The organism is Sulfitobacter sp. SH22 (genome assembly GCF_965641905.1).
Lineage (GTDB): Bacteria > Pseudomonadota > Alphaproteobacteria > Rhodobacterales > Rhodobacteraceae > Sulfitobacter.
Window position 1 is genome coordinate 3134348 of the sequence record NZ_OZ282573.1, and the last position, 57671, is coordinate 3192018.

Sequence of the window (57671 nt, forward strand, 5' to 3'; positions counted from 1 at the left end):
GCACGCCCATCTCGGACCAATTCTTTGTATTCGTGTATATCACGGCGGGCCTCTGACTTGAGGGGCATAGCGGAATGACCCTCCGGAATTCCAATTTTTTGGCTTGCCCCACCGACGCTGCGCTGGAACCCCTCGCCTTGTAAAAAAGATCGATCATGCAAAGATCCGCGGTTGGTTTTGACGCCATTGGCTTGGGGGGGCAGATCATCTTGAGCACGCGGCTTTTCTGAATTTAAGTTCTTTGTGGTGGCGGCTTTTGAAACAAGGTGAAGCTGGTGGTTCAATCGTGTCTCATCCGAAACGCGCATCGATTGGATACCGTTCTTGGACCTGGCCAATGAAACTGGGCCCCCCTGCCCGATGAATTCAGGATCAGTGTCGGATATGGGGGAATGTTGCCCTGTATCATTGCCCTGCCTATGCTCTTGAACTTGAGCAGCGCGCGGCGAGGCCGATGTGTCAAATTGGCTTTGAAAATATCTTGGATGGGACAGGTTCGCGGATATGTTTGACGCGGTAGCGTTCCCTTGGAAATCAACTGCGGTCTTTGGCGCATTACCGTTTTGCCTTAAAATTCCACCCGCTTCATCAGAAAGATTATCCCCAGTCGATTTAGATCGCTCAAGATTATGGCCTGTGGGGGCTTCTTCTTTGTTTTGGGGGTCAAGCCGGTCAATTGGCTGATCGATCGCAGGGCTATTAGGTTCTTCAATTTTATTTTTGTCCGCTAGCTCCCTAAAGATTGTCGAAAAATGTTCGGACTGTTTGGGTGTCCTGAGTGAACTTTGGCCGTTCGAGTTCGTCGGGTTTTCCGAGGATGAAACGCCTCTCATCGCAACATTGCTTGATACTCTATTCGAGTCGGGCATCTGCATTTGGCTTCTCCATAGAGTGCTTCGATTTGAGCCAACTATGATGAAAGATAGTTACCGGTTATTTACTGATTTCTGCACATGATCATTAAAGTAGCTGCAATTTAAAGGATAATGGCATGGATATCCCGGATGTAGGGAATAGCACGCGCCCCCAAAGTGGCCCGCAAAAACGTCTTTATGAAACAGCCCAGAAACTCGAGGCGGCGTTTTTGGCTGAAATGTTGAAGTCCGCCGGGTTTGGTCAATCAAGGGAAAGCTTCGGCGGGGGGGCAGGCGAAGACCAATTCGGTTCTTTTCTTTTGCAGGAACAAGCCATGAAAATTGTGAAGGCCGGGGGTGTCGGGCTTGCTGAATCCTTATTCGAAGCATTGAAAGACAGGGCAAATGACCAAAGAAATTGAACTATTAATAGCAGAGTTGGACCAGATTTTGGAATCTGAACGGACTGCGCTGATGTCGGGAAAATTGGATGTCCTCAGCGGTATGGCTGCGGAAAAGGAGGCGCTTATGGGAGCGATAGATCTCACAAAAGTCGATGATCCTGAGGCGCTTGAACATCTCATTGAAAAAGTGAAGCGCAACCAAGGCTTGTTAAATAACGCGCTTGAAGGAATCCGGAAAGTTGCGCGGCGGATGGCTGCCTTTCGTCGCGTGCAGGGGTCGCTCGAAACATATGACAGAAACGGCGAAAAGCGGGTTGTCAGTATGACACCCATTTCTTCAGTTGAACGACGCGCCTGATTTTAAATCAAATCCAGAGCATTGGACCCAGCTGCGTTAGGGGGCTGTTAAGCGAAATACGAACATGGTGCTCGTGCATCCGAGGTCGGATGGCGCACCATCCGGTAGTTGAATGTGTGCACAGGTCAGAATGACATTCTGGTCCAGCCCCAGGGGGGAGGGCCGCAAACGGGCGCAAAGCGTCCTTGACTAAAGGAACATGTTCATGTCGAGCATTAATACAAACAACGGCGCAATGGTTGCGCTTCAAACACTTCGTTCTATCAACAAAGATCTGTCTGCAACACAAAGTGCGATTTCGACGGGTAAAGACATCAACACTGCAAAGGATAACTCAACCGTCTGGATGACTTTCGCATTTGAAGAATAGGCGCGCTGTGTGCGGATCATCGTGGTCAATTCAGTTGCCACGTCGGTTGTGGATTCTTCACGCGCATAGCTTTTGATGTCGCCCGTCGGCCCGTCCCCGGCATTCCAAAGGAAATATGCGCCGCTCTCAGGAGAGATTTCGTAAGTCTGAGCATCCACAGAAACCAGCCCTTCGGCGTTCGGGAGGTCGACCAACGGAACCTGATAGATTGTTTTGCGCAAGCCGTTGTCGTAGATCGCGTTAACATATCCATTCGCGTCTACTTCAACTGCTGCCATGTTCCCGACAGGCGACCCGTCTTTGCTAAGCGCGATCGGGGCAAAGCTGTCGGACAGTTGGGAAAGACCAAAGGAACTGTTGACGGCACCGATGTTGAATTCGATCGGGCCGCTGGCAGCGTTGATGATCATCTCGCCAGTGACGGGATCATAGGCACCACCTGAGACTGTGGTCACAGACGCAATCGTCCCCCCCGCCTGGCGACTGTCATCGAAGGTAATGATGTATTCGCCGACGACAGCATTGTCTTGAGCAGAATCCGCCAATGTCGCGGTCCACTCGTTGGAACTGCCGGTCGCGGGCACGGTCGGCGTGAATTCCATCGTTATACTTTTCGACGTGCCAAGGTTGTCGAAATATTCGATCGAAAGTACCTGAGCTTCGCCGGACGCGCCCGCGGTTGTCGATGTCGCAGGCAAGTTCAGGCTCATATCGACCTTGGTCGTTGGATCACCGCTCAGGTTGAGGGCAAACTGTATCGGGCGCAGGCCGTCATTGGTATCGCGCGGGAAATTTGGCATGGTGCCATCTTGATTGGCGGGCCAGCCAAGCAATAACAGGCCACTTTCTGTTGTCAGCAAACCGTCTGCATCCAATCGGAACGAACCCGTTGTGGAAAGCATCATTTCATTGGCGGTTTCATTGGCCTCAAAACCACTTTTGGTGGTGACAGGCAAAAATCCACGTCCGCGCACAGCAAGATCGGTAGAGTTCGAGGTGCTGATCAAAGCGCCGCTTTCGCTGATCAACCGTTGAGAAGAGGCCCGAACGCCGCCAGCAGTATAGCCGCTGACCCCGTCACTTAGCACCAGTGAATTGAAGTCGGTTACGACGCGCTTATAGCCATATGTGGAGGAGTTTGCGATGTTATCCGAAACCGCTGCCAATCGGGTTGCGTTTGCTTGAAGTCCCGCAACCCCTGCATTGAGCGAAGATGAAATAGTCATGCGCTAGCCTTTTTGCTGTTCCAATCGAAGTTGGATCAACACATAGGCCCCTCAGGCTTAACACCCGACTAACAGATAAAATGCGCCATAGTTTCCAGCTATTATTCCCGCAAAAAGATGACCTCAAGGCGATTGTTCCGGACATCCATCTTGTTCACTGTTTCAGGTTTTCTATCCGCATAACCCGTGACTTTTTGCACTCTTTCCCGATTATTCAGATATTTCTCAAGCAAGAGCCGCCCACGGGTCGCGCGTTGGGATGAAAGATCCCAAACAGGGTTTTTGATCGCTACAATTGGGTTGGAACGGACATGCGCCGTCACTGCTATGTCATTTTTGACGATTTTGGCCGCATCCGCGATGACGTACATGAGCGTGTCAAGAAGCTCCGAAGGGGTATCCGTGCCGGGCGCAAACAGCGCCGTTTCTTCATCATCGAAGAGTTCGATCACCATTCCCTCGTTGGTCACTTTTGTGACCACGTGGCGCTTTAGCTCGTCCATCACCATGGATTCACCACCGCGCCCCATCAACGCGGCATCAACAACCTTGAACAGTTCATTGATACCTTCAGCATCTGGTCCGTCGCTGCCATTCCCCGCGCCGGTGCCTTCCTGACCTTCTGTCGGTTGGTCAGGCGTCGTGGCACCGGTGCCATTTTTTGGCAAGGTCATTTCCGAGAAAATACTGTCGCCCGAAAACGCCCCATTGCCACCACCCGATACCCGCATAATCGGAATCGTGGGGGAAAAGTAATCCGCAAGCCCCTTGCGTTGTTGTTCTGTTGTCGCATTCAGCAGCCACATCAACATAAAAAAGGCCATCATCGCGGTCACAAAATCCGCGTAAGCGACTTTCCAGGCACCGCCATGGTGCCCGCCGCCTTTGATAATCTTCTTACGTTTAATGATGACTGGTGCCGCATTTGCCTGCGCCGCCATTCTCACCACCCTTATTCACCCGAAGTCAGGTGTAGCGGTGCAGGTGTTACGGCCAGCTTAACATCTTCAATTTTCAGTACTTGCCGCGCGAAGCAGGTCAGCTCAGGTGATCTTCACCCCGGCTGCGTGCCAGCGCGATCTGATGCTGGCGCTCGCGAAAGCGGGCTTTATCTGCATCGGATGTCTCATCAACACATTGGTGGCAGCTGACGCCAACCTCATAGCCTTCGCGCGATGTGTCTTGCGGCAATATTGGCCGGCGACACCCGTGGCACAGCATATGCGGGCCTTCCTTCAGCCCGTGGCCGACGCTCACACGATTGTCAAAGACGAAACATTCACCCTGCCAGTTGCTGTCTTCCTGCGGTACTTCTTCGAGGTATTTCAGAATGCCGCCCTTAAGGTGAAACACGTCCTCAACCCCTTGCCCGACAAGGTAATTCGTTGATTTTTCGCAGCGAATACCACCCGTGCAGAACATCGCGATCTTTTTGTTGTGGAACCGGTGCTTGTTTTCCTGCCACCAGGCCGGGAACTCGCCAAAGCTTTTGGTCTGGGGATCAATGGCACCATCAAAGCTCCCGATGGATACCTCATAGTCATTGCGGGTATCGATCACAGCCACATCGTCGCGGTTGATCAGCTCGTTCCAGTCGGACGCTTCGACATAGTGGCCAACCCGCGCGGTCGGGTCGACATCGGGCTGCCCCATCGTGACGATCTCACGTTTGAGCCGGACCTTGATTTTTCCGAAAGGCGGGGATTTTGCGGTGCTTTCCTTCCACTCTAACGCGCTGCAACCGGGCAGTTTCTTGATGTGGGCAATAACAGCATCTATGCCGGCGCGCGGGCCTGCGATGGTGCCATTGATCCCTTCGCCAGCAACGAGCAAAGTGCCTTTGACGTCCTGCGCCTCGCACAGCGCCTTTAGCGGTGCGCGCAAGCCATCAGGATCGCTGAATCGGGTGAAGTGGTAGAGAGCGGCAATAATATACATGCGCGCTCAGATACGCCCCCTATGCGCATCAGGCAAGAGGGTGGTTTCACCGCTGACCTGATCGCGAAGTTGTGGTATCGCGGCACAAACAAGGAGACAGCAGCATGACCAGAGCATTGATCGTGATCGACGTGCAAAACGACTTTTGCCCGGGCGGCGCGTTGGAGGTTCCCCAAGGCGATGAAATCATCGCGCAGATTAACGATCTGATGAAGGATTTTGATGCGGTCATTCTGACCCAAGACTGGCATCCTGCGCGCCACTCGTCATTTGCGTCTTCGCATTCCGCAAAGGGTCCGTATGAAGTGATCGAAATGCCCTACGGCCCACAGGTTCTGTGGCCGGATCATTGCATTCAAGGCACGTCCGGGGCCGAATTCCATCATGATCTGAATAAGGTGCCCGCCGATCTGATTATCCGCAAAGGCTTTGACCCCGCAATTGACAGCTATTCGGCATTTTTTGAAAACGACCGCACAACGCCAACCGGTCTTGAGGGGTATTTGCGAACCCGTGGCATAACCGAGCTGGTATTGGTCGGGCTCGCCTTGGATTTCTGCGTCAATTACTCGGCGGTTGATGCTGCAAAGCTTGGGTTCAAAACCGAAGTCAGACAAGATCTGTGCCGTGCCATTGATCTGAACGGGTCGCTACAATCAGCAATCGACGCAATGACGACTGCGGGTGTTATTCTGACCCGGGTTTAGGTTTCGCAGCGCGCAGCAATTGGAACAGACCGGATATTATCGCCCCGTTGATCGGAATGCTTGCAACTATACCATAGGTTTATATTAAACTCAGCGGCAATTCCCTTGCCCCGTCAATCGGGATGGGCCACAAACACACCGCCTATGGGAGCCTAGGATTATGGTCGATATCGCCAGCCGCGTCTGGAATCACAAGTGGAAGATAGACCCGATCGTGCGGTCGTTGATTGATACGGATTTCTACAAATTGCTGATGTGCCAATCGGTATTTCGCAATAAACCTGAAACCCAAGTCACCTTCAGCCTGATCAATCGGTCAAAGCATATTCCCCTTGCCGATCTGATCGACGAAGGCGAATTGCGCGAGCAACTTGATCACATCCGTTCGCTTTCCCTCAGCCGGGGAGAAAGCACCTGGCTGCGCGGCAATACGTTTTATGGCAAACGCCAGATGTTCCGTCCTGATTTTATGGAATGGTTCGAAGGGCTGCGCTTGCCCCCCTATCACCTTGAGCGCAAAGGCGACCAATACGAGCTGACATTTGAGGGCACATGGCCCGAGGTGATGCTTTGGGAAATTCCTGCCCTTGCGATTCTGATGGAATTGCGCGGCCGCGCGGTGCTGGACCGGATGGGTAAATTCGAACTGCAAATCCTTTACGCCCGCGGCATGACCCGTGTCTGGGAAAAGATCGAAGAGCTGCGCAAGATACCTGATCTGTCGATCGCCGACTTCGGCACGCGCCGCCGCCATTCGTTCTTGTGGCAGGACTGGTGCGTTCAGGCGATGCAAGAAGGGCTGGGCCAAGCCTTTATCGGGACGTCGAACTGCAAGATCGCCATGGACCGCGAGGTCGAGGCGATCGGCACCAATGCACATGAATTGCCAATGGTTTATGCCGCCCTTGCCGAGGATGATGCCGCGCTTGCGAAGGCACCCTATGATGTTTTGCAAGACTGGCACGACGAACACGATGGCAACCTGCGCATCATTTTGCCTGATACCTACGGGACCAAAGGTTTCTTGGAAAATGCGCCTGATTGGCTGGCGGGTTGGACCGGCATCCGCATCGACAGTGGTGATCCGGCCACCGGTGCCCAAACGGCAATCGATTGGTGGAAATCCCGGGGCGAGGACCCCAGCAGCAAGCGGATCATCTTTAGCGATGGCCTGGACGTGGCCAAGATCAAGGAATTGCATGGTCAGTTCGCGGGCAAGGCGAGGATCTCTTTCGGCTGGGGCACCTTGTTGACCAATGATTTCCGAAATCTGGTCCCTGATGATGCGCTTGCGCCCTTTAGTCTGGTCTGCAAGGCCGTTTCAGCAAATGGACGTCCCACCGTTAAACTGTCGGATAATCCCAACAAGGCGATGGGCCCGCAAAGCGAGATCGAGCGCTACAAGCGGGTGTTCCATGTTGGTGCGCAAGATACGCAAAAGGTCATCGTTTAGGCGGTGACCTTTGCCTTTGTCGCGCGATTTTGGCCTTCCCGCCAAACGATGAGCAAACCGCCGACAATGATAAAGAACGCGCCGGGAAACAGATCAGACCACGGTGCCTCGCCGTAAAAGACCCAGCCAAGGACAAAGGCCAGCGGAATGCCGAAATAGCTGAACGGGGCGAGGTTGCTTTGTTCGGTCATGCGGTAGGACATGATCAGGAACAAAACCGCCGTTCCGCCAAACCCGCCCATGCCGATGATCCAGAACAGATCGGCGCTTGACCCCAGCGGGTTGAAACCGCCGGTCACAAACGCAAGCGCCAGCGACCCGATGGCGGCAATGCCGGACGAATACAGATTGATCAGCGCGCTCGGGACATCATCATCGACCATGCGGGTTGTCACAGCCACCAAAGCATAGCAGACAGCCGCCGCAAGCGGCAAAAGCGCAGCGGGTTGGAAACTGTCGCGCCCTGGTCCCACGACCATAATCACCCCGACAAACCCCAAAAGCACAGCCCCCCACCTGAGCGCGCCAACCTTTTCACCAAGCAGCACAACAGCAAGCGCAACCATGATCGGCGCATTGGCATAGGTGATCGTCGATGCCGTGGCAAAGCTGAGCAACCCAAGCGACAGATAAAAGAAATACTGCGCAAATGTCAGGATAAAGCCGCGCAAAAGGGCGAACCGCCACTGACGTATCTTTATGATGCGACCACGTTTATGCCAGTCCGGCGATACCCAAAGCGCAATGCCTGCAGGAATGAGGCCCGCTATATTGCGATAGGCTGACAGCTCGGCAGCGCCGAAATGCGGGGAAAGATGTTTGATGATCAGCCCCATCAGATCAAACAAAACCAACGCCAGTAATGAAAAGATGATCGCGAGGGTAGTGCGGTTCATCGGCACATTTTTGATCCTAATCGATTTCAGCGTCGACGCTAACAGACAGTGGGGGTTTGACCATCCCTATCCCGACCGTAGGATCAGGTTATTTGGCCGGATCGACCTTGCCGCGCAGCGCTTTGACCTCTCCGCGGACTTTCTTTTCCTTCAGGCGACGTTTCTTGGACCCCAAGGTGGGGCGGGTCGGAATGCGGCGTTTGGGCGGGGTGAGCGCCGATTTTATCAGATCTTTCAGCCGGCCACGCGCAATCTCGCGGTTGCGGGCCTGGCTGCGGGTCTCGTCGCATTGAATGACCAATGCGCCTTCGTTGGTCCATCGGCGGCCTGCAAGCCGACGCAGACGGGTTTTGACCGGGTTGGTTAACGAAGGGGAAGTCGCGGCCTCGAAGCGCAATTTGACTGCGCTGGACACCTTGTTCACATTTTGCCCGCCCGGCCCCGATGCCCGCATAAAGCTTTCGGTCAGTTCCCAGTCTTGGATGGCGATATTGTCGGTAATGTGCAGCACTGCGGTCTCCTTGGGGGCAGTATCGCATTGCAGCCTGCCAAGGGAAAGAGTGGCGGGAAAATGCGAAAAGGGCCGCCCTGAAAAGAGCGGCCCAATCGAATGGCTTACGGAGGTGGGATCGGTTAGATCATCGATCCACCTGGGGTTCTGACCGCCAAGGGCTGCCCTAGCGGTTATCCTCCCAAGCTGTTCCGACACCTCGCTCCAATACCGTTCTTGACACTGGATCACCTCCTTTACATTTGTTGAACTCACCCAAAGTTTTGCACAGGAATTTAAAAAGGCAAAATGTTTTTTTTTGTTACCGTTAACAACCATGGGCGCAAAGTGCCGCCGGACTGGCAGGAACTTTGCGCCCTCATAAATTTGGTGCATGGAAAAGGGTTTTTACCGGCCAGACAGCAGCCGCGCCGTGATCAACCTGAACGGAACCAATGCGATCAATGCAAGGCTTAGCTTGACCGCCCAGTCTGCCACAGCCAGCGATACCCAAAGCGGCGCAACAGGCCCGCTGCCCAGCAGTGGCAATGTCTCGGCAGCCCAAGACACATCCGTAGACGGGCTGAGGAACGACAATGCCCCCGAAAACGCGATCGAGAAGAACAAGATCGTGTCGACTGTGCTGCCGATCAGGGTGCTGGCGAGCGGCGCGCGCCACCATTTGCCGTCCCGAAGGGCTGAAAAAATCGCGACATCAAGCAGTTGCGCGATCAGGAAGGCCAGACCGGACCCGATCGCGATACGGATTGTCACCATTGGGCCGAATTCGCCCACAATCTGTGTGCCGATCAACGAACAGATCAGCCCGACAACAAAGCCCACCAGAACCACGCGCCGCGCGGCGGCTTGGCCGTAAACGCGGTTCATCACGTCGGTCACGAGGAATGCCAAAGGATAGGTGAATGCGCCCCAGGTGAGCCATTGACCGTAAAGGAATTGAACAAGGATATTGGAGGCCACAACGATGGCAGCCATGGCAATAATGCCGGGAAGATATGTGCGTGTCATGTGTTAACCGTTTTTTGCAAGGGTGCGGCGACTTGGCCTGCGGGAATCGCAGACAAAGCGGCCTTAAGGGGTTGCACAGGGTCTTGCAAGCTAGTCGGTAACTGAAAACTCGATGATCTGGGTGCTTTGGAACGGCAGGAAATTATCGTCTGACACCAGTGTCAGGTGGGTTTGCCCTGAGCCGTCCCGCCAGACCGTGATCCCTTCGAGGTTGTCAAACCGCGACGGCAGGCTTTTCAGCAAGGTGATTTCTTGCGGTACCGGGGTGTCCAGATCGAACCGCCTGATCTGCGTCCTGAAACCCAACGGGGTCACGGTGCGTTCCAACAGGTAAAGCCGCCCTTGTCCGTCAAAATCCGCGCCAACGGGCACAAAGGGCCGATGCTTGGGCAGTTGTGCTGTCACCACCCGCGCCCCGTCTTTAAAAGCGTAAAGCGGAAAGTGGTCGCCATCGGTATCTTCGGGAATGGCAAAAACAGTGCCATCAGGGCCGATTGCAAGCGCCTCAAGGCCGCTATTCTCGCCCAGAAACTCCGATTTCGCGAGGCTGGCATAAGGCGTGGTCACCCCATTTACGACATCAAGCTTGGCAATCCGGTGCTGGCCTTCAAAGCTGACATAGTATTGACCTTGTGCATCGACGGCCAAGCCTTCCGCATCGGTAAACGGCTTTCGTAATATGGTACCCGCCGCGTCACGGATTGCGACAGAATGGACGATCTCGACCGAGGTGATTGACCCAGCCTCGCGATGCACGATCGCTTGAAGGGCGCGCCCCCGGTCTGTGACAACGGTCATCATCCCGCCATCAGACGAAAGCTCGACACCCGAAAGGCCACCGAACCAATTGGCGCTATCTTGCCAGAAAAACTCAGAATCCAGCTGCAAAACGCGTTCATCCCCGACCGCCATAACGGCCGAGATTAAGAATAATGTAACGATCCAGCTAATAAAGTTCAGTTCGCTTCCAGTACCGATTGGCATTGGGCTGGCAGGTCCGCCAAGATCAGTTCGCGTTTGGGTTTGCGTTTTGGCGCATTTGGATTTGGCGGGGGCGGGTTCAGGATATTTGCCTGCCATTGTCTGGCATCCGCACAGCCATCACCGGGGGGCGGTGGTGCTTGGTTAACGCATCCGCGCGCGCCCTTGGGGCAGCTTAGCCGGACGTGGAAATGATAGTGATGCCCGTACCACGGGCGGACTTTTCGCAACCAGCTGCGGTCGCCTTTTTCATCAGCACACATTTGGACTTTGGCACCGGGGAAAACAAAAATGCGGGCGACGCGGGGGTCGGATGCGGCTGCTTTCAGGACCTCGTGATGTTGACGTGTCCAGCTGCTGTTTACGTAAGCTCCGTTTGACCGCCGCATCGAGATCGAAGAGATTTTCTCGCGCTCGGCGCGGCTTAGCTTTAGCGATTTGGGGGGGAGCATCCAGATGTCTGCGTCCAACCCCATTTGGTGGCTGGCATGTCCGGTCAACATCGGGCCGCCGCGCGGCTGGCTGATATCGCCGATGTAAATCCCTTCCCATCCGGGCTGCTGGGCGGCTTTGGCGCTCAACTTTTTGACGAAATCAATCATCTCGGGATGGGCCCAGTTGCGGTTGCGCGACAGACGCATTGCCTGCCAGGTCGGCCCGGTTTCGGCCAGCTGCTGTGCACCTGCAACGCAGCCTTTTGCGTAGCTGCCAAAGGGGGCGGCGGCTTGCGGGGAACCGTTGCTTTTTGCGCCGAACAGCTTTTTGGCCTGAACATTGCCAAGCGCCCCACCGGACGATCCGATTGTCGGTAGAATTTTGGACGCTTCACGGTTCGGCTTTGATGGTGATCCGCCGCAAGCGGCGACAGCCAAGCCAAGGACCAGAGCTGTAAGAATGCGGGAAAAGTTCATTTCGCGAAATCTCCTTTCGGCTTGACCCATGCTAGCAGAACCAGACCGATGATGAATAGCCCCACAACAGGTGTAATGCCGAGTCTTTGACTTCCCGTTAAATCGCTCGCAATCGCGATCAATGCAGGGGCCAAAAACGATGTCGCTTTGCCCGACAGCGCATAAAGGCCAAATGCTTCGGTCATGCGATCGGGATTCCCCTGTAAGGTCAACATGTTGCGCGAAGATGCCTGCAAAGCACCGCCCGCGGCTCCGATCAATGCGCCTGCAACGTAAAACAAGATATCAGGCAGCGCAGACCCTTCGCTTAGGGTGATCCCCATTGCGGATGTCGGGGTAAGCGAAATGATCAGACAGGCGGTCGCGATCAGGATAACGCAGCACGCGACGATCACGGGCATCGGTCCGATTGCACGATCCACCCGACCGCCAACCCAACAAAAAACAGCACCTGAAATGGCTGCCAGTATCCCGAAAATACCGATGTCGATAATCGACCAGTTCAACACGCCAAGCGCATAGATGCCACCAAACGTATACATGCCATTCAGGGCATCGCGGTAGAACATGGACGATCCCAGATAGGCCAGAAGCGAAGGATGCTGCGGCAGCTTTCCAAGGGTGCGCGCCAAGTCTGACAAGGCTTTGCCAACCTGATATTTCGGGGCATTCGGGTTTGGCGTGTCGCGGATGTACAAGAAAAACGGGACCATGAACACGGCATACCAGATCGCGGTTAACGGCCCGACAATACGTGTGTCGGCTTTGGTGGCCGGATCAAGGCCAAATGCGGGGTCAAGACCCAGCATGGTGAGCCCGTTGCCGCCGGCCTGAAACAGGAACACCATGATGATCAAGGCAAATACGCCGCCGACATAGCCGAACCCCCAACCTGATCCCGAAATACGCCCCCGCTCTGCAGGGTCGGGGGCCAGTTCCGGAAGGTACGAGTTCGTGAAGATTGTCGCGAATTCCATCCCGATCAGGCCGATCCCAAAGAAAAACAGCGCCCAAATGATCGAGAAATCTTGTGGGGCGGTCCACCAAAGCGCGGCGGACCCGATGAAATAGAGGGCGGAGAATAGCCATATCCATGGCATGCGCTTGCCTGACGAATCCGCGACGGCACCCAGCAAAGGCGCAAGAATAGCGATGGAAATGCCAGCGACGGTCAACCCATACCCCCAATAGGCCTGGGCCTGCGCTTTAGCGGCGTCCAGATCCATACCGCCATCGACCAAAGCTGCTGTTGCTGTTTGTGCAAAATACGGACCGAAAATGAATGTCAAAAGCAATGTATTGAAAGGTTGGCTTGCCCAGTCAAAGAAGTACCACCCCCAGATTTTCTTGCGCGCTGAAATCTTCGACATATGCGTTCTCCGGTTTTGAATGGACGGTAGTGCAGGGGGGTGGTGCCATGCAAGACGCGTTTTACCCAAGCCGTAGGGGGCTCAGGTATGGTCGCGTGCTTTAGGTCGGAGGGTGGACCTTTGCAGGGGCATTAAGATGCATTGGAAGAGATCAAAGCGCGCCAATTTCCGGACTGACCGAAGCAATTGGTGTAGAAGTTTGATTTTTAGGTCGTGCTTAATTTGATGCAGGTATAGAAGGGGTGTTGCCCTTGTTCTTTCATGGGTCGCTGCTTAACTGCGTCTAAATCAATCGAGAGGCCACATTATGACATCGTTGTTCCAGATCCTGATGCTACTTTTGAATATCGTGTGGTTTGTCATTATCGCCCATGTGATCATGAGCTGGTTGATTAACTTTCAGGTATTGAATTTGCGCCAACCTTTGGTCGCGCAGATTTGGGATGGATTAAATCGCTTGCTTGAACCGGTCTATAGCCGCGTGCGCAGCTTCCTGCCTCAGATGGGCGGGCTTGATCTGGCACCGCTTGTTGTCCTGATCTCGGTCGCGATTTTGCGTATTCTTTTGATAAACAACGCCGCACTGTTTTATTGACCGACCCTTCGGGGAGGATATTTGGAAAGCCAGAGAAGCAGGGGCCAGAGAAGCAGGGGATTGTCCCCGGTTTCTGAGTGTGGGAGTCTGCCCGCGAAGAGCAGATAATAGTTAGGTTTTCCATGTCAGGCGCTGCCACGCTTTTACGTGACGTATTTGGTTTCGACGGGTTTCGGCCCGGTCAGCAAGAAATCGTTGAAGCGGTGATCGCGGGCGAAAATGTCCTTGCCATCATGCCGACCGGTGGCGGCAAGTCCCTTTGTTTTCAAATGCCTGCTTTGTTGCGCGAGGGGGTGACGGTTGTCATCTCTCCTCTGATTGCATTGATGCGGGATCAGGTCAGAGCCCTTCAGGAACTGGGCGTTGGCGCTGGTGCGCTCACGTCGGGGAATACTCCCGAAGAGACTGACGCGGTCTGGGAGGGGCTTGAGGCGGGCACTCTTAAGCTTTTGTATATGGCACCGGAACGTTTGGCGGCGGGGTCGGTGATTGGCATGCTAAAGCGCGTTGGCGTGTCGTTGATCGCCGTGGACGAGGCGCATTGCGTCAGCCAATGGGGGCATGATTTCCGCCCTGACTATTTGCGTATCGGTGAATTGCGCAGGGCGCTGGACGTGCCTTTGGCAGCGTTCACAGCGACGGCGGATGCGGAGACCCAGATCGAGATTGTTCAAAAGCTTTTTGACGGGGCGGCCCCGCGTGCGTTTTTGCGTGGGTTTGACCGGCCGAATATCCATCTGGCCTTTGCGGCCAAGAACTCTCCTCGTGCGCAAATCCTTAGCTTTGCGGCGGGGCGGAAGGGGCAGTCCGGCATCGTTTACTGTGGCACACGCGCCAAAACCGAAGGGCTTGCCAAGGCCTTGCGCGACGAGGGGCATGTTGCCCTGCATTATCACGGTGGGATGGAAGCCGAGGACCGGCGCATCGCCGAACGGCGTTTCCAGCAGGAAGACGGTTTGATTGTCGTGGCGACCGTTGCCTTTGGCATGGGGATCGACAAGCCGGACATCAGATGGGTGGCCCATGCCGACCTGCCAAAGTCGATCGAAGCCTATTATCAGGAAATCGGCCGCGCCGGTCGGGATGGGTCCCCGGCTGAGACCCTCACGCTGTTCGGGTCTGATGACATTCGACTGCGCCGGAGCCAGATCGACGAAGGGATCGCCCCGCCAGAGCGGCGGGCTGCCGATCATGGACGGTTGAATGCATTGCTGGGTCTGGCCGAGGCGTTGGAATGTCGCCGGAAAACCTTGCTTGGTTATTTCGACGAGGCCGAAATAACCTGTGGAAAATGCGACTTATGCGATACGCCTGCGGATGTTTTTGATGGGACGACAGCCGTGCGCAAGGCCCTTTCGGCCATGCTTCGGACGGAAGAATGGTTCGGATCGGGTCATCTGATCGATATTCTGCTTGGCAACGAGACCGACAAAATTCGCGAACGGGGTCATACCAGCCTGCCAACCTATGGGGTGGGCACCGAATATGATAAACGGCAATGGCAAGCGGTGTTCCGGCAGATGATGGGGCATGATCTGGTGCGCCCCGATGCCGAACGTCATGGCGCGCTGCGGATGACGGACGCTGCTTTGCCGATCCTTCGGGGCGAAGCGCAGATTTCATTGCGGCGCGATAGTATTCGTGCGGCGGGTGCCATGCGCCGACCGGCCGTCAAAATGCTGGTCAGCGAGGAAGACGCCCCGCTGTTGTCTGCCCTGAAAGCCAAGCGGCGCGGATTGGCCGAGGCGGCTAAAGTGCCTGCCTATATCATCTTTAACGATCGTACTTTGATTGAAATGGCCGAAAAACGACCCGACAGTCTGGATGCGATGGCGCGGGTTGGTGGCGTTGGCGCGAAAAAGCTCGAAAGCTACGGGCGGGCGTTTCTTGATGTTATCAATGGGGCCTCTGAAGGCATGCATCCGACGCGCCGCAAGCTTGCCGGGCGCGACGCTGGCACAGTTTATGACCGACTGCTTGAGGTGCAGGCAGAATTGGCGCGGGGCGCTGCGGGCACCGAAAAACCACTGAGCTGTTCTGCGTCGCTATTGGCCAAGGTCGCGCAGATGCGAAGCCCTGACGATGCAGCGCTGGAACGCGTGCTGGGGGATAAGCGCGCCGAAAGGTTTGGCAGCGCATTTCTGGACGTTCTGAGGGAGGCGGGCTAAGTCAAAGCTCATGCCAGAAAGAGGATGACCATGCTCACTGTTATTTCGCCCGCCAAAAAGATCAATTGGGACGCCCGCGATGTGGCAATGACGACGCCGGATATGTTGGGCAATGCCGCAGACCTTGTGCGGTCAGCGCGTGACTTGAGTGTGGATGACCTGAAATCGCTGATGCATCTGAGCGAAAATCTGGCCAGGCTGAACCGTGATCGTTTCGCCAGCTATCAAGACAACCCGAATGACGATGCGCTGCGGCCTGCAGCACTGGCCTTTGCCGGCGACACGTATCAGGGTCTGGAAGCAGCCAGCCTCGACGCCGATGAACTTGTATATGCCCAAGATCATTTGCGTATTCTTTCAGGACTTTACGGGGTTTTGCGTCCGTTGGACGGAATCCAGCCTTATCGCCTTGAAATGGGCAGCCGGCTGAAAACGCAAAAGGGCAAGAACCTGTATGAATACTGGGGCTCAAAAATCTCGGAGGCATTGAACGCGCAATCTGATGCGACGGGCAGTGATATCTTGATCAACTGTGCCAGTCAGGAATATTTCGGCGCTGTTGATCTGAATGCTTTGAATTTGCGCGTCATTACCCCCCAGTTCATGGAGGATAAGAGCGATGGCAAAGGCCCGAAAATCGTGAGCTTTTATGCCAAAAAGGCACGCGGTGCGATGGCACGGTTCGTCATCCAGAACCGGCTGAAAGAACCGGGGTCCATTCGCGATTTCGACATCGGTGGCTATGCCTGGAACAAAGACATGTCGACACCTGAAAAGCCGGTTTTCCTGCGCCCTTATCCTGCGGCTTGATGTTCGCTTTGCGGGGTTAACGGGACGGTGCCCGCGGGTTGATGTTTCCTGATCTGGGCAATGATATCCGGTTTTCGCAGTGGCTTGGTAAGATAATGATCAAGGCCGGTCGCAAGGATAGCCGTATCGTCACCATTCATTGCATGGGCCGTGAGGGCGACGATCGGACAATGGCTGCCAATCTGGCCTTCGAGGTTTCGAATGGCAGTGGTCGCCTCGTTGCCATCCATCTTGGGCATGGAAATATCCATAAAAATCATATCGGGCTGAAAGGTTTCAAACAGCGCGACCGCCTCCTCGCCGTTGTTGGCAAGCTTTAGGTCGATATCAAGGCTCTGGATCATTTTGGTGAAAACAAGCTGGTTCGTCTTGTTATCCTCGGCGGCCAATATCCGCATTTTGCGCGCTACGGCCTTGTCGCGCGGGGCCTCGGGCACACAGATTGTCGCCAATTGCGCAAGCAGATCACTGCGCGGGATCGGCTTTTTCAGGACAGCTTTGACCAGTTTGCGCGCAGGATCGTTTTCAGCGAAGGCCGGATTTGAACTGATAACGATGACCTCGCACAGCTGGTTCATCTTGCGCAGCTCTGTGGCAAGTTCAAAGCCGTCCATCTTTGCCATGATGTGATCGGCGATGATAAGCCCCACGTCAGCATCGACCGCCTTCAAAGCGATTTCCGCAGTGTCACAGCAGGTTACCTTGAGCCCAAGCTGTTCGAGTTGTTTCACCAAAATCGAGCGGTTTATCGTCTCGGACTCCACCACCATGACGTGGCGCAGTTGTTTCGGCAGGGGCGGGTGCGAGGTGTCAATCTGGCCATCCGCTTTCAACGGCAATTCAAATCCAAAGCACGACCCGACCTGTTCTTGGGAGGTTACCCAGATTTCGCCCTCCATCATCTGGATCAGACGTTGGCAGATCGCCAGCCCCAGACCCGTGCCGTCAAATTTGCGATTGCGTTCGTTTTCGACCTGATTGAATTCACCGAATATGTGGCCAATCATGGCCGGAGCGATACCGATGCCGGTGTCTTCTATCGCGATTTTCACCAAAACCTTGCCGGTTTCGGCGTCAGGCACACCTGTGACACGCACCAGAACATGGCCGTGGCCGGTGAATTTGACCGCATTCCCCATAAGATTGGTCAAGACCTGCCTGATACGCCCGGGGTCGCCAACCAGATGGGTGGGCATGAACAGATCATAATCCAGGGCAAGACCCAGACCCTTTTCCCGCGCCAGCGGCTGCAGCAACATGATGACCTCTTGGATCGCGCGTTCGAGGTCAAAGGGTTCGACGTGAAGATCGAGTTTTTTGGCTTCGATTTTCGAATAATCCAAAATATCGTTGATGATCACCAACAGTGCTTCGCCGGAATTCTTGATCGTATCAACATAAAGCTGCTGGTCTTCGGTCAGTTCCGTGTCACGCAAAACATCTGCCATTCCGACAACGCCATTCATCGGTGTCCTGATTTCATGGCTCATGTTGGCAAGGAACGCCGATTTCGCGCGGTTGGCGCTTTCGGCGATGGCGCGAGCCTCTTGCAGCTTGCGCTCGTATTCGACGGTTGCGGAAATATCCAACCCCAAAGATACCATGTCGCCGCTTGGGCCGCGTTGATCAGTCAGCTTGATGTGATGCCCGTTCCATAACTGTATGACCGTCGGCTCGGGCTCGGGATCCTGCAACCGTTCTGTCATCAGCCGCCGCCAGCTTTTCGGACAGAGATTACCGGTATTCACGATCCCTTCCTCGGTCAGCACCTGAAGGATCGTTACGTAATTGACACCCGGACGTATCAGCTCAAGCCCGTCAAACACCGAAAGAAAGGCACGGTTGGCCATGATCATTTCGTTATTGTGATTGAACAAAGCAAAGCCGTCCTTGATCGTTTCAATCGATTGCCACAGCCTGCGTTCGGTCAGTTCGATCTTTTCGCGCGCGGCGTTGAGGTCGGATTTGACCCGCTGGTTTTCACCACGAATGTTTTCCACTTCGGCGCGGGTTTCGACGATTTCATCGGTCAGCCTTTGCGCATGTTGGCCCAGCTTGCGGTTGGCGGCGAACAGCTCTGCTTGTTTCAGCTCAAGCATCCGCTCCGCCGCAAGTCGACCGCGCCGTTCCTGCGTCAGCTTGTCTGCCAGGTTCATGCCCCGCTCCGAATCCGTGATATTTCGTCTCCCCTCAGACATTCCGCGAACGAGGTGAACAACTGTTTAAGAAATTCCCTGATGCTTGCCAGACAAGGCGGAAGCGTGCGACGATAAATCATCATTCAAAGGAGACGTCCCAATGACACTCATCCGCCACCTTTTGCTTTCTGCAGGCTTGGTTGTTGGCTGGGTCGGGCTATCGCCCCTTGCCTTTGCGCAGCAGGCAATGCCCAAGGACCGTTTCGTTTTCGTCCGTAACATCGACTATTACGGGGCCGATCTGACCAACCTGTTCGACACCACGCTGGCGGCGTGTGAACGGGCCTGTGTCGCGCAGGACAGGTGTCAGGCGTTTACTTATAACACCCGATCCAATTCATGTTTCCCCAAGGCGGCAATTTCCGATCAGCAGTTCTATGACGGTGCCATGTCCGCGCGGCGTGTGGCGGTTGATCCTGCGATGCTTGCACAGGCGCAGATGCGGGCCGGGGATTTGACGTTTCTGCCCCGCGATGATTTGACCGCAGCGTTCAATCTGGTCGCTGATATTGCCCGAACCTACCCCTTGGATGCGCCGGATCAGTCATTCTCGGCGCAGACATTGCGATCGACGGGGCAAGCAATCGCGGCCACGGATGACGCCATGTTCTGGCTGCAACTGGCGCGCATTGGCCTGCGCGAGAATGATGAACTGAATTATCAGCAGCGGACCGCTTTGCGCAGCGACGCGGTTGGGGCCGCCATAAACGGATACTTGCGCGCGTCCGATCCATCGGGGCAGACATTGGCGCTGGAACTGCTTGCCCAAGCGCTCGAGGCGAATAATCGTGGGCGCGACATGATCCCTGTTTTGCGCCTTGCACACGCAAATTCCCAACGCCCCGATCTGTTGGCCGCGCTGGATGACGCGATTGGGAAATACGGGTTTCGGATCACGGACCACCGCGTGGATAGCGATGCCGCTGCCCCGCGCATCTGCGCCGAGTTTTCGGAGCCGTTGATCCAGGGCGGAACAGATTACACGCCGTTCGTCAGGATTGATGGTGCCGGTTTTGCGGTCGAAGCCAAAGACCAGCAGATTTGCATTGATGGCGTGGAACACGGGGCGCGGTATCAGGTGACGTTTCGCGCAGGCTTGCCAGCGGCCAGCGGCGAGGTGCTGAACAAGGATGTGCCGCTTGTCCTCTATGTGCGTGACCGCACCCCGCTGGTCCGGTTTCCGGGGCGGGCCTATGTCCTGCCCCGCAGCGCGGATGCCGCCCTGCCCATCGAAAGCGTGAATACTGATCGTGTTGATCTGGTGTTGCGCAAAGTCAGCGATCGAAATCTGGTCGCCGCGATAAAGGAAAACTATTTCGGGCGGCCCCTGAACAACTATGAGGGTGAACAGTTTGCCGAAAATCTGGCCCAAGAGGTTTGGACCGGCACCGGAGACGTCAAAAACACCCTGAACGCCGACATGACAACGCGCCTGCCCTTGGGGGATGTCCTTGGGGGTCAGCCCGCCGGAATCTATACGTTAAGCGCGTCAATTGATGGTCAGGACCCTTATGATTTCCCCGCAGCCACACAGTGGTTCGTGCTGTCCGATTTGGGCATTTCAACGTGGCAAGGTGTGGACGGGCTAGAGGTCGCTGTGCGCAGTCTGGCTGATGCAAGCGCTGTTTCGGGTGTGACGCTGTCGTTGATTTCGCAGGCGAATGCCGTTTTGGGCACCGCGACAGTTGGCGAGGACGGATTTGCGAAGTTTCCAGCCGGATTAACACGCGGTTCGGGTGCCGCAGCCCCTGCTTTGCTGATGGCTGAAAACGGTACGCAGGACGTGGCATTTCTTTCGTTGAACGATCCGGCCTTTGATCTGTCAGATCGTGGCGTCGAAGGGCGTGCCCCCAGTCCGCCAATTGATACCTTCATGACCACAGATCGCGGCGCATATCGCGCGGGCGATACGATCTATATCACAGCCCTGAACCGCAACGACCAAGCCGCCGCCCTGCTCGATTTACCGGTCTCAGCGGTTCTGCACCGGCCTGATGGTGTCGAATACAGCCGCACTGCCAGCCGGAATTCGGTCGCGGGCGGGCATGTGTTTGCGCTGCCCTTGGGGGGGAATGTGCCGCGTGGCGTCTGGCGTGTCGACATCATGTCAGACCTTGATGCGCCGGCCTTGGCCAGCCAGACGGTCTTGGTCGAAGATTTCGTGCCCGAACGGATCGACTTTGACCTCGCGCTGCCTGATGCGCCGATACGGTTGGGCGATACGCCCCCCTTGCGTGTCGATGTGCGCTATCTGTTTGGCGGGGCGGGGGCCAATCTGGGTGTTGAGGGCGAAGTGCGCTTGCGGGCGACCCGAACCCTTGACGGTTGGGACGGCTATCGTTTCGGGCGTTACGATACGCAGTTCACGGCGCGAACGTCCTATTTGGGTGACGCGGTCACGGGTGCCGATGGCACTGTAACGATCCCGTTGAAGCTGCCCGTGCTGCAAGAGCGTCCAGACCAGCCGTTGCTGGCCGAAACCATCATTCGCGTCGCCGAAGGATCAGGCCGCCCGGTGGAACGTCGCCTGAGCAAGGCGCTGCGGCCCGAGACGTCATTGATCGGCGTTAAGCCGGGTTTCGACGATGTGCTTGCCGAAGGGGCCGAGGCGGTTTTTAACATTGTAGCAGTGAAACCGGATGGCAGCGCTGGCCAGATGGATGTGCGTTGGACCGTCAACAAGGTTGAAACGCGATACCAGTGGTATCAGCTTTATGGAAATTGGGAGTGGGAGCCGATCACCCGCCGCATTCGCATGGATACCGGTGAGCTGACACTTGACGGTCAGCCAACGGCAGTGACCCTGCCCACGCAATGGGGCCAATACGAACTGGTCGTCGAGGCGTTGGACGGCAGCGGCGCGATCACATCGGTTGATTTTGCCTCAGGTTGGTATGGCGGCGATGGCAGCACGGATACCCCCGACCGTCTGACGGTGTCCTTGGATGCTGCCGACTATTCCGTCGGGGATACTGCAAAGCTGCGGATTGTCCCCGATGTTGACGGCACGGCGCTTGTCTCGGTCCTGTCGAACAAGGTGATTTCGCGCCAAACGGTATCCGTGGTGGCTGGCGAAAACGTCATCCCGCTGCCCGTGACCGCCGATTGGGGGACAGGGGCATATGTCACGGTATCGGTGCTGCGGCCAATGGATGTCGCCCAAAACCTGAACCCCGCCCGCGCGTTGGGGCTGGTCCATGCAAAGGTGCGGCCGGGCAACAAGCAGTTGAACGTCAGCTTTGATGCACCGGAATCTGTCGACGGGCAGCCGGGCATCCTGCGGGCGTCTGTCTTGGTCGATGGTATTGCTGCGGGAGAGACGGCCTATGTCACCCTTGCCGCTGTTGATGTGGGTATTCTGAACCTGACACGGTTCGAAACCCCAGACGTGACAGGGCATTATTTTGGCCAGCGCCGCATGGGCGTCGAGTTGCGGGATATTTACGGGCGTCTGATCGATGGCATGAATGGGGCAATGGGGGCTGTGCGATCTGGTGGCGATGCTGCGGCCAACGCCCAACTGCAATCGCCGCCACCCACCGAAGAATTGATGGCGTTCTTTTCCGGCCCGATCACGGTTGACGCGAACGGGCGCGCCGAAGTCGATATCATCCGCCCCGCTTTCAACGGCGCGATCAAGCTGATGGCAGTCGCGTGGTCTGACACAGCAGTCGGGGACGCATCAACCGAAGTCTTGGCCCGTGATCCGGTCGTCGTAACCGCATCTGTGCCGCGGTTTTTGGCACCGGGCGATGAAAGCCGGTTGTTGTTGGAACTGGTCCATGCCGATGGCCCTTCCGGCGACATGAACCTCTCTGTGCTGGCGGATGCCGAGGTTGGCTTGGCTGACGTTCCGACCCTTGTGACTTTGCCGCAAGGTGGTGCGCAGACCCTGTCGATCCCCCTGACCGCGCGCGAGCCCGGTGATCCGCTGATCACGGTCGAACTGACCACGCCGGACGGAAAAACCCTGCGCAAGGTTTTGACGCTTCCGGTGCGGGACAACGACCCAAAGGTGGCGGTGACCCGTCAGTTCAGCCTTGGGGCGGGGGAGCGTTTTACCTTTGATGGCAACGTCTTTGCCGGTTTGCGGGTGGGAAGCGCCAGTGCCACTTTGACAGCGGGGCCCTTGGCGCGTTTCGATGTGCCGGAACTGTTGCGGCAATTGGACAGCTATCCGTACGGCTGCACCGAACAACTGACATCGGGTGCGATGCCGCTGTTGTACCTTAGCGGAATGGCCAGCCAGTCAGGCTTGGGTGAACCCGCCCGCCTGAACGACAAGATCACCAAGGCACTGACCCAAATCCTGACCCGCCAGTCGCGCAATGGCAGCTTTGGGATGTGGGGGCCTCAGGGCGGTGCCTTCTGGCTTGATGCCTATGTGACCGACTTCTTGTCGCGGGCCCGTCGCGAAGGGGTGGATGTGCCCGATCTGGCGTTTGCATCAGCGATGGATAATTTGCGCAACCGGATCAGCTATGCCCCTGATTTTGATTTCGGCGGCGAAGACATCGCTTATGCCTTGCTGGTCCTTGCCCGCGAAGGTGCGGCCAATATGGGCGATCTGCGCTACTATGCCGATACAAAAGCAGACAGCTTTGCCACGCCGTTGGCTTTGGCCCAATTGGGCGCTGCGCTGGCGTCTTACGGTGATACATTGCGCGCCGATCTGATGTTCGCAAAAGCCGCATCGCGCCTGAGCAAACCTGCCGATCCCCTTGCCTGGAGAGACGACTACGGCAGTGATCTGCGCGATACTGCCGGGCTGCTGACCCTCGCGGTGGAGGCGGGAAGCACTGCAATCAATCAGGCCAGTTTAGTCTCTGAAATAGGATCTAACACGGGGGCTTTGTCGACCCAGGAAGCCGTACAAGTCGTGCTTGCCGCCCATGCGCTGATGGCACCCAACGCCAATTCGGGCATTCTGGTGGATGGCAAGCAAAGCGAAGGTGCGGTGATCACCACCCTTAGTGACGCAAACCCTGTTGCCTCTGTTATCGAAAACACCAGCGCTGCTGCAATCGACGTGAAAATGACGACCTATGGCGTACCTGAAATTTCGCCCTCCGAAGGCGGCTATGGCTATGCCATCGATCGCAGCTATTTCTCGATGGAGGGCACCCCGGCGGCGACAGATTTTGCATCCGGTGACCGTATGGTGGTGGTTCTCAGGATCACCCCGTTCGAGGAAATGGGCGCGCGGCTGATGGTCGATGATCCATTGCCCGCAGGGTTTGAAATCGACAACCCCAACCTTATTCGCGGCGGCGATATCGCAGCGCTTGATTGGCTGACCACTGCCGAGGCTGAACATGCCGAATTCCGGTCAGACCGCTTTTTGGCCGCCGTAAACCATCGCGGTTCCGACCCGTTCCAGCTGGCCTATGTCGTGCGGGCCGTCACGCCGGGGCAGTATCATCACCCCGCAGCAACGGTTTCGGATATGTACCGTCCTGAATACCGTGCAAATACCCCAACGGGCCAAGTGACCATCTCGCGATGATCGTCCGCTATGGTCTTTTCATTGTGGTGCTTACCCTCGGGCTTGGGGCTGGCGCGCGGGATTGGGCCGATCACTGGGTTGCGACCACCGACCTGCCCCTGATGTCGGTAGAAACTTCGGTCGAGGTGCATGACCGCAATGGCGTTTTGCTGCGTGTTTTTCCGGTGGAAAACGGGCGAACCCGTATGAAAACCGCAATGGCCGAAATCGATCCGGCATATCTTGAGATGCTGATCACCTACGAAGACAAACGGTATTATTCCCACGCAGGCGTCGATCTGCGCGCGGCGCTTCGGTCAGTATTTCAGGCTGTCTGGGAGGGAAAGGTCGTCTCCGGCGGATCGACGATTACAATGCAGGTCGCGCGGCTGCTCGAGAATTCCGGCACGGGGCGCTGGCCCGGTAAAATCAGGCAGATCCGCGTGGCTCTGGCGCTTGAGCGCGCATTTGGCAAAGATGAGATCCTGTCGCTTTACCTGACGCATGCGCCCTATGGCGGGCCATTAGAGGGGGTGCGCGCCGGATCGTTGGCGTGGTTCGGAAAAGAACCCGCACGCCTGAATATGGACGAGGCGGCATTGCTTGTCGCCCTGCCACAGTCCCCCGAAAGCAGACGCCCCGACCGTCATCCGGATGCCGCATTGCAGGCGCGTGACCGTGTGCTTGATCGGGTGCAAGCCCCTTCGCGGATGCGGCTTGCGCCGGTGCCCCGCCGTATGCGGCCATTTCCCCGTCTGGCCCCTCATTTGACCGACTTTGCCCGTGACCGCGCGCCCGCAACGCAGCGGATTGACCTGACCGTTGATGCGGGACTGCAAGGGCAGATGGAACAGTTGGCGCGGCGGGCTGTGCAAGGACGCTCTGCGCATCTCTCTGCAGCGATTGTCGTCGCGGACCATCAGACGGGGCAGGTCATCGCATCGGTGGGCTCGCCCGATTATTCCGATGCGGCAGGTGCTTTGGGGTTTGTTGATATGACGCGCGCCTTGCGGTCGCCCGGATCGACGCTCAAGCCCTTCATCTATGGGTTGGCATTTGACCAAGGCTTGGTGCATCCGGAAAGCCTGATCAACGATGCCCCGACAAGTTTCGGTCGCTATGCGCCGCAAAATTTCGATGGCATGTATCGCGGCGAACTGACCGTGCGCGAGGCATTGCAACTTTCCTTGAACATCCCGCCGGTCCTGCTGACCCAGGAAATCGGACCGGCCCGGCTGATGGGATTGCTGAAAAAAGGCGGTGCACAGGCTGTCGTACCGGGTGGCAAACCCGGGCTGGCGGTGGCCTTGGGGGGCGTGGGGCTGACCCTGAATGATCTGGTGCAGCTTTACGGCGGGGTCGCGAATGGCGGCAAAGTGCAGCCGTTGGTCTGGCAACAACAGATGCCGCAGCCTGCGGCAAAGCAGATCATGTCCCGCGCATCCGCCTGGCATCTGTGGGATATTCTGGCCGATTTGGCACCGCCGCCGGGGGTGGCCGCCCATCGACGCCAGATCGCCTATAAGACCGGCACGTCCTATGGTCACCGCGATGCATGGAGCATCGGTTTCGACGGCCAGCATGTCATCGGTGTTTGGCTGGGGCGTCCGGATGGCACACCGGTACCGGGGGCCTTTGGCGGTGATCTTGCTGCGCCGATCCTGTTCGAGGCGTTTGGCCGCGTTTCAGGCACGCGCAGCCCGGGGCCGATGCCCCCGCCGGAAACGCTGATGGTGAGCACGGCAGAACTGCCTTTGCCCTTGCAGCGGTTTCGCAGCAGATCCGCCGCGTTCAGACCCGCCACAAATAGGCCCGTCGTGCAGTTTCCGCCCCAAGGCGCAGTTCTGCACCGGGCCGGCTATGGTGTTCCGCTCAAGCTGGATGCAGGGGAGTTGCCGCTGACGGTTCTGGTCAACGGTGCTGCGGTTCTGACGGGGCTGAGAGAGCGCTCTACCGTCCTGCCGCTGGACGATCTGGGCTTTTCACGGATATCCGTGATTGACGCCAAAGGCCGCAGTGCCGAGGTCGAAATCAGATTGCAGTAGCCATGGCTGGCTTAGGTCCGTCGTCCCTCGCGCAGCCATGCGGCCACGATCAGCAGCGCACTGAGCAGCAGAACCAGCCAACCGGGCAGCAGCGGGGTTTGGCGCACATCGCGTGTCTCGTAGGCGTTGCGAGGTGTCAGGCCGATCCAGCCACGCCCTGCGGCAGGGCGACCGGGCCTGACCTCGCGGATACGGGGCAATCCGTCTTCGACCCGCACCATGCCACCGCGCATTGCGGCAAGGATCGGGGCCATGGTTTCATCACTCGCAATCGTATCGACGAATTCACGCGGTGCCGCTGGCCCCAGACCGATAACGCTGACCTGATCGCCGTTTTCAAGACGGTACAGTCCAATCTCAGGCCCCTCAAAAAGCCCCTCGAACACACCCGGCGCGGTTTCAGAAAGCGGGATGTTGACCGTGCTGCCGTCGGGCGCAGTGATAGTGACATCAGGAACGGCGTCGCCCAGACTGCGGCGTATGATGCGCATGGTTTGCCCCTCGGCGGTTGCAGTCAGGGCTTCTTCCTCCAGTTCGGGTTCTTTCATCATCCAATGGGCAAGGCGGCGCAGCAGTTCCAACTGGGGTCCGCCACCTTCATAGCCACGGCTCCACAGCCACGCATGGTCAGAGGCAAGCAGCGCCACACGGCCTTCTTCAACCCGGTTGAGGATCAACAAGGGGCGGTCGTCTTTGCCGGTCATGACCACATCGCCTTGGGGGTCTGTGACATCAATCTGGCGCAGCCACCGGCCCCAATCCCCGCGACCAGGCAGGTTTGTGGTGACGGGGTGGCGTTCGCCCAAATCGGATATGATGGGCAGAAACGGTTCTTCGATCACGCGCGCGGAGGGTGTTGCCGGCAGCACCGCGCCAAGCGGCGACCGAAACAGGCTGTCGGCGCTGGCAAAATCACGCCCCGCGGCCACCAGAACGGCACCGCCCTTGCGCACATAATTCGCAACGTTTTCGAGATACAGACCGGGCAGGATGCCGCGCCGTTTGTAGCGGTCAAAGATGATCAGATCGAAGTCGTCGATCTTTTCCATGAACAATTCACGGGTCGGAAAGGCGATCAGGGACAGTTCGTCAACGGGGACGCCATCCTGCTTTTCGGGGGGGCGCAGGATCGTGAAATGCACCAGATCGACCGAGCTGTCGGATTTCAGCAGATTGCGCCATGTGCGCCCGCCGGGGTGTGGTTCACCGCTGACCAGCAACACGCGCAAGCGGTCACGCACGCCGTTCATCTGGATCAGCGCCACGTTGTTGCGGTCGGTCAGTTCCCCGTCGGCTTCGGGCAGGGAAAACCGGATCACGTTGCGCCCGCCGTGGGGCAGGGTCACGGGCAGGTCTAGGTCTTGCCCGATCGGCACGCGAAAGGATTGCGCCTCTTCTCCATCAACGGAAATATCGATCCGCGCCAAGCCGCCCGCATCAGGGGCTGCACCCAGATCGTCAATCCGCAAGGTCAGCGTGACCGGTTCGCCGATAATAGCAAAGGCAGGCGCGTTGCGCACGGACAGGCGGCGGTCCCAGTCGGTTTCCTTGCCGGTCATCAGCAGATGCAGCGGAGCGGGCAGATCGACTGGCAGATCGGCATCGTGAATACGCCCGTCGCTGACTGCCAGAATGCCAGCAATCCGCGCGCGCGGTTCTTCGGCCAGTGCTTCGCTTAAGGCGGTCATCAGCTGTGTTCCGGCATCGCCTGCACCATCGGGGATGGCCACGCGGCGCAATTCGGTGTTGTCCCGCGCTGCGATTGTCGCAGCAATCGCGTCAGCGGCCTGGGTGCTTTGGTCTGTGCGGTCGCCCAGATTTTGGCTGGCGCTTTTGTCTTCCAGCAGGATCACGATGTCGCTTAGGGGCGCGCGGTCTTCTTGTTGAAAGGACGGGCCAGACAGCGCGGCAAGCACCACCAGCATGGCCAGCCCGCGCAAGGCCCATCCTTGCAAACCGCGCAGCACAGCCAGAAGTGTCGCGACAAGGGCAATCGCCGCGACCACGCCCAGCAAAACCATGGGGATCATCGGATCAAAAACGATTGTGGAAGTCATTGGCCCAACCGATCCAGCAGCGCAGGCACATGGACCTGATCCGATTTATAATTCCCGGTCAGCACATGCATGACCAGATTGACGCCGAACCGGTAGGCCAGTTCACGTTGGCGTTCACCTGCAAACCCGCGTCCCACCGGTACCATTGGCACGCCATTGGGGGACACGGCCCAGGCCGCCGCCCAGTCGTTGCCCCCGATGACAACCGGTGTGACCCCGTCGTTGAGGTTGCGAAACGGCATGCCTTCGACCTGTTCGGCATCGGGGGGGGATGCTTCGACCCAGATATCACGACCTGTATGGCGGCCGGGGAAATCTTGCAGCAGATAAAAGGTGCGGGTCAGCACGTGGTCGCCCGGCAGCGGTTCAAGCGGGGGGATGTCCAGCGGTGCAGCAAGGTCTTGCAGCTTGCGGCCATTCGGGCTGGACCCGCCGAAACCTGCGATATTTGCATCGCGCGTGTCGAACAGGATAAGCCCCCCCGACCTGAGATAGGCATTCAGCTTTGCATAGGCATCGCCGGACGGGCGCGGCTGGTCCGGTGTGATGGGCCAGTAAAGCATCGGAAAGAACGCCAGCTCGTCCACCTCAAGATCGACGCCGATGGGGTTTGCGGGTTCTACCGAGGTGCGGAAAAACAACGTGTCCGACAGCCCGCGCAAGCCCGCCTCTGACAGTTCGTCAACGGAGGGGTTCGCGGTGATCACATAGGCCAGCGTCATCTCGGCGGTGGCATTCAGGGCAAATTCATCAGCGGTTTGCGCATCGGCCGGGGCAGGGATATGCATCAGTGAAACCAAGATGATCGCCGCGGCATTGCTGCGTTTCAGCAACCGACCGGACAGGGCCAGTGACGCCACCACATCTGCAAGCAACAGCAGAATCGACAGGCTAAGCAGCCATCCGGCCAGCGGCATTTCGGGCGCAACAGCCAGACCGCGCACAGGCACGTCGCCGGGCCATGTGGCTGCCGCCAGTGTGGTCTGATCTGTGACCACATTGCGGGCGATGCGACGATCACCTGATGCATATATCCCCGGTTGCAAGGTTGGTCCGGCGGGGGTTGCCGCCAGATCGGCACCATCGACGCCGGGCAGGTTACCTGCGTCTTTCAGCTGGCCAAACCCGTCCATCACCCGCAGCGGCGTCCATGTGGTGCCTGCCAGATCCTGCGCCTCTACCGACGCGGTCGAGGATGAAATCGCCAAGCGTTCCATCATTTGCACAAACAGGCCAGACAGCGGCAAGGTCGACCATTCGGCAGTCGCTGTCACGTGGAACAAGACGACCTGACCCTGACCAAGCGCCTTGCGCGTGACCAGCGGTGTGCCATCGCTAAGCGATGCAATTACCCGGTCGGCAAGGGTGGGGTCAGGTTGGGCAACCACCTGGGCCGACACCACCACATCATCCGGAACTTCGAGCCCGAAGAAGGGCGAGGATTCGCGGAATGTATCCAGCGATTTAGGCTCTCCCCAGCTCATCGCGCCCCCAACGCTGCGGCCACCCGCGCGCAGGCGAACCGGCATCAGCGGGTCTTCGGCGTCGCGCGAAATGTCACTGGCGGCAATACGCGGGCCTGCGAAACGTACCAGCATGCCACCGGCTTCGATCCATTTTTCCAAGGGGGCTTGTTCAGCTTCGGACAGGGTTGCGATGTCGGCCAGAACGATCACATCGGGGTTGGCGGGCAGAACATCGGCAAGCGACCCGTGGATAATATCGGCAGCCGGTGCAAGGGCCTGTTCGATATAGTGCAAGGGCGAAAGCAGTTCCAAACCTTCGCGGTTTTCGCGGCTTGCGATCAGGGCAACTTCGCGGCGGCGCAATCCGTCATCCACCAGCGTCGTCGCTCCGGCTGATCGCTGCCCCGCAATGTCGAACCGTGTGATCCGCGCGCGCAGCTCGGCTGGCAAGGAAAGCGCGGCGGAGGTTTCGGTCTCACCGTTTTTAAACTGCGCAGGCACGGTGGCCAGAACACGCGCGTTTCCGGCGGGGTCACGGCCCTGGGCGTTCAGGATAACCTCGCGGGCATCCCCGGCCACAGCGCGTTTTACGGTCAATGTGATGGCACCGTCCTTGTAGCTGGCAGGGGCCATCGCCAGCACATTCGCACCGGTCTGATATGCTTCGACGGCACCCTGATCTTGCAGCGCATCCAGCATGTTGCTGCGGCTTGCATAATCCAGCCCGTCGCTGAACCAGAGCGTGTCAAACCCGTCGAGCGTTTTGGATATTTCAATCGCCCGAATGATGTCAGCGTCCGAGGGTTGCCAGGCGGCAGGCTGCAAACCGGCAAGCCGCGTGCGCCACACATCCGCGGATTGAAATGCCGGTTCTTCGGGGCGGGTGAGGGTCAGAAAGCCCACGGTGCGGTTCGCGCGGGCGGCACGGGTCAGCTGCGCGTCGATCACTTCGCTTTGTTGCTGCCACCGCGTGGCCCCGGCCCATGACCCGTCCAGCACGATCAGCAAGGGGCCAGACCCGTCGGCCTGTTGTTCTTGCGGGTTCAGAATGGGGCCGGCCAGCCCGATGATAATCGCGGCAACGGCCAGCATACGCAAAAGCAGCAACCACCACGGGGTGCGGTCAGAAACGCTTTCGTCATCTTTCAGGCCTAAAAGAAGCGCCACACCCGGAAATCTTTGGCGGATCGGCGCGGGGGGAACGGCCCGCAGGATGAGCCACAGAATAGGCAGCGCAAGAAGCGCCAGCAAAAGCCACGGCGCTGAAAAACCGATGCCGCCCAATACCGTCATGCTGCCATCCCCGCGCGGGTATCCAGCGCCGAATACAGCCACAACAGCGCCGATTGCGCAGAGGCGTTCGTGTGATGCACGCCGTAATGCCAACCGGTCAGCGCACACAGGCGTTGAAGCTCGGATTTGCGTTCGGCAAGGCGTTCAAGGTAGCGGGATTTCAGATCACTGGCCTTTAGGGTTTCGTGGCTTAGCGTGCCGCCGATGCTTTGAAATATGGTTCTGCCCGAAAAGGGAAACGCTTCCTCTGACGGGTCCAGCAGATGGCACAGAACACCGCGCACCCCGCGATCTGCGGCTTTGGTCAGGGCAAGGGTCACCCCCTCAAGATCACCCATGAAATCCGAGATGAACAGCGCGCGGGCATGGGGGATCATGGCGCGGTGTTCTGGGGGGGCATAATCGGCGGGGTCATCCTTGCAGAACATCTCGGCCAAACGCAGGATTTGCGGCCTGCCAGAACGTGGGGGCAGTGCTGTGCCCGTGAGCCCCACACGTTCGCCGCCGCGTTGCAGCATGATCGCAACGGCAAGGCCCAGCAACCGCGCGCGGTCAATCTTTTGCGGCAGTTTCACGTCTGATGAAAACCGCATGGACGCCCCTTGATCGACCCAAAGCATGACGGATTGCGCAATCTGCCATTCGCGTTCGCGCACAAATTCCTGATCGCCCATCGCCGAGCGTCGATAATCAATCCGGCGGCGGCTGTCGCCCGCCTGTGCGGGGCGGTATTGCCAGAAATCATCGCCGACACCTGCGCGTCGTCGTCCGTGCGCACCCAGCAAAACAGCGCCCGCCAGATGTTCCGCCCGCGCCAGAAGATCCGGAAACCGGGCTGCCTGAGCTTCGGCATCGGCGCGAAGGGTTGCGGGGGTTTTCACGCTGCGGCCTTTTTCCCGGTCAGGCTGGTGGCGGTCGTGTCAATCAGATCGTTCAAGCTGTCGCCGCGTGCGCGTGCGGCAAAGTTCAGCGCCATGCGGTGGCTAAGCACCGGACGCGCCATATCAATCACGTCTTCTGCTGAGGGGGCCAAACGACCCTGCAACAAGGCGCGGGCGCGCACGGTCAACATCAACGCCTGCGCCGCACGCGGGCCGGGGCCCCAAGCGACGGTTTCACGCACCCTTGCGCTGGCTTCCGGTTCGTCGGGGCGGAAGGCGCGGACAAGGTCGAGGATCATTTCAACCACTGAGTCGCCCACCGGCATACGGCGCAACAAGGTTTGCGCGGCCAGCAGTTCATCGCTCGAAAAGACCTGAGTGGATTGCGCATCATTTTCGCCCGTCGTGGCCAGCAAAATATCACGTTCGGTTTTGCGGTCGGGATAGGCCACGTCGATCTGAACGAGAAAGCGGTCAAGCTGCGCTTCGGGGAGCGGATAGGTGCCTTCCTGTTCGATCGGGTTTTGGGTGGCCAGAACGTGGAACGGCTTGCCAAGGGGGCGGTCCTGACCTGCTACCGTGACGGTCTTTTCCTGCATCGCTTGCAGCAAGGCGGATTGCGTGCGCGGCGAGGCGCGGTTGATCTCGTCGGCCATCAGCAACTGGCAAAAGATCGGCCCTTCGACAAAGCGGAAGGCGCGGGTGCCGTCGGGGGCGGTATCCAACACCTCGGAGCCCAGAATATCGGCGGGCATCAGATCGGGGGTGAATTGCACGCGGTTGCCTTCAAGGCCCATCACGGTGCTGAGCGTTTCTACCAGCCGCGTCTTGCCCAGACCCGGCAAACCGATCAGCAGGCCATGCCCGCCGCATAGCAGCGCGGTCAATGTCAGGTCGACAACCCGTTCCTGACCGATAAAACGATTGGTGATAGACGCTTTTGCCTGCGCCAGCTTTTCCCCGAGTGCTTCAATATCGGCTACCATATCGCTGGCTTCGGTCATGACTTTTGCGTCCTCTGAATTATATAGGTTATGTGTAAGTGTATCTTGTGAACTGGAAATGGCAAAAGCAATGAGTGGACAAAAAACCGTGACCCCGACCGCCGCAGGCCTTGCTGCCTCTGTTTCCGCCACAAAAACACGCGGATTGCCGCCTGTCGAGACGTGGAACCCGCCGTTTTGCGGTGACATCGACATGGAGATCAAGCGCGACGGTACCTGGTTCCACGAAGGGACGCCGATTGGCCGTCGTGGATTGGTCAAATTGTTTGCATCGATTCTGATCCGCGAGGACGATAAATACTTTCTGGTCACGCCCGTTGAAAAGGTGGGGATCAGGGTTGAAGACGCGCCATTCATTGCTGTTGATTTCGATGTGCAGGGCGAAGGGCGCGATCAGAGGTTGGTTTTCAAGACCAACCTTGATGACATCGCGACCGCCAGTGACGATTTGCCGATCCGCGTTGTGCGGGATGCCGAAACCGGCGAGCCGTCGCCCTATGTGCGTGTGCGCCGCAATCTGGAAGCATTGATAGATCGCAAAAGCTTTTACCGGCTTGTTGACTTGGGTGAACACCACGAAGGCTGGTTTGGCGTTTGGTCGGGCGGTGTGTTTTTCGGGCTGATCCCCTCGAACGAATTGCCTGATTAGGGTCTGTTCTACTGGTCTTTCCCTGCGGTTTTGATAGCATGAACCGACAGAAAACAAGACGAGCACAATGCGCATGAAACCTGCCGCAAACCTAAGCCTTTTGTGGCAGGAGATCGACTATCTCGACCGGTTTGAAGCCGCCGCACAGGCCGGGTTCACGGCTGTCGAAATCCTGTTTCCCTATGACGTGCCCGTAACCGCCACCAAGGCTGCGTGTGAGGCGAACGGGCTGACGCTTGTCTTGATCAACGCACCACCGCTGAACCCCGCAGGCGGGGAACGCGGCTTTGCTGCGGTGCCTGAACTGGTCGATGTGTTTCGCAAGGATATCTTGCGCGCCTTCAAATATGCAGAAGCGCTGGGTGCGCGTTTTTTGCATGTGATGGCCGGCCCCGGACAAGGCGACGCAGCGTTCGAAACCTTTTGCCGCAACCTGATCTGGGCGGCGAATGCTGCGCCCGACGGGCTGGTGCTGACGATTGAACCGCTCAACCCTGTGGCAATGCCGGGGTATTTCCTGAATGATTACGGATTGGCCAAGCAGGTTCTGAACACCGTTTCGATGCCGAATCTGGGGCTTCAGTTCGACAGCTATCATGCACAGATGATCCACGGCGATGCTGCACGGGTTTTTGAAACCTACCAGCCCCATATCGTTCACGCTCAGATTGGCGACACCCCTGATCGCGGTGCCCCGGGCAGTGGCGATATCGATTTTACCAAGCTTTTTGCGGTGATGGCTGGTGCTGGCTATGACGGTTGGATAAGTGGTGAATATAACCCCGGCCCACGGACCCAAGACAGTCTGAATTGGATGAGAATGCTATGATACCTGCCCGTTTTGCGCCGATCGCCTTTGGTTTCTTCCTGTCGGGAATCATGTCTTTTATCGTTTCCGGCATTGCGATTATCCGCGCTACAGGTTGGGAAACCGGGCTGTTCGGGGTGTGGATCGGCGCGTGGCTCACCAGCTGGCTGGTGGCTTTTCCCACGGTATTGATCGTCGCGCCGCTGGCCCGGCGTATTGTCGCCAGACTGGTCAGAAACGAACAGGTCTGAGGCCAGCGAAAGACCGCGATATTATCGATTCCGCGGCGACTAGTGTGCCTCGGCCCAGTTCGCACCAACGCCCGCATCAACGGTCAGCTTTACATCCAGCTTAACCACAGGGTCCGCGGCATTTTCCATCACGTGGCGGGCGGCCTTGATCAAATCATCTTCGGCCCCTTTTTCGACCTCGAACAGAAGTTCATCGTGAACCTGCAACAACATCGTCGCCGGAATATCCTTGATTGCATCCGGCATGCGGATCATGGCGCGGCGAATGACATCGGCCGCTGTGCCCTGGATCGGGGCGTTGATTGCGGCGCGTTGGGCGAAACCGGCACGCGGGCCTTTGGCACCAATCTCGGGGGTGTTGATCTTGCGGCCGAACAGCGTCTGAACATAGCCGTGTTCTTTGGCAAAGGCCTTGGTGTTGTCCATATAGGTGCGAATGCCGGGGAAACGTTCGAAATAGCGGTCGATGAACCCCTGCGCTTCGGCGCGAGGAATGCGCAGATTGCGCGCCAGACCAAAGCCGGAAATGCCGTAAATCACACCAAAGTTGATCGCCTTGGCCTGACGGCGCACGTCTGGTGTCATCTCGTCCAGCGGCACGCCGAACATCTCGGATGCGGTCAGGGCGTGAATGTCGATGCCATCGCGAAACGCCTGTTTCAGCTCGGGAATGTCGGCAATATGCGCCAGAATACGCAATTCGATCTGGGAATAGTCCAGTGCAACCAGCGCCTTACCCTGCTCTGCGACAAAGGCCTCGCGAATGCGGCGGCCTTCTTCCGACCGGATCGGGATGTTTTGCAGGTTCGGATCGGTCGACGCCAAACGGCCTGTGGACGCCCCCGCAATCGAATAGGATGTGTGCACGCGGCCGGTGTCTTTGTTGATGTGCCCCTGAAGGGCGTCCGTATAGGTCGATTTCAGCTTGGACAGTTGCCGCCAGTCCAGAATGCGCCGCGGGAAATCATGTTCGGTGGCAAGGTCTTCCAGAATGTCCGCACCGGTGGAATATTTCCCGTTCGCACCCTTTTTGCCGCCCTCAAGGCCCATGTCGTCGAACAGAACCTCGCCCACCTGCGCAGGCGATCCGACATTAAACTTGCGCCCGACCATCTCGTAAATCTCGTCCTCCAGCCCGGCCATTTTCTGGGCAAAGGCATTGGACATCCGGCTTAGGGTGTCGCGATCAACCTTGACGCCGGACCGTTCCATCGCGGCCAGAACCGGCACCAAGGGGCGCTCAAGGGTTTCGTAAACCTTGGTCACCTGGACGCGGTGCAATTGCGGCTTGAACAGCTGCCACAGACGCAAGGTGATATCGGCATCCTCGGCGGCATAGGGGACAGCATCGGCAAGCGGCACCTTGTCAAAGGTGATCGCGGATTTACCAGACCCCAGCAGCGGTTTGATCGGGATCGGCGTGTGCCCCAGATAGCGTTCCGATAGCGTGTCCATCCCGTGCCCGTGCAGACCCGCATGCATGACGTAGGACATGAGCATCGTGTCATCAATCGGCGCGACCTTGATGCCGACCTGCGCGAAAATCTTGCTGTCGTATTTCATGTTCTGGCCGATCTTGAGGATCGACGGATCGGTCAGCATCGGCGTCAGCATCCGCAGGGCTTCTTCGGTCGGCATCTGCCCCTCAGCCAGATCATCCGAACCGAACAGGTCGTCGGCAGAATGGGTTTTATGGATCAACGGAATATAGCAGGCCTTGCCCGGCTCAACGCATAAGGAAATGCCAACCAGATCGGCAACCATTTCATCCAGGCCGGTTGTTTCGGTGTCCACGGCAACATAGCCGAATTCGTAAATCCGGTCGATCCAGCCCTGCAAGGCCTTGGCATCGCTGACCTGTTCATAGCCCCCGGCATCAAAGCCGACTTCCGCAACGACGGGGGCATCCTTGGCCTTGGGTTCTTCGATGACCGGGGCTTCTTTGCCCAATACTTCGGCCACGCGCTTGGACAGGGTGCGGAATTCCATTTCGGCGAGAAAGCCCAGCAGCCTGTCTGCATCGGGCGCGCGCACCTCAAGATCGTCCAGAGTAAAGTCCAGCGGCGTGTTTTCATCCAGCAACACCAGTTTGCGCGACAGGCGGATCTGGTCGGCATGGTCGATCAACGTCTGGCGGCGCTTGGGCTGCTTTATCTCGGCCGCCCGATCCAGCAGGGCATCCAGATCGCCAAATTCATTGATCAGCAGGGCCGCCGTTTTAATGCCGATACCGGGCGCGCCGGGCACGTTATCGACTGAATCGCCGGCCAAAGCCTGCACATCGACAACACGTTCGGGGTAGACGCCGAACTTTTCGAACACGCCCTCACGGTCGATGGTCTTGTTCTTCATCGCGTCCAGCATTTCCACGCCGCCGCCCACCAGTTGCATCAAATCCTTGTCCGAACTGATGATCGTGCAGCGCCCGCCAGCGGCCCGCGCCTGAACAGCCAGAGTGGCGATGATGTCATCCGCCTCATAGCCTTCCTTTTCCTTGCACGCGATATTGAATGCCTCTGTCGCAGTGCGTGTCAGGGGGATCTGGGGGCGCAAATCCTCGGGCATGGCCTCGCGGTTGGCCTTGTAAAGGTCGTACATGTCGTTGCGAAACGTATGGCTGCCCTTGTCGAAAATCACGGCGGCATGGGTGGGCGCATCAGGGCCGGTGTTCCCTTCGACATAGCGGTGCAGCATGTTGCAAAATCCGGCCACAGCCCCGATCGGCAACCCGTCCGATTTGCGCGTCAACGGGGGAAGCGCGTGATAGGCGCGAAAAATAAACGCCGATCCGTCGATCAGATGCAGATGGTGACCCTTGCCAAATGTGCCGGACATATCAGTGCTCCCCTAGATGATTGCGCTCTTTTGCCACGAAGCCGCCGCACCTGCCAGCAGACATTCTGCACAGCCCCGTGTTCATTTTGCCAAATAAACTCCCCGCGGAGCGTCCCGCCGCTGCATCACCTGGATTGGTAAAGATCAAAGGACAGGCTGACCGACAAAGGCATCGGCGTCCAAATGCCAAACCGAATCCCTGCCTCCCGCAATCTTTCGCCGATCCAGACATTGCAGGTGCGCAGAATGTGGAATGTGCCTTTGGCCTCGAAAAAACCGTCGGTTTGCGTGTAGCCGGCAACATCAGATCTGATGGGCTCGCCGTCGGCATCTGTTTTCAGGGTCGCCCATATCCCGTCCAGCAGGGCGGCATATTCGCGCTCTGACAGCGCAAGAGGTCTCGCGGGCAGGTCGTCGGGCAGTGCCCCTGCAATATCAAGGCGCAGGACAGATCTGTCCCCGATGATGCCACGCCAGATCGCAGGCAGGCTCATATCGGCATAGGTCGGGGTTTGGGTGTAGAAATCATGGGCACCCCAGCCAACTACGAGCCATTCAGCGGCAGGATGGTCAAGCCAGATCCCCAACTCAGCCAGCGGGGTGAAGCGTTTCACACTCAGTGCGTCAAGCGGCAGCACCAGATCATAGTGGATCGGGCCGCTTACCAGTAAAACTTCGCGTGTTTTGGCATCGGTATCAGGTGCTGCAGGGCTGGGGATAATCGCCCCGAGGATGGCCGCCGACAGATAGAGCGCGGGCACAAGCGCAAGCAGGCTCAGCCATCTGGCGAGTTTCCTCAGACTTTGCCCTCAAAATCCTGATGGATGAATTTGCAATCGCAATAGCCGCATTCAACCCAGCCTTTATCATGCGGGATTTGCAGCCAGACGCGGGGATGGCCCAAAGCGCCTTCGCCGCCGTCACAAGCGACGCGCCAACTGTTCACGATGCGGGATTCTGGGGCTTGCGTAGTCATGTGGTCGTCCTTGGCTTTGGATGCGCTGTTGTTATGACCAAACCAGACCGTCAGGGCAAGGGGTGGCAATGTTTTGAGCGGTGGAACTCTACAAGTTTGTAATCTGGGTTGAATTGGGTTCACCAAAGGGCAATCTGCCGCTAAAAGACGCAAAACATCCCAATCTGTCGGAGCAATCGTCACATGGCATCCCCAAAACCCGTCGTATTATGCATCCTGGATGGATGGGGTCAGCGCGCCGAGGCTGAAGGCAACGCCCCTTTGCTGGCGAAAACCCCGAATTTCGACTGGATCATGCAAAATTGCCCCAGTTCCACGTTGACCACGTTCGGGCCGGATGTCGGTTTGCCCAAGGGGCAGATGGGCAACTCCGAAGTGGGGCACACCAATATTGGTGCGGGCCGAGTCGTGGCGATGGATTTGGGCCAGATCGACCTTGCGATCGAGCAGGGAAGCTTTGCCACGCATCCGCCCATGTTGGCATTTATCGAAAAGTTGAAGAAAACCGGTGGCACGGCGCATCTGATGGGCCTGGTCTCTGATGGCGGGGTGCATGGCCATCTGTCCCATTTGGTTGCCGCCGTCAAAGCGTTGCACGACCAGGGCATTCCTGTGGTCATCCACGCTCTGACGGACGGGCGCGATGTGGCCCCGCGCTCGGCGGTCGGGTTTTTCGAGACGTTGCATGACGCGCTGCCCAGTGGTGTGCGGATCGGTTCTGTGAGCGGGCGTTATTTCGCGATGGACCGTGACAACCGCTGGGACCGCGTTGCCAAAGCATATGGCGCGATTGTGCAGGCCAGCGGCGAGACGGCGCAAACGGCGCTTGATGCGGTAAACGCCGCCTATGGGCGCGACGAAAATGATGAATTCATCCAGCCGACTGTTATTGCGGGCTATGAAGGTGCCAAGGATGGCGACGGCCTGTTTTGTCTGAACTTCCGCGCCGACCGCGCCCGCGAGATCATGGCCGCCATCGGCGCCCCTGATTTTGATGCCTTTGATACCGGCGACAGGCCGGATTGGGCCGCCTTGATGGGGATGGCCGAATATTCCGAAGCGCATAGCATTTACACCTCGACCATGTACCCGAAGCCACAGATCGTGAACACGTTGGGGTCTTGGGTGGCGCAGCACGGCTTGCGTCAGTTCCGTCTGGCCGAGACTGAAAAATACCCCCATGTGACGTTCTTTCTGAACGGCGGCGAGGAAACCCCCGCCGCAGGTGAAGACCGCGTCATGCCGAAGTCGCCCGATGTCGCGACCTATGATCTGCAACCCGAGATGTCATGCGCCGAAGTGACCGACAATTTTGTCAAGGCAATCAACGATGGGTATGATCTGATCGTGGTGAATTATGCCAACCCCGACATGGTTGGCCACACCGGCGATCTGGATGCCGCCATCGCCGCCTGTGAAGCCGTGGATCAGGGCTTGGGGCGCGTGTTGCAGGCGTTGGATGCAGCGGGTGGTGCGATGGTTATCACCGCCGATCATGGCAATTGCGAAACGATGATCGACCCCGAAACCGGTGGTGCGCATACGGCGCATACATTGAACCCGGTCCCCGTCGCGGTTGTTGGCGGGCCGGCGCATGCGAAACTGCGCAGCGGGCGGCTGGCCGATCTGGCTCCGACCGTGCTGCAACTGATGGGGCTGGAACAACCCGTCGAGATGACCGGAAAGTCGCTGCTGGAATGATGCGGCTTTGCGCCTTCTTACTCCTGATCTGGCCTTTGGCCGGACTTGCGCAGACCGAGGCCGCCGATCAGGCGCGCCGTGCGATGGGCGATCTTGAGCGGGCATCGGCGCAACTGGATGCCGCAGAGGGCGCGCGTGACCGCGTTCAGGCGTTGACCCAGACCATTCAGGCGTTCGAGGTTGGCTTGGGTGCCATGCGAGAAGGTCTGCGCCAAGCCGCGATAAACGAGGCGCAGCTTAGCAAAAAGCTGCAAGCCCGCGATGGCGAGGTGGCGCAATTGCTAGGGGTGTTGCAAAGCATTGGTGGCAACCCATCGCCCACGCTGTTTCTGCATCCGGATGGGCCGATTGGCACGGCACGGGCAGGCATGTTGCTGGCAGAACTGACGCCTGCGCTAAATGCGCGCGCTGACCAGTTGCGGCAGGATCTCGAAGATGTGCAGACCCTGCGGGTTTTGCAGGCCGATGCAGCCAAGCGACTGCAAGAGGGGCTGACCGAGGTCCAGCGCGCCCGTACCGAGTTGAACCAAGCTATGGCGAACCGCACGGACCTTCCCAAGCGGTTCACAGAAGACCCGGTGCGCACGGCGATCCTGATTTCGACCTCGGAAACGCTGTCGGGGTTTGCCAGCGGTCTTTCGCAAATGACCTCTGAACAGATCGAACCCGCGCCGTTGAACATCGACGGAGAGGTGGGCACGCTGCCGTTGCCGGTTCAGGGCCTTGTGCTGCGCCGCGCAAATGAGACAGACGCAGCAGGTGTCACGCGGCCCGGCATTATCCTTGCCACACGGCCCCGTGCGATCGTGACCACCCCTACAGCAGCGACAATCCGCTATATCGGGCCGCTTTTGGACCTTGGCAACGTGATCATCCTTGAGCCGCGTGCCAATACGCTGTTTGTGTTGGCCGGACTGGATACCGTCTATGGAGAGGCCGGTCAGGTGATCGCATCGGGGACGCCGATTGGTTTGATGGGGATGCCCGCTTCTAGCACTGGCAATGTGTTGTCACCAAATGGTGATGGGGCTGGCATAGAGCGTTCAGAAACGCTCTATATAGAAGTAAGAGAAAATAATATTCCACAGGACCCGGCAGAGTGGTTCCTAACCGACAAGGATGGATGAGCATATGAAGAAATTTGTGATGGCCGCCGTTGGTGGCACGCTGGCAGGCGTGATCGCAACGACGCAAATCGCCGGACCTTTGCTGGCACAGGAAACGGCGAAGGCAAGCAATGTCTATGAGCAGCTGGATTTGTTCGGTGACATTTTCGAACGCATCCGCGCCCAGTATGTGGAGGAAGTCGATACGGAGGAGCTGATCGAGGCGGCCATCAACGGGATGCTGACATCGCTTGATCCGCACTCCAGCTATCTGTCGCCCAAGGATGCGCTGAAAATGCGCGACCAGACGCGCGGTGAATTCGGCGGTCTGGGTATCGAAGTCACGCAAGAGGAAGGCTTTGTCAAAGTCGTTTCCCCGATTGACGATACACCTGCATCAGAGGCGGGGATCGAGGCGGGTGATTTCATCACCCATGTAGACGGCGAAAGCCTGCTGGGTCTGACGCTGGATGATGCAGTTGAACTGATGCGCGGGCCGGTCGGGTCGGAAATCATCATCACCGTTGTCCGCGAGGGCGAGACAGAGCCGTTTGACGTATCCTTGATCCGCGACACGATCCAGTTGACTGCCGTGCGCAGCCGGACTGTGGGCAACGCTGTTGTGATGCGTGTCACCACGTTCAACGAACAAACCTATCCCAAGCTCAAGGAAGGTCTGGAAGAACAGATCGCAGAAGCCGGTGGCATCGACAAGATCAGCGGCATCGTCATCGACCTGCGCAACAACCCCGGTGGTCTGTTGAACCAGGCGATTGCAGTTTCTGATGCGTTCCTTGAGGAAGGCGAGATCGTGAGCACCCGTGGCCGCGATTCAGCGGATAGCGACAGAACCAACGCCACGCCGGGTGATCTGGCCCAAGGGAAACCGATTGTTGTGTTGATCAACGGCGGGTCTGCTTCGGCGTCTGAAATTGTGGCTGGTGCGTTGCAAGACCACCATCGCGCAATCGTGGTCGGCACCAAAAGCTTTGGCAAGGGATCTGTTCAAACCATCATGCCGTTGCGTGGTGAGGGTGCGATGCGCCTGACCACAGCGCGGTATTATACGCCATCGGGCCGGTCCATTCAGGCGGTTGGCGTATCGCCTGACATCGTTGTTGCACAGCCCCCGGTCAAGCCCGCAGACCAGGAAGAAGATGCAGCGAAAAACCGTCCGCTGCGCTCCGAAGCGGACCTGCGCGGCAGTCTGAATAACGACAGCCTGTCCGAGGACGAGATCGAACAGATCATGGCAGACCGCGCCAAGGCAGACGAAGCCGCGGCCCTGCGTGAAGAGGATTACCAACTGGCCTATGCCATTGATATCCTGAAAGGTTTGTCGGCTCTGGGCAATAAAGACTGATCGGCATTCGCGCCAAAACCTTTGCAGGCAGGTATCAGATCAAAGGCCGTCCCATCGAGGGGCGGCCTTTTTCGCTGCGCAGCATAGAAAAAAATGCTGCGCAGCATTTTGAGGTAATTTGGTGGCTTTAGCCGAGGTAAACCTTGCCTTCGGGATAGCGTACGCGGGGGACCGAGCGCGTCGCCAGAAAGAACCCGAGGGTCAAAGGCCCGACCCGCCCGAGGAACATCATCAGCATGATGACCGTGCGCCCGATGGTATCCAGTTCGGTCGTGGCACCACGCGACAAACCGACGGTCCCAAAGGCGGATGTGACCTCAAAGGCAAGATCAATGAATTCTCCGTCATGGCTGATGGATATGATGAAAATCCCGAACAGCACCAGCAAGATGCTCATCGTGGTCAGCGCCATCACCTTAAAGACTTCCTCTGACCCCATTGACCGGCCAAAGGCATGCAGGGTCTTGCTGCGGCGGAAAAAGGCTATGGTGGCAAGGATCAGAACGATCAGGGTTGTGACCTTGATCCCGCCCGCGGTTGATGTGCTGCCCCCGCCGACCAGCATCAACGTCATGGTCATCAAGGCAGTGCTCTCGTGGACGTTGCCGTAGTCAATCGTGTTGAACCCGGCAGTGCGCGGGCTGACAGCTTGGAACCAGCTTGCCCAAAGGCGGCTGCTGGTTGACCCGAGTTGCCCCAAGGTGCCGGGGTTGTTCCATTCAAGCAGCGCAAAGGTCAGCCAGGCCCACAGGATCAGCACGAGGGTGCCGACCAGCATCAACTTGCTGTGCAGGCTCAGGGTTTGCCAGTTCCGCTTGTTCCAGATGTCCGCGAGCACGATGAAGCCGATGCCACCCAAGATGAAGAGGGCAGGGATCACAATATTGATAACCGGATCGCTGACCCAGCGTATGAGGTTGTCTGGAGACAAGCCAAACCCGGCGTTGTTAAAGGCCGACACGCTGTGGAATACGGCCTGCCATATGCCATTGACCCAACCATATTCGGGCACGAAAACAACACATAAAAGCGCGGCACCGATCAGTTCGATCAAAAGCGCGATCTTGAGGATCACACGCACCAAGGCCGTCAGGTTATTCAGGCTGGACTGGTTCAGGTCTTCGCGCAGGATGATCCGCTGCGGCATACCTACGGGAATGCCTAGGGCGGAAAACACCAGCACGGCAAAGGTCATCAACCCAAGGCCGCCCAACTGGATCAGGATGATCAGAACCGCCTGCCCGAACAGCGTGAATGTCGTGCCCGTGTCAACAACCGCAAGGCCGGTCACCGTCACGGCAGAGGTGGAGGTAAAGAACGCATCCGACAGGCTGAGGTCGGTGGTATTGGACAGGGGCGACCACAGCACCAGCGCGCCGATGACAATCACCGCCAGATAAATGAACACCAAAACCGCTGGCGGCGGCGGAAGCTTCCAGCCTTTGCGCTTCTTGGAGGGGACCGTTTTCAAAGGCTTGCTGCGAAGTTGCGCAAATCAGACCGCTGCCCCAGCAGGATCAGCAGATCGTCACGTTGCAAGCTGCACGGGTTGCCGTCCTGGCCGATAAATTCGGTGCCCCGCATGACACCGATGCAGCGCAGATCAAACTTCTTGGCATGGTACAGCATGTCGAGGGATTTGCCTTCGAGCGATTCCGGGATCCGGAAATTCACCACATGGTAGCCATTGCCAAGGCTTACATAGTCACGCACCAGCGGATTATTGATCACTTGGGCGATGTGCTGTCCGACTTCGACTTCGGGGTGGATCACCCGGTCGACGCCCAGCTTGGCAAGAATGCGATGATGGGTTTTGGTTTTCGCCTTGGCCCAGATTGTTTCAACACCAAGCAGCTTGAGGTTGATGGCAGACAGAATGCTTGATTCCAGATCAGACCCCATCGCCACCAGCGCCATATCACAATCGGCAAGCCCTGCTTCGCGCAGGGCGATGTCATCGCGCGCGTCAGCAATTACGGCCTGGCTCAGGCGTTCGACATGGTTGCTGACACGTTGTTCGTTCAGATCAACGCCGATCACATAGTTGCCAAAGCGGGTCAGTTCTGTCGCGACGGTGGACCCGAAATTCCCTAGGCCAATAACCCCGATTGTACGTTTTTTTGCGGACATCATGCCCTCCTGATTTTACCGACCTCAAGTGTCGGGTGGTAGGCCAAGATATGATACCACAGCCATTCAGGGTAAAGGGGGCTCAGGTTGTCTCGACGCAATGCCGCCTGAATGCACGTTTCATCATTTCAAGCTCGGCCCGCAGCAGCGCCATTTCGGCCCGCAGATCGATGCTGGTCACGTCGTCTCCGATGATGACGATATCGCCAATTTTCTGATCGGTTTCCAGATCGGTCACCAGAATGACCTGAATGCCATCCGCAATGGCGGCGGCGGGCACAGGAATGGTAAGCGACCAGTGATCGGCTGTCTCGTTTCGGACCAGCTTGAAATCGGCGACGTTCGAATTGCCGTGGGTGACGGTGATTTGGGGGGTTTCATCGCCGGTCCCTGTGAGGATTCCCTGCCACACCCCTTCAAGCATGCGGGTTTTTGTCAGTTTCAAAGTGCTCATCCAAAAACTCCTAAAGCTGGGCGCGGGGGCGGCGCGAGAATGTCAGGTCACGCAGGACGATTTCGTTCATTTCGGGGCCTTCAAAGATCAGGTCGATCCACGCCTTTTCCACGCGCTTTTCGTTCATCGTTGAATAGGCCAGATCGAATTCGACCATGACATCGGGTTGATCCAAGGGCAGTTCGCGTACGATTTGTTCGGTGTTCGGCCCGTGGCGAATGTTGAGCCGTGCAAAAATCTCGATGGGTTTTTCCATTTCGACAATGGCGCTCATCCGTAACAGGTGGGTACGTTTCAGCCCGTTTACGCAATCATCCGGCAGGTCAAGAACGATCGACAGGAACGACCCGTCAAACCGGAAAACATCAAGGCGCAGGCCGTAAGGGGCCAGATCTGCCTCGCGGAGGTTTCGCAATTGCCGGATGCCCATTTCGGACAAAGCACAATCGTGGAAAACAGTTACTTCCTCGCCCAGGGTCGCCTTGGTCTTGACCGAAGACAGGCCAGGCACGGGCAGCGGCCCACGCCATAGCGCCGGACGCCAGGACCAATCCGCATTATGCGGTTTGAAAAACTTCTTTGACCCGACCATGGGCAGCGAAAGCCGTTCTTCGGCGACATGGATAACGCTGTCCAGATGCGCCTTTAAGGCCCACGCGTCCCGAGACTGCTTGCGCAACCTGTCCAGAGGAACATCTTTTGCTTTCTGGGCCCTGCGCGCCCATTTGCGCAAAAGCCGCGCAGACAATGCTTTGTCCAAAAGGTGAGTGCCGAATTTGGCCATATGTGCCTGATGCCCCGTTTGCTCGGTCGTTCATTTTGCCAAAGTCTATCGCTTGAAACACATTCGTTCAAACGAATTGCTGCCAAATCAGAAGGTCAGTTCCGGCTGGCCGGCTTTTTCACGGGTTTTGGCGTTGCCTCGATACTGGCATTGGCCAGTTCGATCACGATTCCGCGTCCGGTACGGGTGGTGATTTCGCCATGCTCCGGGCCATATACTGCGATGCCAGCGGTCTGGCTGCCAATGCGCGCGGTACCGCGCCATTGGGTCGGTGACAGCCCACCCACGGGTATTTTCCCCTGTGCACGAAACGTGATGAGATCCTCTGTCGCCTCTATGTCGCTGATATTGGTCAGGTCGGTGGCCGCAGCGATCTGTTTTGCAGAAGGGAGCGGGCCGGGTCTGGATTTCGTTAGGCTGACCGTAATCAACCCGCGGGGTGCCGCGCCGGCGGCACTGGGCACGCCCAATGCGTCGCAACGTGCCATCACCAAAAAGCGGGAGGTTAGCGTCGCCTGATCGATACAATAGCCGCTCGGTGCAACCAAAATCGTGCCACTCGCCATCATGCTCCGCGATAGGGGCGCGTCAGAAGTGTCGGTGGATTTCAGGTTAAACCCGCCCCCCAGATCAAGACCCTGACCCGCTTCGCAAGCGGTCAGGGCCATTAATCCAAGGGCCGCTACGGGACCTTTAAAGGTCCATGTAGTCATGGGTTTCGGCCTTTGCGCCGGGATGCGTCACGGCACCGAGATAGGTTGGGCCGACAAGCTGTGCATATTTCCACAGCGCACCGCTTTGGTAGTTGGTTGTGCGGGCACCGGGCCATGCTGCCTTGCGCTTGGCCATTTCCTCGTCGCTGATATCAACGCTGATGGACCCTTCGATGGCGTTCAGCGTGATCATGTCACCCTCTTGCAGCAGGGCGATCGGGCCGCCGTATGCTGCTTCGGGGCCGACATGGCCGACGCAAAAACCACGTGTCGCGCCAGAGAAACGGCCATCGGTGATCAACGCGACCTTTTTGCCCATGCCCTGACCGGACAGCGCTGCAGTTGTCGCCAGCATTTCGCGCATGCCAGGGCCGCCTGCGGGGCCTTCGTTGCGGATGACGAACACGTCGCCTTCCTTGTAGGCGCGGTTTTGCACAGCCTCAAAGGCATCCTGTTCGCATTCAAAGATCAACGCGGGGCCGGTAAAGACGATGTCTTCTTCGGACATACCGGCGATTTTCACGATGGCACCTTCGGGGGCAAGGTTGCCTTTCAGGCCAACCACGCCGCCAGTCTTGCTGATCGGGTTTGAAATCGCGTGGATTACTTTGCCATCAGCTTCGCGTTCGATCATATCCAGTTCTTCGCCGATGGACCGGCCCGAGGCTGTCATACAATCGGTGTGGATCAGGCCCGCTTTGCGCAGTTCCTTCATCACGACGGGCACACCGCCTGCGTCATACAGGTCTTTTGCAACATACGCCCCGCCGGGTTTCATATCGACAAAGTAAGGTGTGTCGCGGAAAATTTCGCAAACGTCATCAAGGAAGAAATCAATCCCCGCTTCATGCGCCATGGCTGGCAGGTGCAGGCCCGCATTTGTCGAACCGCCGGTACACGCGACAATGCGCGCTGCGTTCTCGAATGCTTCGCGGGTGCAGATGTCGCGGGCGCGAATGTTCTTTTCGATCAGGTTCATCACTGCTTCGCCGGACGCTTCGGCATAGGCATCGCGGGAAATATAGGGGGCTGGCATACCCGACGAATTCATCAGCGCAAGGCCGATCGCCTCGGATACACAGGCCATTGTGTTGGCGGTGAACTGGCCACCACAGGCACCCGCAGTCGGGCAGGCAACGCGTTCAAGGATATCGAGTGCGGCTTGTGACATGGTGCCATTCTGGTAGTTACCAACGGCTTCGAACATGTCCTGTACGGTCAAATCGCGGCTTGCGAAATCGGCAGGCACATCCGCACCTTCTGGTGCTTTGCCCGGCAGGATCGACCCACCGTACAAAAACACCGACGGCACGTTCAGACGGATCATCGCCATCATCATGCCCGGCAGGGATTTATCACAGCCCGCAAGGCCCACAATCGCGTCATAGCAGTGACCGCGCATGGTCAGCTCGACCGTGTCGGCAATCGCTTCGCGTGACGCAAGCGACGACCGCATGCCTTCGTGGCCCATCGCGATGCCGTCGGTCACGGTGATTGTGGTGAATTCCCGTGGTGTGCCTTGTTGGGCGCGCACGCCGATTTTAACGGCTTGGGCCTGACGGCTCAGCGAGATGTTACAAGGCGCGGCCTCGTTCCAGCAGGTTGCGACACCGACCAGGGGCTGGTGAATTTCTTCTTCTGTCATGCCCATCGCATAGTAATACGACCGATGCGGCGCGCGCTCTGGCCCTTCGGTGACGTGCCGGCTGGGCAATTTGGATTTATCAAAACGGTTATTGGTGGACATCAGAACGCCTCCCTGATTGGACATTTACACCGGAATAGCCATCCAGCCCTTTCGCTGCAAGGCTCAAGCGGTCGGTTGAAGTGAGAGGCGTGTCGCCTTAGGTTGCTTTTGACCTTCAGGCGCGACGCCTGCCCCAGCGAAAGTAGACCTGCATGGAGCGATCGATTTTTTCCTTTATATGGAAATATTCCAGCCGAGATCAGATTGTTCTATTGATCCTGACGCTTGTCACCTTCCCCTTCTTGTACATCACACTCGAACTGCCCAAGCGCATTATCAACGATGCGATCGGTGCTGAGTCGAGCGTGATCGACATCTTTGGCTTTGAAATGTCACAGGTGCAGTTCCTTTTTACCCTGTGTTTTGCCTATCTGGCGTCGGTGCTGGTGCACGGTCTGATGAAGATGCGGTTGAACACAATGAAAGGTGTCCTGTCAGAGCGGCTTTTGCGGCGGTTCCGGTATCAGTTGATATCCCGCATGATGCGGTTTCCGCGCAGCTATTATGACAACACCAGCCAGGGCGAACTGGTATCCATGGTCACCTCAGAAGCCGAGCCGATGGGTGGTCTGATGGGGGATGCTGTCGCCCAGCCCGTGTTCCAGGCCGGGCAAATGCTGATTATTCTGCTGTTTTTGTTCATTCAGTCGTTCTGGTTCGGCTTGGCGGGTGTGGCACTGATCCCCTTGCAGGCCTATCTGATCCCGATGCTGCAACGGCAGATCAACCAGCTGAACAAGGAGCGGATCAACGAGGTGCGTGCCCTGTCCTCCGAGATCGGGGAAACAGCGGCTGGCATCACCGATTTGCGCACGAACGGCGGGTGGCGTTTCAGACTGGCCAAGTTCACGGACCGTCTGGGTGCGTTGTTCATCATCCGCTTTCAGATCTACCAGAAAAAGTTTTTCATGAAGTTTCTGAATAACTTTATCACCCAGCTTACGCCGTTCTTCTTTTATGCGGTGGGCGGCTATCTGGTGATCGCCGGCAACATCACTGTTGGTGCCCTTGTCGCGGCGCTTGCCGCCTACAAAGATCTGTCGAACCCGTGGAAAGAATTGCTGACCTATTACAACGAAACGCAGGACATGGCCATTCGCTGGGAAATTGTCATCGAGCGTTTTGCCCCGCGCAACATGATCCCTGAACGCCTGTTCGAAGGGGAACCTGAGGAGATTCCGCATCTTAAGGGGCCCATCAACCTTAATCATGTCACTGTGCGTAGCGCCGATGGAAATCTGGTGCTGGATGACATTGATATCGACATTCCCATGGGCGCGCGTGTGGCCATCCAGATTCCCAATCAGGTGGAGCGTACGGCGATGGCCGAGTTGCTGACCCGAGAGATCAGCCCGACCCATGGTACAATCAAAATAGCAGGTCACGATCTGGCCGAACTGCATCAGGCCGTGCTTGCGGCGCGGATCGGCTATGCCCATGCACAGCCCTATCTGTTCAAGGGAACAATCGGTGAAAACCTTTTGATGTCCCTGCGGACCAGCCCCAAGACGGTGCTTTGGGACCCCGAGAAAAAGGATATGGGGGCGATTGAAACGCTTCGCGCAGGCAACAGCCCCGACAGCACGCGGGTAGATTGGCTGGACCCCGGACTGGCAGATCTGAATTCGCCCGAGGATGTTAATAACTGGTGGTACGAGCTGGTCAAAGCCATCGGGACCGATGAATTGATGTTCCGGCGTATGGTTGTGGACCGGATGGACCCGAAAGAGCGTCCGGCGCTGGCTGAAAAGATCGTTGGTTTGCGGGACGAAATCTATGAAAAGCTGAAAGAACGCGGGCTTGATAAGGCCATTCACCGGTTTGACCCGGACGAGTTCAACCCGTCGATGGCTTTGGGGGGCAACTTGATGTTTGCGTCTCCGATATATGATATTTCGCAAACGGTGCTGGCTTCGGAACGCAGCTTTCTTGCGATGATCTTTGATCTGGGTCTTGCCGAACAGGGCATCGCGATTTCCCAGACGCTGGTCGAAACCTTGCACCAGACCTTTGGGCGCGATGGTACCGATCACCCGCTTTTTACCGCTTTGGGGATCGACGAAGAGCTCTACGAGCGATTGGTCGACATCGCCTTGCGCCGCCGCAACGACGGGGACGGGGCGCTGACCGAAGATGAATTTTCGCTGCTTTTGACCGTGCCATTCGCCTTTACAGCCGAGCAAATCGGCCCGGCATTCCCCGAGACGTTCAAGAGCGAAATCTTGGAAATTCGCAAAAAGCAGGGTCGCGCCATGCGCGAGAAAACCAAAGATATGTTCATCCCCATTGCGCCGCAAACCTATCTGCCGCGTTTGTCCATTCTGGAAAACGCGCTGTATGGGCGGATATCCAAGGTTGCGGGGCTACAGGCCGATCTGGTGATGGATGTCGTGTCGGACGTGTTCAGGAAAAATAATCTGCAACAAGAAGTGACGAGCAATGTGTTCGATCTGCCGACCAACATTGGCGGGTCGAATATTTCGAACGTATTTCAGGAAAGGGCAGCGTTCAGCCGCGCCGCGATGAAGAGACCGGACATATTGGTGTTGAACCAGTCGCTGGCCGGGCATGACGCACAAAGCCTGTCCAGGTTGCGCGACAGGCTTAGCGCCCTGCTGCCGGATACAACTCAGATCTATCTTGATTCCAGTTTCTCGCGGCCCGAGGATTTCGACATGTTCATCGAGATGAAAGGGGGACGCATCGATGGCATGGCCCAGATTGACGCGCCGCATGACGATGACAGCATTTCAGACGATCTGCGCCGCAAGTTGCAAATTGTTTCTCATAATGCGCTGTTCGGAGATCTTGACCCTCGCAACCAGCGGCTTTTGGCTTTTGCGGCACAATGGTTTCCCGTGGAGAAAGACCAGACGATCTTTCATCAGGGGGACCGGCCCGATGCCGTGTATCTGTGCCTGTCGGGCACCGGCGAATTGTTCTGGAAGGACGAAAGCGGCAAAAGGCACCATATATCGACCGTTAAAAAAGGCCGCCTGATCGGCGATCTTGCCGTGATCCTGAATGACCCGCGCCAGTTTGATTTTGTGGCCCTCGAGGATAGCAAGTTTCTACGGATAGATGCGGATCAGTTCCGGTCGGTCATTGAGGATGACAGGGTCATCTTGATGAGCTTGCTCAAGACCGTTTCATCGCATTTGTCGAATGCGACCGATCTGCTGCGTGCCGCGTCTGTCGACATTCCGCGGGGCGCTGAACAGCGGCAACCGACCAAAGGGGAAAGCAGTTGATGGACCGCTATGCCGCACATCGTGACTTTATCGCCCCGGCTGTCCCAACCGCCGCGCTGTGGCGGGTCTTTGTGGGGTTTCTGGCGGCTTCGGCGGTTTATCTGCTGCTGAACAATCTGTTTTTCACGTTGGTTTTCAACCTGCTGGGGTCGCAGGATGGCAGTTTTTATGATGACTTGCTGACCGGCAAGACGCCCGTCGCGATGTTTATTCTATTGGGCAGCTTTGGCCTGATGACGGTGGGTGTCGTGCTGGTGGCACGGCTTCTGCACAAACGGTCACTTTCCAGCCTGATCGGGCCAATGTCCCTGGCTGTGCCGCAGTTTGGCATGGTTGTGCGCATGTTGGTGATCGTGGGGGCGATCACCTTTGTGCTGCCACCTTGGGGCTTTGGCGAAGACAATGTTTCAAACATGCCATTGGGCAAATGGGTGCTGCTGCTTCCGCTATCGCTGGTGGCTGTATTCATTCAGGTCAGCGCCGAGGAAATCGTGTTCAGGGGCTATGTTCAACAGCAGCTTGCGGCACGTTTCAAATCGCCGCTTGTGTGGATGGTGCTGCCGTCGGTTCTGTTTGCGCTTGGTCACTACTTGCCCGAGGAAGCGGGCGAAAATGCCGTGACGATTGCGCTTTGGGCTGCGGTATTTGGCATTCTGATGGCGGACCTGACGGCGCGTGCGGGGTCCCTTGGGCCTGCGATTGCAGTTCACTTTTGCAACAATGTGACGGCGATCCTGATCACGTCCCTGCCGGATAATTTGTCTGGCCTTGCTTTGTATGTGACACCTTTCGGCATGGAGGACACCGAGGCGCTGCGCGCATGGCTGCCGGTGGATTTCGCGCTGATGTTTGTCAGTTGGCTCGCGGCAAGGCTCGCGATCCGCCGTTGATTGCAATTTACTCTGGGGCAGCATATCTCAGGGTCGAAACTGGAACAGAGGTTCGCCATGAACTGGATCAATAACTACGTTCGCCCACGCATCAATTCGATCTTTTCGCGTCGCGAAACACCGGATAATCTTTGGACGAAATGCGAAGAATGCGGAACCATGTTGTTCCACCGCGAGGTGTCGAACAACCTGAATGTTTGCACGAGCTGCGGCCATCACATGGCGATCACCCCCCGCGAGCGGTTTTTGGCGCTATTCGACGGCGGTATTTTCACCGAAGTTAAGGTTCCGGCACCGGTCACGGACCCTTTGCATTTCCGCGATCAAAAGAAATATCCGGATCGTTTGAAAGCAGCCCAAAAACAAACGGGCGAAGCCGAAGCGATGCTGGTTGCCACCGGTGAAATCGGACGCACGCCGATCGTTGCTGCCGCGCAAGACTTTTCCTTTATGGCGGGGTCCATGGGTATGTATGTGGGCAATGCGATCATTGCCGCCGCCCAAGAGGCCGTTAAGCTGAAACGCCCGCTGATCCTGTTTTCCGCCGCCGGTGGCGCGCGGATGCAAGAAGGTATCCTGAGCCTGATGCAAATGCCGCGCACGACCATTGCCGTGCAGATGCTGAAAGAAGCCGGATTGCCCTATATCGTGGTGTTGACCCACCCCACGACCGGCGGCGTCACCGCCAGCTATGCCATGCTGGGCGACGTTCATATTGCCGAGCCGAATGCGCTGATCTGCTTTGCCGGGCCACGCGTCATTGAACAAACGATCCGCGAAAAGCTGCCCGAAGGCTTCCAGCGGGCGGAATACCTGTTGGATCATGGCATGTTGGACCGCGTGACCCCGCGCCCCCAGATGCGCGACGAGTTGATCAACATCACCCGGATGCTGCTGAGGCTGCCGCCTGCGGTGCGGGGCGATCTGCCCGCGCCCACAGAAGGTGGCGATGTACCCCATGCATTGGCATCGGACGACAAGGCAAGTACACCAGCAAAATGACGCAACAGACATCTGATGCTGTGCTGGCGCGCATGATGGCGCTGCACCCCAAGATCATTGATCTGACCCTTGACCGGATGTGGCGGCTGCTGGATGCTTTGGGCAATCCGCAAAACACCCTGCCGCCCGTGATCCATATCGCGGGCACCAATGGCAAGGGGTCGACGCAGGCAATGATCCGCGCCGGTTTGGAGGCAGCAGGGCACCGGGTTCATGCCTATACCTCGCCGCATCTGGCGCGTTTTCACGAACGCATCAGGGTGGCCGGTGATCTGATTACCGAGCCTGATCTGACCGACGTGCTGGACGAATGTTATGACGCCAATAATGGCGGCAACATTACGTATTTCGAGATCACGACATGCGCGGCGCTGCTCGCTTTTTCCCGCAGCCCTGCGGATTATACCTTGCTTGAGGTGGGTCTGGGGGGCCGTTTGGATGCCACCAATGTGGTTGAAAAACCGGCCCTTACCGTGATCACGCCGGTGTCGATCGACCATCAGCAGTATCTTGGGGATACTCTGGCCCAGATCGCGGGCGAAAAGGCAGGGATCATCAAACGTGGCGTGCCGTGCGTTGTTGGCCCCCAACAAGAAGAAGCGATGGACGTGATCGAAGCCGAGGCACTGCGTCACCACGCGCCGCTGTTGGCCTATGGCCAGCACTGGCATGTCGGGCAGGAAGCCGGGCGTATGGTGTATCAAGACGAACAAGGCTTGCTTGACCTTCCCAAACCGAATTTGCTGGGGGCACATCAGATCAGCAACGCCGGTGCGGCCCTTGCGGCCTTGCGTCACCTTGGTGTAGCGAATGATCATTGCGAGGCGGCAGTTACAGGCGCGCAATGGCCTGCACGCATGCAGCGTCTGAAAACCGGCCCATTGGCTGAAGCTGCAGCACAGGCGGAACTTTGGCTGGATGGGGGGCACAACCCCGCCGCTGGCGAGGCGATCGCAGGTCTGCTCGGCACGCTGCCCAAGCGCCCGACCTATCTGATCTGCGGGATGTTGAATACCAAGGACATTTCCGGCTATTTGCGCCCGCTTGCTGCGCAGGCGGAAAAGTTGATTGCCGTTTCAATCCCCGGAGAAGCGGCAACACTGCCTGCGCATGAGACTGCCCAGGCTGCTCGTGCCGTTGGTATGAACGCGGACGAGGCAGCATCGGTGCAATCCGCCCTTGCAGATATCCTTGCGATTGATCCATCTGCGCGGGTTTTGATCTGCGGGTCATTGTACCTTGCCGGCAGCGTTTTGCGGGAAAACGGTTAGAATTTTCATCTCTCAAATTGGCGATGTTTACGATTTATAGTCGTCTCGGACCCTAAGGTTCACGGATAGTTTTCTTTGTCCGTGGGGGTCGATCAATGGCGAAATTCCAACAAAACCAAAGCGCGATTCCGCGCGTTTTATTTTCTGTCTTCTGTTTGACGGTGATCATCGCTGGTGGTGTTTTCATTCTGGATCAGGGGCGGTCACCCTATCATGCGGGTGCAATTCCATTGGCCGAACCGGTCACACAGACGGTCCTTCCTGCGCCGCCCGTGCCCGTTCCCGCCAGGGTTGCCACGGCTAGCCTGACACCTGCCAAGGCGCTGCACCAATTGGGTATGGACACGGAAACAGATTTGCGTGACCTCATTGGCGGTGTTGTAAGGGCCTTTGATGATACGTCATCGGGTCGCGTGTTAGAATCCTACGTGGTTTGGGCGGTGAAGGCCGGGAAATCTGATGCCTATGTGGATTCCCTGCTCAACAGCGCGGCGGCAAAGGGGCATTTCGAAATCCCTTTGGCCCTCACGACCTTGTCGGGCAGATTGGATACCCAAAGCCTGCTAAAGTCGGTCCTTTTGGCAGCAACGCACGACGGTCCGGCACCAAATACAAAGGTGCCGCAAAAGCATCCCCTTCGTCTGTCGGATAGTCTGGTTGGCCTGTCACTGGCTTATTACGGCGATCCGCGAGATCACATGCGGATCGCTGATGCGAATGGCCCGATCAACCGGATGGCCGAAGCGCAAGTCGGGCAGATATTTGAAATACCGGGGCTTTAGCTGCCCCAACCTTCGGCCTGCATCTCGCGCAGGCGCGATGCGGTACGTTCAAACTCAAAGGTGCCTTCCCCTTCAAGATACAGCATTTCAGGACTGGCCGCGGCAGAGCAGATAAGACGTACTTTTGCCTCATACAGCGCGTCGATCAGGGTCACGAAACGTTTGGCTTCGTTAAAGTTGGTCCTGCCCAACGCCGGGATATCGTCCAGCACCAGAACGCGGCATGCTTCGGCCAGGCTAAGGTAGTCGGCAGCACCCAAGGGTTGCCCGCATAGCGCATGGAACCCCGCGCGCGCGATGCCGTTGCGAAACCGGGGGATGATGACATCGCGCCCTTTGACCCGCAGCGTGAGCTTTTCGCCCTCGCCGCCAGTCAAATCCTGCCAAACGGCATCCATCGCGGCACGGCTTTGGGCATTTACGGGGGTGAAATACGATTGCGATCCTGCAAGGCGATCCTGGCGATAATCGCGCGGGCTGGTCAGCTCCAACACGACCATCTTGGCCTTGATCAGCTCGATGAACGGCAGGAAAATCTCTCGGTTCAGGCCATTTTTGTACAGATCGCCAGGTGTCCGGTTCGACGTGGTAACAACGACAACACCCGCTGCAAAAAGCGCCTGAAACAAGCGTCCCACAATCATCGCATCGGTGATGTCGGTGATCTGCATCTCGTCGAACGCCAGCACCTTGACCGATGCGGCGACGCTGGCGGCAACCGGCGCAATCGCGTCATCGACACCGGTTTTGCGCGCCTCGTGCATTGCGCTGTGGATTTCCTGCATGAAGGCATGGAAATGCACACGCCTTGCGGGGATGTCGCCCATATGACCGGCGAACATATCCATCAGCATCGATTTCCCACGCCCGACGCCCCCCCAAAGGTACAGCCCCTTGGGCGGTTCGGGGGCGCGCTTGAAAAACCCCTTCTTCTCGGGGTTGAGCAGGGCGTTCCTGATGCGGTCAAACTCGGGCAAAACCGCCTCTTGGGCAGGGTCCGGTGTCAGGCTGCCATCAGCCACGCGTTGATCGTAAAGAGTGCGTAAATCTGTCATGCCAGTGACTTACATCTTGCCCGCAGGTTTGGAAAGAACCCCAAACCTGCTGCCAGCAGCCGACTATTTGAATTGACCCCAATTCCGGCGGATGTATGGTGGCGCATCTGCAGAAGGATCAATGTCTTGGAAAGAAACCCGTCCATTTTCACCCCGGTTCTGATCGTAGGGTGTCTGATTATCATGGTCAGCTTTGCGGTGCGGGCATCATTCGGCGTGTTCCAGATACCGATTGCTGCTGAATTCGGCTGGCTGCGCAGCGAATTTTCGCTCGCGATTGCGATCCAGAATTTGGCATGGGGCATCGGGCAGCCCATTTTCGGGGCGGTTGCGGAAAAGATTGGTGACCGCCGTGCCATCGTCATTGGGTCGGTCGTCTATGCCATCGGCTTGGTGCTTTCGGCGAATTCCATGTCGCCGATCGAATTGCAGAGCTATGCGTGGCTGGTCGGTTTCGGCATCGCGGGCACTGGGTTCGGCGTGATTCTGGCAGTCGTCGGGCGGGCCTCAACGGCTGAAAACCGGTCCATGTCACTGGCGATTGTGACCGCAGCAGGCAGCGCAGGGCAGGTGTTCGGGGCCCCCGTTGCGGAATGGATGCTTGGGTTTTTGACCTGGCAAAGCACGTTTATCGTTTTTGCGGGTGCAATCCTTGCGATGATCCTGACGTTGCCACTGATGCGCGCCCCTGAAATGGCCAGCAAGGCAGAGCTGGAGGAAAGTCTGGGTCAGATTCTGGTCAAGGCATTCAAAGACCCGTCCTTCACCCTGATCTTTGTTGGTTTCTTTTCCTGCGGCTATCAGTTGGCTTTCATCACCGCGCATTTCCCTGCTTTCGTGACCGAACTTTGCGGTCCGATCCTTGCCGGGGGCATCTTGCACAACATCGGCATCACCACGACATCTGCCTTAGG

46 protein-coding genes and 1 pseudogene (2 of these 47 running past the window's edge) are annotated in these 57671 nt (G+C 57.6%); 22 read left to right on the plus strand and 25 right to left on the minus strand.

Annotated elements, in window-relative coordinates; all coding sequences use genetic code 11:
* Positions 1–875, minus strand: the 5' end (the start) of a protein-coding gene (locus tag ACSQ13_RS17340) for a flagellar hook-length control protein FliK (protein WP_295512074.1). The gene continues 1183 nt to the left of window position 1, outside the view; the window shows 875 of its 2058 coding nt (coding positions 1–875); its start codon is at positions 873–875; its stop codon lies beyond the left edge, outside the window.
* A gap of 116 nt (positions 876–991) precedes the next feature.
* Between ACSQ13_RS17340 and ACSQ13_RS17345 the strand changes: the two genes are divergently transcribed.
* From ACSQ13_RS17345 to ACSQ13_RS17355, 3 genes and pseudogenes are all read left to right on the plus strand, one after another.
* Positions 992–1276 (plus strand): rod-binding protein, encoded by a 285-nt coding sequence (locus tag ACSQ13_RS17345; RefSeq protein ID WP_176248847.1) that lies wholly within the window; start codon positions 992–994, stop codon positions 1274–1276.
* Entirely contained in the window at positions 1260–1616 is a 357-nt protein-coding gene (locus ACSQ13_RS17350; protein WP_255200099.1) for a flagellar biosynthesis protein FlgN, read from the plus strand. Before ACSQ13_RS17345 ends, ACSQ13_RS17350 begins: the two co-directional genes overlap by 17 nt.
* Before the next feature lie 199 nt (positions 1617–1815).
* Positions 1816–1902, plus strand: a pseudogene (locus ACSQ13_RS17355) (flagellin); the annotation flags it as partial.
* Here the strand turns inward: ACSQ13_RS17355 and ACSQ13_RS17360 are convergent.
* From ACSQ13_RS17360 to trhO, 3 genes are all read right to left on the minus strand, one after another.
* Complete coding sequence (locus ACSQ13_RS17360) at positions 1863–3212, minus strand: flagellar hook protein FlgE (protein WP_367268368.1); 1350 nt, start codon at positions 3210–3212, stop codon at positions 1863–1865. The pseudogene ACSQ13_RS17355 and the gene ACSQ13_RS17360 overlap by 40 nt on opposite strands.
* Positions 3213–3313: 101 nt before the next feature.
* Positions 3314–4153, minus strand: coding sequence for a flagellar motor protein MotB (locus ACSQ13_RS17365; protein ID WP_176248878.1), 840 nt, complete (start codon positions 4151–4153; stop codon positions 3314–3316).
* A gap of 97 nt (positions 4154–4250) precedes the next feature.
* Positions 4251–5150, minus strand: coding sequence for an oxygen-dependent tRNA uridine(34) hydroxylase TrhO (gene trhO / locus ACSQ13_RS17370; protein ID WP_295512076.1), 900 nt, complete (start codon positions 5148–5150; stop codon positions 4251–4253).
* Positions 5151–5254: 104 nt separating this feature from the next.
* On the opposite strand from trhO, the gene pncA reads away from it, so the two are divergent.
* Together pncA and pncB are read left to right on the plus strand one after the other, a co-directional pair.
* Positions 5255–5857: a bifunctional nicotinamidase/pyrazinamidase gene (gene pncA / locus ACSQ13_RS17375; protein ID WP_176248880.1), complete on the plus strand. Its 603-nt coding sequence runs from the start codon at positions 5255–5257 to the stop codon at positions 5855–5857.
* 160 nt (positions 5858–6017) lie between these two features.
* Positions 6018–7310 carry a nicotinate phosphoribosyltransferase gene (gene pncB, locus ACSQ13_RS17380; protein ID WP_176248881.1) on the plus strand — a complete coding sequence of 431 codons (1293 nt, stop codon included), beginning with the start codon at positions 6018–6020 and terminating at the stop codon, positions 7308–7310.
* Here the strand turns inward: pncB and ACSQ13_RS17385 are convergent.
* From ACSQ13_RS17385 to ACSQ13_RS17410, 6 genes are all read right to left on the minus strand, one after another.
* Positions 7307–8206: a DMT family transporter gene (locus ACSQ13_RS17385; RefSeq protein ID WP_176248882.1), complete on the minus strand. Its 900-nt coding sequence runs from the start codon at positions 8204–8206 to the stop codon at positions 7307–7309. The two genes, pncB and ACSQ13_RS17385, sit on opposite strands and share 4 nt — an antisense overlap.
* Before the next feature lie 88 nt (positions 8207–8294).
* On the minus strand, positions 8295–8717 hold the full coding sequence (gene arfB, locus ACSQ13_RS17390; protein ID WP_295512078.1) for an alternative ribosome rescue aminoacyl-tRNA hydrolase ArfB: 423 nt from the start codon (positions 8715–8717) through the stop codon (positions 8295–8297).
* A 387-nt stretch (positions 8718–9104) separates the two neighbouring features.
* Positions 9105–9725, minus strand: coding sequence for a queuosine precursor transporter (locus tag ACSQ13_RS17395; RefSeq protein WP_176248884.1), 621 nt, complete (start codon positions 9723–9725; stop codon positions 9105–9107).
* Positions 9726–9815: 90 nt separating this feature from the next.
* Positions 9816–10613: an esterase-like activity of phytase family protein gene (locus tag ACSQ13_RS17400; protein ID WP_435988128.1), complete on the minus strand. Its 798-nt coding sequence runs from the start codon at positions 10611–10613 to the stop codon at positions 9816–9818.
* Positions 10614–10681: 68 nt separating this feature from the next.
* Positions 10682–11617, minus strand: coding sequence for a penicillin-insensitive murein endopeptidase (mepA, locus tag ACSQ13_RS17405; RefSeq protein ID WP_295512082.1), 936 nt, complete (start codon positions 11615–11617; stop codon positions 10682–10684).
* Positions 11614–12987, minus strand: coding sequence for an MFS transporter (locus ACSQ13_RS17410; RefSeq protein ID WP_176248887.1), 1374 nt, complete (start codon positions 12985–12987; stop codon positions 11614–11616). Before ACSQ13_RS17410 ends, mepA begins: the two co-directional genes overlap by 4 nt.
* A gap of 307 nt (positions 12988–13294) precedes the next feature.
* Here ACSQ13_RS17410 and ACSQ13_RS17415 point away from each other — a divergent pair, with 307 nt between their 5' ends.
* From ACSQ13_RS17415 to yaaA, 3 genes are all read left to right on the plus strand, one after another.
* Complete coding sequence (locus ACSQ13_RS17415; RefSeq protein ID WP_176248888.1) at positions 13295–13582, plus strand: YggT family protein; 288 nt, start codon at positions 13295–13297, stop codon at positions 13580–13582.
* A 122-nt stretch (positions 13583–13704) separates the two neighbouring features.
* Positions 13705–15750 (plus strand): DNA helicase RecQ, encoded by a 2046-nt coding sequence (gene recQ, locus ACSQ13_RS17420; protein WP_295512085.1) that lies wholly within the window; start codon positions 13705–13707, stop codon positions 15748–15750.
* Positions 15751–15780: 30 nt separating this feature from the next.
* Entirely contained in the window at positions 15781–16560 is a 780-nt protein-coding gene (gene yaaA / locus ACSQ13_RS17425; RefSeq protein WP_176248890.1) for a peroxide stress protein YaaA, read from the plus strand.
* Here yaaA and ACSQ13_RS17430 read toward each other — a convergent pair.
* The gene (locus ACSQ13_RS17430) at positions 16545–18716 is read right to left on the minus strand and encodes a response regulator (protein ID WP_176248891.1); all 2172 of its coding nucleotides are present in this window, start codon (positions 18714–18716) and stop codon (positions 16545–16547) included. The genes yaaA and ACSQ13_RS17430 overlap by 16 nt on opposite strands.
* Before the next feature lie 142 nt (positions 18717–18858).
* Here ACSQ13_RS17430 and ACSQ13_RS17435 point away from each other — a divergent pair, with 142 nt between their 5' ends.
* Both ACSQ13_RS17435 and pbpC read left to right on the plus strand, forming a co-directional pair.
* Complete coding sequence (locus ACSQ13_RS17435) at positions 18859–24264, plus strand: alpha-2-macroglobulin family protein (RefSeq protein WP_295512088.1); 5406 nt, start codon at positions 18859–18861, stop codon at positions 24262–24264.
* Positions 24261–26288, plus strand: a complete 2028-nt coding sequence (pbpC, locus tag ACSQ13_RS17440) for a penicillin-binding protein 1C (RefSeq protein WP_295512090.1) — start codon at positions 24261–24263, stop codon at positions 26286–26288. Before ACSQ13_RS17435 ends, pbpC begins: the two co-directional genes overlap by 4 nt.
* Positions 26289–26299: 11 nt before the next feature.
* On the opposite strand, the gene ACSQ13_RS17445 is transcribed toward pbpC, so the two are convergent.
* From ACSQ13_RS17445 to ACSQ13_RS17460, 4 genes are read right to left on the minus strand one after another with little or no spacing between them, the layout of a single operon-like run.
* Positions 26300–28345, minus strand: a complete 2046-nt coding sequence (locus ACSQ13_RS17445; RefSeq protein ID WP_176248894.1) for a hypothetical protein — start codon at positions 28343–28345, stop codon at positions 26300–26302.
* Complete coding sequence (locus tag ACSQ13_RS17450; protein ID WP_295512092.1) at positions 28342–31104, minus strand: DUF4159 domain-containing protein; 2763 nt, start codon at positions 31102–31104, stop codon at positions 28342–28344. The genes ACSQ13_RS17445 and ACSQ13_RS17450 overlap by 4 nt, the downstream gene beginning before the upstream one ends.
* Positions 31101–31985, minus strand: a complete 885-nt coding sequence (locus ACSQ13_RS17455) for a DUF58 domain-containing protein (RefSeq protein WP_295512094.1) — start codon at positions 31983–31985, stop codon at positions 31101–31103. Before ACSQ13_RS17455 ends, ACSQ13_RS17450 begins: the two co-directional genes overlap by 4 nt.
* Complete coding sequence (locus ACSQ13_RS17460) at positions 31982–32989, minus strand: AAA family ATPase (protein WP_295512095.1); 1008 nt, start codon at positions 32987–32989, stop codon at positions 31982–31984. Before ACSQ13_RS17460 ends, ACSQ13_RS17455 begins: the two co-directional genes overlap by 4 nt.
* Positions 32990–33059: 70 nt before the next feature.
* Between ACSQ13_RS17460 and ACSQ13_RS17465 the strand changes: the two genes are divergently transcribed.
* The 3 genes from ACSQ13_RS17465 to ACSQ13_RS17475 all read left to right on the plus strand — a co-directional run bounded on the left by ACSQ13_RS17465 (position 33060) and on the right by ACSQ13_RS17475 (position 34697).
* Positions 33060–33638, plus strand: coding sequence for a DUF1285 domain-containing protein (locus tag ACSQ13_RS17465; protein WP_176248898.1), 579 nt, complete (start codon positions 33060–33062; stop codon positions 33636–33638).
* Positions 33639–33711: 73 nt separating this feature from the next.
* Entirely contained in the window at positions 33712–34467 is a 756-nt protein-coding gene (locus tag ACSQ13_RS17470; RefSeq protein ID WP_295512143.1) for a hydroxypyruvate isomerase family protein, read from the plus strand.
* Positions 34464–34697: a DUF2798 domain-containing protein gene (locus tag ACSQ13_RS17475; protein ID WP_176248900.1), complete on the plus strand. Its 234-nt coding sequence runs from the start codon at positions 34464–34466 to the stop codon at positions 34695–34697. Before ACSQ13_RS17470 ends, ACSQ13_RS17475 begins: the two co-directional genes overlap by 4 nt.
* 39 nt (positions 34698–34736) lie before the next feature.
* Here ACSQ13_RS17475 and polA read toward each other — a convergent pair whose 3' ends face one another.
* The 3 genes from polA to ACSQ13_RS17490 all read right to left on the minus strand — a co-directional run bounded on the left by polA (position 34737) and on the right by ACSQ13_RS17490 (position 38508).
* On the minus strand, positions 34737–37532 hold the full coding sequence (gene polA / locus ACSQ13_RS17480; RefSeq protein ID WP_176248901.1) for a DNA polymerase I: 2796 nt from the start codon (positions 37530–37532) through the stop codon (positions 34737–34739).
* Between the two features lie 125 nt (positions 37533–37657).
* Positions 37658–38293: a TIGR02117 family protein gene (locus tag ACSQ13_RS17485; protein WP_295512098.1), complete on the minus strand. Its 636-nt coding sequence runs from the start codon at positions 38291–38293 to the stop codon at positions 37658–37660.
* Between the two features lie 35 nt (positions 38294–38328).
* The gene (locus ACSQ13_RS17490) at positions 38329–38508 is read right to left on the minus strand and encodes a zinc-finger domain-containing protein (protein WP_176248902.1); all 180 of its coding nucleotides are present in this window, start codon (positions 38506–38508) and stop codon (positions 38329–38331) included.
* 183 nt (positions 38509–38691) lie between these two features.
* On the opposite strand from ACSQ13_RS17490, the gene gpmI reads away from it, so the two are divergent.
* The 3 genes from gpmI to ACSQ13_RS17505 are packed head-to-tail and all read left to right on the plus strand — an operon-like array spanning position 38692 to position 42678.
* Complete coding sequence (gene gpmI, locus ACSQ13_RS17495) at positions 38692–40209, plus strand: 2,3-bisphosphoglycerate-independent phosphoglycerate mutase (RefSeq protein ID WP_176248903.1); 1518 nt, start codon at positions 38692–38694, stop codon at positions 40207–40209.
* Complete coding sequence (locus tag ACSQ13_RS17500) at positions 40206–41336, plus strand: murein hydrolase activator EnvC family protein (protein ID WP_176248904.1); 1131 nt, start codon at positions 40206–40208, stop codon at positions 41334–41336. Before gpmI ends, ACSQ13_RS17500 begins: the two co-directional genes overlap by 4 nt.
* Before the next feature lie 4 nt (positions 41337–41340).
* Entirely contained in the window at positions 41341–42678 is a 1338-nt protein-coding gene (locus ACSQ13_RS17505) for a S41 family peptidase (protein ID WP_176248905.1), read from the plus strand.
* A 127-nt stretch (positions 42679–42805) separates the two neighbouring features.
* Here the strand turns inward: ACSQ13_RS17505 and ACSQ13_RS17510 are convergent, their stop codons facing one another.
* The 6 genes from ACSQ13_RS17510 to ilvD form a co-directional block, all read right to left on the minus strand.
* A complete protein-coding gene (locus ACSQ13_RS17510; RefSeq protein ID WP_295512099.1) occupies positions 42806–44149 on the minus strand; it encodes a TrkH family potassium uptake protein in 1344 nt (447 codons plus the stop codon).
* Positions 44146–44808, minus strand: coding sequence for a potassium channel family protein (locus ACSQ13_RS17515; RefSeq protein ID WP_176248907.1), 663 nt, complete (start codon positions 44806–44808; stop codon positions 44146–44148). The genes ACSQ13_RS17510 and ACSQ13_RS17515 overlap by 4 nt, the downstream gene beginning before the upstream one ends.
* A gap of 82 nt (positions 44809–44890) precedes the next feature.
* Positions 44891–45262: a hypothetical protein gene (locus tag ACSQ13_RS17520; RefSeq protein ID WP_176248908.1), complete on the minus strand. Its 372-nt coding sequence runs from the start codon at positions 45260–45262 to the stop codon at positions 44891–44893.
* Between the two features lie 10 nt (positions 45263–45272).
* On the minus strand, positions 45273–46046 hold the full coding sequence (locus tag ACSQ13_RS17525) for a DUF6478 family protein (protein WP_176248909.1): 774 nt from the start codon (positions 46044–46046) through the stop codon (positions 45273–45275).
* A 95-nt stretch (positions 46047–46141) separates the two neighbouring features.
* The gene (locus ACSQ13_RS17530; protein WP_176248910.1) at positions 46142–46759 is read right to left on the minus strand and encodes a hypothetical protein; all 618 of its coding nucleotides are present in this window, start codon (positions 46757–46759) and stop codon (positions 46142–46144) included.
* Positions 46740–48506 (minus strand): dihydroxy-acid dehydratase, encoded by a 1767-nt coding sequence (ilvD, locus tag ACSQ13_RS17535; RefSeq protein WP_176248911.1) that lies wholly within the window; start codon positions 48504–48506, stop codon positions 46740–46742. Before ilvD ends, ACSQ13_RS17530 begins: the two co-directional genes overlap by 20 nt.
* Before the next feature lie 152 nt (positions 48507–48658).
* Here ilvD and ACSQ13_RS17540 point away from each other — a divergent pair, with 152 nt between their 5' ends.
* The 5 genes from ACSQ13_RS17540 (at position 48659) to ACSQ13_RS17560 (ending at position 55702) form a co-directional block, all read left to right on the plus strand.
* Positions 48659–51757, plus strand: coding sequence for an ABC transporter transmembrane domain-containing protein (locus tag ACSQ13_RS17540; protein ID WP_295512102.1), 3099 nt, complete (start codon positions 48659–48661; stop codon positions 51755–51757).
* On the plus strand, positions 51757–52647 hold the full coding sequence (locus ACSQ13_RS17545; RefSeq protein WP_295512104.1) for a CPBP family intramembrane glutamic endopeptidase: 891 nt from the start codon (positions 51757–51759) through the stop codon (positions 52645–52647). Before ACSQ13_RS17540 ends, ACSQ13_RS17545 begins: the two co-directional genes overlap by 1 nt.
* 57 nt (positions 52648–52704) lie before the next feature.
* The gene (accD, locus tag ACSQ13_RS17550; protein ID WP_295512105.1) at positions 52705–53649 is read left to right on the plus strand and encodes an acetyl-CoA carboxylase, carboxyltransferase subunit beta; all 945 of its coding nucleotides are present in this window, start codon (positions 52705–52707) and stop codon (positions 53647–53649) included.
* On the plus strand, positions 53646–54920 hold the full coding sequence (locus tag ACSQ13_RS17555; RefSeq protein WP_176248915.1) for a bifunctional folylpolyglutamate synthase/dihydrofolate synthase: 1275 nt from the start codon (positions 53646–53648) through the stop codon (positions 54918–54920). The genes accD and ACSQ13_RS17555 overlap by 4 nt, the downstream gene beginning before the upstream one ends.
* Positions 54921–55015: 95 nt before the next feature.
* On the plus strand, positions 55016–55702 hold the full coding sequence (locus ACSQ13_RS17560) for a hypothetical protein (protein WP_295512107.1): 687 nt from the start codon (positions 55016–55018) through the stop codon (positions 55700–55702).
* Here the strand turns inward: ACSQ13_RS17560 and zapE are convergent.
* Positions 55699–56757 carry a cell division protein ZapE gene (gene zapE, locus ACSQ13_RS17565; RefSeq protein ID WP_295512109.1) on the minus strand — a complete coding sequence of 353 codons (1059 nt, stop codon included), beginning with the start codon at positions 56755–56757 and terminating at the stop codon, positions 55699–55701. The two genes, ACSQ13_RS17560 and zapE, sit on opposite strands and share 4 nt — an antisense overlap.
* A 183-nt stretch (positions 56758–56940) precedes the next feature.
* Here zapE and ACSQ13_RS17570 point away from each other — a divergent pair, with 183 nt between their 5' ends.
* Positions 56941–57671 carry the 5' portion of an MFS transporter gene (locus tag ACSQ13_RS17570; protein ID WP_435988258.1) on the plus strand. 454 nt of this gene lie beyond the right edge of the window, so the window shows 731 of its 1185 coding nt (coding positions 1–731); the start codon lies at positions 56941–56943; its stop codon lies beyond the right edge, outside the window.

Coding starts and splice junctions, on each gene's coding strand:
- ACSQ13_RS17540 (WP_295512102.1), top strand. CDS start 48,659: ATGGAGCGATCGATTTTTTCCTTTATATGGAAATATTCCAGCCGAGAT.
- zapE (WP_295512109.1), bottom strand. CDS start 56,757: ATGACAGATTTACGCACTCTTTACGATCAACGCGTGGCTGATGGCAGC.
- ACSQ13_RS17435 (WP_295512088.1), top strand. CDS start 18,859: ATGACACTCATCCGCCACCTTTTGCTTTCTGCAGGCTTGGTTGTTGGC.
- pncA (WP_176248880.1), top strand. CDS start 5,255: ATGACCAGAGCATTGATCGTGATCGACGTGCAAAACGACTTTTGCCCG.
- ACSQ13_RS17525 (WP_176248909.1), bottom strand. CDS start 46,046: ATGGCCAAATTCGGCACTCACCTTTTGGACAAAGCATTGTCTGCGCGG.
- accD (WP_295512105.1), top strand. CDS start 52,705: ATGAACTGGATCAATAACTACGTTCGCCCACGCATCAATTCGATCTTT.
- ACSQ13_RS17415 (WP_176248888.1), top strand. CDS start 13,295: ATGACATCGTTGTTCCAGATCCTGATGCTACTTTTGAATATCGTGTGG.
- ACSQ13_RS17430 (WP_176248891.1), bottom strand. CDS start 18,716: ATGAACCTGGCAGACAAGCTGACGCAGGAACGGCGCGGTCGACTTGCG.
- ACSQ13_RS17515 (WP_176248907.1), bottom strand. CDS start 44,808: ATGTCCGCAAAAAAACGTACAATCGGGGTTATTGGCCTAGGGAATTTC.
- ACSQ13_RS17500 (WP_176248904.1), top strand. CDS start 40,206: ATGATGCGGCTTTGCGCCTTCTTACTCCTGATCTGGCCTTTGGCCGGA.
- ACSQ13_RS17410 (WP_176248887.1), bottom strand. CDS start 12,987: ATGTCGAAGATTTCAGCGCGCAAGAAAATCTGGGGGTGGTACTTCTTT.
- mepA (WP_295512082.1), bottom strand. CDS start 11,617: ATGAACTTTTCCCGCATTCTTACAGCTCTGGTCCTTGGCTTGGCTGTC.
- pbpC (WP_295512090.1), top strand. CDS start 24,261: ATGATCGTCCGCTATGGTCTTTTCATTGTGGTGCTTACCCTCGGGCTT.
- pncB (WP_176248881.1), top strand. CDS start 6,018: ATGGTCGATATCGCCAGCCGCGTCTGGAATCACAAGTGGAAGATAGAC.
- ACSQ13_RS17445 (WP_176248894.1), bottom strand. CDS start 28,345: ATGACTTCCACAATCGTTTTTGATCCGATGATCCCCATGGTTTTGCTG.
- ACSQ13_RS17395 (WP_176248884.1), bottom strand. CDS start 9,725: ATGACACGCACATATCTTCCCGGCATTATTGCCATGGCTGCCATCGTT.
- ACSQ13_RS17545 (WP_295512104.1), top strand. CDS start 51,757: ATGGACCGCTATGCCGCACATCGTGACTTTATCGCCCCGGCTGTCCCA.
- ACSQ13_RS17560 (WP_295512107.1), top strand. CDS start 55,016: ATGGCGAAATTCCAACAAAACCAAAGCGCGATTCCGCGCGTTTTATTT.
- ACSQ13_RS17520 (WP_176248908.1), bottom strand. CDS start 45,262: ATGAGCACTTTGAAACTGACAAAAACCCGCATGCTTGAAGGGGTGTGG.
- ACSQ13_RS17475 (WP_176248900.1), top strand. CDS start 34,464: ATGATACCTGCCCGTTTTGCGCCGATCGCCTTTGGTTTCTTCCTGTCG.
- trhO (WP_295512076.1), bottom strand. CDS start 5,150: ATGTATATTATTGCCGCTCTCTACCACTTCACCCGATTCAGCGATCCT.
- ACSQ13_RS17555 (WP_176248915.1), top strand. CDS start 53,646: ATGACGCAACAGACATCTGATGCTGTGCTGGCGCGCATGATGGCGCTG.
- ACSQ13_RS17345 (WP_176248847.1), top strand. CDS start 992: ATGGATATCCCGGATGTAGGGAATAGCACGCGCCCCCAAAGTGGCCCG.
- ACSQ13_RS17490 (WP_176248902.1), bottom strand. CDS start 38,508: ATGACTACGCAAGCCCCAGAATCCCGCATCGTGAACAGTTGGCGCGTC.
- ACSQ13_RS17450 (WP_295512092.1), bottom strand. CDS start 31,104: ATGACGGTATTGGGCGGCATCGGTTTTTCAGCGCCGTGGCTTTTGCTG.
- ilvD (WP_176248911.1), bottom strand. CDS start 48,506: ATGTCCACCAATAACCGTTTTGATAAATCCAAATTGCCCAGCCGGCAC.
- ACSQ13_RS17465 (WP_176248898.1), top strand. CDS start 33,060: ATGAGTGGACAAAAAACCGTGACCCCGACCGCCGCAGGCCTTGCTGCC.
- ACSQ13_RS17360 (WP_367268368.1), bottom strand. CDS start 3,212: ATGACTATTTCATCTTCGCTCAATGCAGGGGTTGCGGGACTTCAAGCA.
- ACSQ13_RS17385 (WP_176248882.1), bottom strand. CDS start 8,206: ATGAACCGCACTACCCTCGCGATCATCTTTTCATTACTGGCGTTGGTT.
- ACSQ13_RS17460 (WP_295512095.1), bottom strand. CDS start 32,989: ATGACCGAAGCCAGCGATATGGTAGCCGATATTGAAGCACTCGGGGAA.
- polA (WP_176248901.1), bottom strand. CDS start 37,532: ATGTCCGGCACATTTGGCAAGGGTCACCATCTGCATCTGATCGACGGA.
- gpmI (WP_176248903.1), top strand. CDS start 38,692: ATGGCATCCCCAAAACCCGTCGTATTATGCATCCTGGATGGATGGGGT.
- ACSQ13_RS17530 (WP_176248910.1), bottom strand. CDS start 46,759: ATGACTACATGGACCTTTAAAGGTCCCGTAGCGGCCCTTGGATTAATG.
- ACSQ13_RS17350 (WP_255200099.1), top strand. CDS start 1,260: ATGACCAAAGAAATTGAACTATTAATAGCAGAGTTGGACCAGATTTTG.
- yaaA (WP_176248890.1), top strand. CDS start 15,781: ATGCTCACTGTTATTTCGCCCGCCAAAAAGATCAATTGGGACGCCCGC.
- ACSQ13_RS17470 (WP_295512143.1), top strand. CDS start 33,712: ATGAAACCTGCCGCAAACCTAAGCCTTTTGTGGCAGGAGATCGACTAT.
- ACSQ13_RS17505 (WP_176248905.1), top strand. CDS start 41,341: ATGAAGAAATTTGTGATGGCCGCCGTTGGTGGCACGCTGGCAGGCGTG.
- ACSQ13_RS17365 (WP_176248878.1), bottom strand. CDS start 4,153: ATGGCGGCGCAGGCAAATGCGGCACCAGTCATCATTAAACGTAAGAAG.
- recQ (WP_295512085.1), top strand. CDS start 13,705: ATGTCAGGCGCTGCCACGCTTTTACGTGACGTATTTGGTTTCGACGGG.